We start from the raw sequence: 47,562 nt of genomic DNA, 5'->3' as shown, positions 1-47,562 counted from the left end.
CTCTCGCAATACCCGTTCTCCCAGGGTGAACCCGGCTCGATGAACGCGGTCTTGGCACCAACTGCGCCGATCCAGCCCTGCACCTTCTTGGCAATGAATTCCGCGCCATTGTCGGACCTTATGAACGCAGGCGGGCCACGCAAGATGAACAGATCCGTCAGGGCGTCGATTACGTCGGTGGAATTGAGCCTGCGGTTTACACGGATCACCAGCGCCTCCTTCGTGAATTCGTCGATGATATTGAGCGTCCGAAACAGCCGTCCGTCATGTGTCCGGTCCTGAACGAAATCATAGGACCAGACGTGGTTCGGGTGCTCCGGCCGGAGACGGACGCAGGACCCGTCGTTCAACCAGAGCCGACCCTTCTTTGCCTGCTTTTGCGGGACCTTCAGCCCTTCACGCCGCCATATCCGTTCCACGCGTTTATGATTTACATGCCAACCGGCGTTGTTCAGCAATCCGGTGATCATCCGATAGCCATATCGCCCGTAGGTGCGAGCGAGCGTGATGATGTCTTCCGTCAGCCGTTCTTCGTCCGGGGCGCCGCAAGGAACCTTGCGTTGCGTCGAGCGGTGCTGCCCGAGGATGCGGCAGGCGCGGCGCTCGGATATGCCGAGCGCCTGCCGCACATGGTCAATGCACTGGCGACGGCGCGAAGGGCTTAGAAGTTTCCCCGTGCAGCCTCGCTCAGGATCATCTTGTCCAAGGTCAGATCTGACACCGCGCGCCGCAACCGCTGGTTCTCCGCCTCAAGCTCCTTGAGACGCTTCAGCTGATCCCGGTTCATGCCGCCATACTGCTTGCGCCAGCGATAATACGTCGGCTCGGTCACGCCGATCTGCCGCACCGCGTCGGAAATTGCCATTCCCTGTCCATGAAGCACTTCAATCTGTCGAAGCTTCAGAACGATGTCTTCCGGTTTGTCTCGCTTGCCTGCCATCTGATGGTCCTCCTGAACAGGATATTTCTATCCCAGTGGGTGGACCACTTCAGTGGGGGCACTCCACCCGCCCCACACGATCGCGCCTCATCAAAGCGCACTCCCCCGCAAACATAAGACAAAAAAATCAAAGAGAATGGCAACGCCGCCAATCAAAAAGCCAAAAACCAGAAACGGCGCTTCCTGCGGCGGGCTCTGCCCGCCGCCCATTCCCACGGGATAAAAAAGAAAGAACGTAAAGACCAGGAACCAAAAATCAAAAGACCCCGGGTAATACATCCGAGGTTTCGGCAAGGTCGCAGCAGGAGCGAGAAGGACAAAGGTGCCTGAAGTGCTGTCCTTTGGCACGGTGCGCTGGCGGGCATTGTTGTCCCGCCAGCGCCTAAAATCCGGATAACTCGCGCCCGACGTCTGTTGAGAGCGAAGGCCAGCCCTTCGACTGATCGGGATGCGACCGTCGCGCATCTCGGCCTGTCACCTTCTTCTCCGCCTCACCCCTCTTGAGAGTGAGATTTCCGCATTTTCAGGTCGTTATCCACATTCATGCGACCCGAGAACCCTGTTTTCAGCTTAGAGAGGCGTTCCCATGCCCTATGATCATCCGAACAGCAGCGGGGCCGTTCCCGCCCAGGATCATCATCATCGAACGCCAAAGGGCCATGCCCTCCGGCGCAGGGAGCAACTCGGCCCATGGCACGAGACCGGAGAGATATTGCCGACAGGGAAGATGCCGCGCGGACGGCGGACTCCGTTCCGGCGCCTCCGGCCGACAAAACCCTTGCCGGGAATCGGCAATCCGCGCAGCATCCCGAGCACCTGCTTGCCTTCGTCCGGGCCCTGGCCCGCGATGCCGCCCGCGCCGATCACGCCGCCGAACGCGGCGCCCCTGACGATTGACCTTCCCCTCCGCACGGAGATCCGCCCATGACCCTGCGCGCCGTCATCTACGCCCGCTATTCCTCCGACCTGCAATCGGCCTCGTCCATCGAGGACCAGATCCGGCTCTGCCGCGAGCGCGCCGCCCGCGCCGGCTGGCAGATCACCGGCAGCTACGAAGACGCCGCCACCTCGGGCGCCTCGCTGATGCGTCCCGGCATCCAGCGTCTGCAGCAGGATGCCCGCGAGCGGCGCTTCGACGTCGTGATCTCGGAAGCCCTCGACCGCCTGTCGCGTAACCAAGCCGACATCGCCGCGCTCTACCAGAACCTCACCTTTGCCGGCGTGGTCATCGAGACCCTAGCCGAGGGCCGCATCGACGAGATGCATATCGGGTTGAAGGGCACGATGAACGCGCTGTTCCTGAAGGACCTCGCCGCCAAGACCCGCCGGGGCCTGCGCGGCCGCGTCGAGGCCGGCAAATCCGGCGGCGGCAATGCCTTCGGCTATACGGTGCTGCGCCACATGGGCGAGGACGGCGAGATCAGGCGCGGCGACCGACAGATCAATGAGGACGAAGCCGCCATCGTGCGGCGGATTTTCACCGCCTATGCCGATGGGATGTCGCCCAACCGCATCGCCGATCAATTGAACCGCGAAGGCATCCCCGGCCCACGCGGCCGGGCCTGGGACAAATCCACCATCCACGGCAATCCCAAACGCGGCACCGGCGTGCTCAACAACGAGATCTATATCGGGCGGCTGGTCTGGAACCGGCAGTCCTTCGTGAAGGATCCGGCCACCGGCAAGCGCCAGGCCCGCCCAAACCCGGAATCCGAATGGATCATCACCGAGGTGCCGGAACTCCGCATCATCGACCAGTCCCTCTGGGACCGGGTCAAGACCCGCCAGGAGGGCCGCAAGATCGAACAGACCGACAAGGAAGCCTGGGAACGCCGCAAGCCGCGCTTCCTGCTCACCGGCCTAGTCAAGTGCGGCTGCTGTGGTGGCGGCTTCTCGACCGTGGGCAAGGACCGCTTCGGCTGCTCGAACTCTCGCAACAAGGGGACCTCGGTCTGCACCAACCGCACCGGCATTACCCGCCAGGATCTGGAAGGGCGAATCCTGACCATCCTCTCGGACCGGCTGATGGACCCGGAACTGGTGAAGGTCTTCGCCGCCGAATACATCGCCGAGCGCAACCGCCTCGCCGCCGCCCATGTCGATGACCGGGCCGTCAAGGAGAAGGAACTGGCAAAACTCATCAAGGAACAGGATGCGCTGGTGAACGCGCTGCTCTCCGGCCTGCCGCCCGAGCGCATCAAGGCGAAGATGGAACAGCTGGAAGCCCGCCAGAAGCAGATCGACAAAGACCTCGCCACCGCCCCTGCCGCGAACGCGACCCGGATCCACCCGAAGATGGCGGAGAACTGGCAGGAGCGGATCCGTGCGCTGATCGCGGGGCTGACGGAACCAGACCGGGACGGCGAGGCGCGCGACGCGATCCGGGGCCTGATCGAGAAGATCGTGGCAACGCCGGTGCCGACCAAGGGTAAGCGGATGGCGCTCGAACTGACGCTCTACGGCGATCTGGCCGGGATTCTGGCGCTGAGCCTGGGTGCAGACCAGTTGTCCGGACAACAAAAAACCTCCCTGTTACAGGAGGTTGAAGAAAGTGCAGGATTTCTGGTTGCGGGGGCAGGATTTGAACCTGCGGCCTTCAGGTTATGAGCCGAACCTATTGTTTTTTATGATTATTTTGATTTCAACAACTTAGCGGACAAGCCTTTGGAATGGCGGACTCTTTCGCGGGCTCTCGACGCCCTTCGCCGGATTTGGGCGGATCGATGTGCTCTCGCGAACGCATTCGCCGGTTGACCAGACGTTGACAAGCGAGGTTCATCAAAAGCGATAGAGCATCTCCATTCCCAATCATAGACTGAAGCATGCTGAGAAGCCGGAAGAAAGTAGACCAAACCGCCGATTAGTCTCAGCTTGGCCATTGTTGTCCCATATCAATTTATAGATTAGGTTCAAGCCTATACGGACCGCGAGTGAAGTCCAATCGGTCGCAAGTCAGGAGATGCCGTGCGCGTTTTGCATCATGATCAAGAGGCATCCAGCCCCCTGCTGACCGACGAGAACATCGAGCTTGTCGCGGCCAAGCTACAGGAACTCCGGCTCCGACTTCTCGACTCGACCCGCCGCAACCCGCTGATCAACATCCGCTTCACCCCTACGTCGACTTCGTTCATCCGCGTCGTGGACGAGCTGCCGGACATCTTGCGCCACAACCTTTCCCAGGGGCGCCAGATGCGGCTGGCGGCTTTGCCAGCTCTCGAGGACGAGCTTCCGGATGAGCAGACGGACGAATTCCGGGATGCACTCTTCGTCGCCCGGCAGGAGGACGAGGGCTACCTCGCCGACATCGCGAAAATCGATCCCGACGGGGCCAAGGCCGAAGAAAAGCTGATGAAGGCCGAGCGATCCCTGAAGGACCGGTTACGCGAAGGCCTCGGATTGCCACCGCGCCAGACCAAGGACGCGCCGTCGCTGGCCGACCACGCTCGTCTCCACGGTGTCGAGCCGAGCCATATCCTGCCGCTCCCCGGAGATGAACACAACGACGGCCGGCACAGCGACGACGACATTCAGACGCTGCTTCTGCCGGACCGCCTGCAACGCTCAGCAAAGTCCATCCTCGAGAAAGGCCGGTCCTTCGAGCGCGAGACCGGCGTCAACGTGCTCCATGTCGCCTTCGGCCTCCTCGAGTGGAAGAGCCCCGACGAGAATGATCGCTTCGTCTCTCCGCTCCTGCTTCTCGAGATCCGGATCGATCGGAAGCAGTCCCCTCAGGGCGCCGAATTCTACCTTCACGGCGTCGACCAGGTCATGGTCAACACCAACCTCGCGCTGAAGCTCCAGAACGAGAAGAAGCTTGCCCTACCGGACTACGGGGGCGGGAGCGTCGAGGACTACTTCAAGACGATCGAAGAAGCCACGCCCTCGGGCTGGCACTGGAAGGTCCGCCGCGAGGTCTGCGTCGGGATCTTTCCGTCTTCGAAGATCGCAATGTACCACGACCTCGACCCGGAAAAACGCCCGCTGGCCGAGGAAGAGACGGTGGTGCGCCTCCTCGCCACGACCGGCGTCGGGGATGGTGCATATGCCGAGACCTACGGCACCGACGATCCCGAGGTCGCCAGCAAGGTGCCATACGTGGTGATGGATGCGGATGCGTCGCAGTACTCCGCCCTCGTCGATGTTGCCGACCAGAAGAACCTGGCGATCGAAGGCCCGCCGGGCTCTGGCAAGTCGCAGACCATCGTCAACCTTATCGCATCGGCGCTCGCAGACGGAAAGAAGGTGCTCTTCGTCGCCGAGAAGCTGACCGCCCTCGACGTGGTGAAGAATCGCCTCGATGCCGCTGGCCTCGGCAACTTCATCCTGCCGCTTCAGGCTGGCCGTGGCACTGCCGAGACCGTCTACGAGAGCATCGAAACCCGCCTCGAGATGAGCCGGTCCCCGGGGCCCGGTCGGCACAGCTTCGATTCGCGCCAGCGCGCCCTCGAGCGCGACCGCGCCATCCTCCAGGGCTACCTTGATGCGCTGGGCGCGATGCTTGGCTCTACTGGGTTGACGGTGCACCAGGTCATTGGCCACGCCATCGCCACGGCCGAGACCCGCGAGGCCTTGCCGCGGGAGATCCGCCGGCTGGCTATCCCGAACGCCGGGACGATGGGCGCGATCGAGGTCGAGGCCTTGGTTTCGGAAGCCGATGCCTTCGGCACCCGGCTCGGGCGGATCGCCCGCATGCCAGTCCTCTGGCGCGCCTCGACCGCACCGATCACGTCGCATGACATGGCCGAGGATCATGCCGAGACTGCCGCCAGCTTGGCAGAGTCTCTGGAGATCTTCGAGAAGGACGTCGCAGCCTCCTCCATCGCCGTCTTCATGACCGCGAATCCCTTCGTGATCGACATGAAGGCGATCTGCGATCTGTTCTCGGCCGCAGCACGCGAAGGTGGACGGATCGACCCGGAGCTGCTCGAAAGACTCACCGATCCAGTCGCCCGCCGGGCAGCCCGGGATCTCTGCGGCCAGCTCAGCGAAAGAAAGACACTCGTGGCCCAGCTCGGCCACAGCCTGCGCGATGCCGAGGGCTGGAATGTCGGGAAGCGCCTTGCAGCGGCCGCAGACTTCGCACGGGCACGGGGCAGGCGGCTCGATTCCGAGCAGCATCGCGTCAGGCTCGCCGAGATCGAAGGAGCGGTCACCGATGCTCGCGAGGTAATTTGCGCCGCGTCCCTGCTCCCCCGAAGCTGGACATCCTCCGGCCGGACACTGAGGGACATACGCGATGGGGCAAGGCGCATCGCCGAGCAGTCCCCGGATGTCCTCTCCCTCCGTCGCGGCGACCCGATGGCCTCGGTCGAGGCCGTGGCAATCGAGATCGATAACACGGTCTCGCGTCTCTCGACCGAGATTGGTCGCATCCGGCAAGCGCTGCCATCAGCCGAAGGTTCCCACAACCCGGGCGAACTCAGAAATGCCGCAGCCGCCATCGACGGCGCCGGCTTCTTCGGCAGGATGGGCTCTGCCTACAAGGCGGCGCGAAATACCTATACGAATGTTCTCGGAGGTCGGCGAGAGGACACGCAGGCCGACATGGCGCGGCGCCTGTGGGAATATGCGGACTGGCTAGACAGCCGCCGCGACTTCGACAATGGCGCCCGCTACAAGGAAGTCTTCGGTCCTCACTTCCAAGGCTTCAACACCGACAGGACGGCGATCGGCCGTGTGGTGACCTGGAGTGCCCCCACTGAAGTGGTCCACCCACTGGGATAGAAATATCCTGTTCAGGAGGACCATCAGATGGCAGGCAAGCGAGACAAACCGGAAGACATCGTTCTGAAGCTTCGACAGATTGAAGTGCTTCATGGACAGGGAATGGCAATTTCCGACGCGGTGCGGCAGATCGGCGTGACCGAGCCGACGTATTATCGCTGGCGCAAGCAGTATGGCGGCATGAACCGGGATCAGCTGAAGCGTCTCAAGGAGCTTGAGGCGGAGAACCAGCGGTTGCGGCGCGCGGTGTCAGATCTGACCTTGGACAAGATGATCCTGAGCGAGGCTGCACGGGGAAACTTCTAAGCCCTTCGCGCCGTCGCCAGTGCATTGACCATGTGCGGCAGGCGCTCGGCATATCCGAGCGCCGCGCCTGCCGCATCCTCGGGCAGCACCGCTCGACGCAACGCAAGGTTCCTTGCGGCGCCCCGGACGAAGAACGGCTGACGGAAGACATCATCACGCTCGCTCGCACCTACGGGCGATATGGCTATCGGATGATCACCGGATTGCTGAACAACGCCGGTTGGCATGTAAATCATAAACGCGTGGAACGGATATGGCGGCGTGAAGGGCTGAAGGTCCCGCAAAAGCAGGCAAAGAAGGGTCGGCTCTGGTTGAACGACGGGTCCTGCGTCCGTCTCCGGCCGGAGCACCCGAACCACGTCTGGTCCTATGATTTCGTTCAGGACCGGACACATGACGGACGGCTGTTTCGGACGCTCAATATCATCGACGAATTCACGAAGGAGGCGCTGGTGATCCGTGTAAACCGCAGGCTCAATTCCACCGACGTAATCGACGCCCTGACGGATCTGTTCATCTTGCGTGGCCCGCCTGCGTTCATAAGGTCCGACAATGGCGCGGAATTCATTGCCAAGAAGGTGCAGGGCTGGATCGGCGCAGTTGGTGCCAAGACCGCGTTCATCGAGCCGGGTTCACCCTGGGAGAACGGGTATTGCGAGAGCTTCAACGCTCGATTCCGCGACGAACTCCTGGATGCAGAAGTCTTCTATTCGCTCAGGGAGGCCCAGATCCTCATCGAGCGATGGCGCCGCCACTACAACACTGTCAGGCCGCACAGCTCCCTGGGATACCGCCCACCCGCACCGGAAGCCGTCATCCCAATAGACCAGCGGCCGACGATGCACTAACAATCAACCCGGACCACTCGGTGGGGGCAGTCCAGGCGCAGTTGGTGCCAAGACCGCGTTCATCGAGCCGGGTTCACCCTGGGAGAACGGGTATTGCGAGAGCTTCAACGCTCGATTCCGCGACGAACTCCTGGATGCAGAAGTCTTCTATTCGCTCAGGGAGGCCCAGATCCTCATCGAGCGATGGCGCCGCCACTACAACACTGTCAGGCCGCACAGCTCCCTGGGATACCGCCCACCCGCACCGGAAGCCGTCATCCCAATAGACCAGCGGCCGACGATGCACTAACAATCAACCCGGACCACTCGGTGGGGGCAGTCCACCGTCGTCGTCCGGATGCTGATCGACTACGCTGTGTCGCGCGACCAGGCGCGCGCGTGTCGGTGATGACCGCACGAAAGGTCACGCAGCATTGCCTCTCTCAGGGTTGTCCTATCACAACGACAGTTATATCGTTTATCGACGATTAACGAATCTATTGGAATCACGCGTGCCTCAGAACGATCACCTTGCAGATCTGGCAAAGGCGCTGGCTCATCCGGCCCGTCTTCGCATCCTTCGGCTTTTGCTGGCCACCCCCGGCTGCATCGGCGGTGACATCGTGGATGCTGTCGGCCTGGCACAGTCCACGGTGTCAGAGCACCTGCGCATCCTCAAGGCGGCGGGGATCATCTCGGGCGAGATCGACGGGCCGCGCGTGTGCTATGCGCTGAACCCAGATGCGCTGGCCCCGCTGGCGGAGTTCATCGCCAGCCTGACACCGCCCCCCGGCGATGCCTGCTGCGTTCCCACCCGGAAGGAAACCACATGAGTCTGTTCGAACGCTGGCTGACCCTATGGGTCGCCCTCTGCATCCTGGCGGGCCTTGTGCTGGGCAACCTCGCGCCGGGCCTGTTCGGTGTGCTGGCCGGGCTGGAATACGCCTCGGTCAACCTTGTGGTGGCCGTGCTGATCTGGGCGATGGTCTATCCGATGATGATCGCCATCGACTTCGGCTCGCTGAAGGATGTCGGACGACGCCCCAAGGGGCTGATCATCACGCTGGCGATCAACTGGCTGATCAAACCCTTCACCATGGCCGCGCTGGCGGTGCTGTTCTTCAACCACGTCTTCGCCGGGCTGATCGACCCGGCCAAGGCGCCCGAGTATATCGCGGGGCTGATCCTGCTGGGTGCTGCGCCCTGCACGGCGATGGTGTTCGTCTGGTCGCAACTGACGAAGGGGGATCCCAACTACACGCTGGTGCAGGTCAGCGTGAATGACCTGATCATGGTCGTGGCCTTCGCCCCCATCGTAGCCTTCCTGCTGGGCGTGACGGACATCAGCGTGCCGTGGGAAACGCTGATCCTGTCGGTCGTCCTCTACATCGTCATTCCGTTGATCGCAGGCTGGCTGACACGACGCACCTTGATCGCGCGGGGCCGGTCGGTCGAGGATTTCACCGCGAGGATCAAGCCCACCTCGGTCCTTGGCCTGCTGCTGACCGTGGTGCTGCTGTTCGGCTTCCAGGGGCAGGTCATCATTGCCCAACCGCTGCTGATCGCCCTGATCGCGGTGCCGATCATCCTGCAATCCTACGGCATCTTCGCGCTTGGCTATGCCTGGGCCTATGCGTGGAGGTTGCCGCACAAGGTGGCCGCGCCCTGCGCGCTTATCGGAACGTCGAACTTCTTCGAACTGGCCGTGGCGGTCGCCATCGGGCTGTTCGGGCTGAACTCGGGCGCAGCGCTGGCCACGGTCGTCGGCGTTCTGGTGGAGGTGCCGGTTATGCTGTCGCTCGTCGCCTTCGCCAACCGCACGCGCGGCAGGTTTCCAGCATGAGCTTTCCCGTCGTCATCCACCATAACCCGGGATGCGGCACCTCGCGCAATGTCCTCGGGATCATCCGAGCCGCCGGATACGAGCCCGTGGTGATCGACTATCTCACCGCAGGCTGGACCCGCCCGCAGCTTCTGGCGCTATTCGCGGCCGCCGGAATCAGCCCGCGCCAGGCGCTGCGCGTGGCCCGCTCCCCGGCCGAAGAATTGGGCCTGACCGCCGCGGACGTGACGGACGATCGGCTTCTGGATGCGATGGTCGCGCATCCGATCCTCGTGAACCGCCCCATCGTCTGCACGCCCAAGGGAGTGCGCCTGTGCCGCCCGTCCGAGGTGGTGCTGGACCTGCTCGACCGCCTGCCCCCCGGCCCGCTGGCCAAGGAGGACGGGCAGATGATCATCGACGCGGAAGGAAATCGTCTTGTCTGATACGCCCAACATCGACGATGCGCTGTTCCCAGGCATCGACCGCGACCGGCTGTTCGGTGGCTCTACCTCTGCGCATCCGCCGCGCATCCTGATCCTCTACGGCTCTTTGCGCGCCCGCAGCTTTTCGCGGCTGGCGGCCGAGGAAGCGGGGCGCATCCTGACCCGGCTTGGGGCCGAGGTCCGGTTCTTCAGTCCTTCCGGCCTGCCGCTGGTCGATGACGGCGTGGATGCCACCCAGCCCAAGGTGCGCGAGTTGCGCGATCTGGCGGCCTGGTGCGAAGGCATGGTCTGGTCCAGCCCTGAGCGGCACGGCGCCATGACCGGGCTGATGAAAACGCAGATCGACTGGATCCCGCTCTCCGACGGCGCCGTGCGGCCGACGCAGGGCAAGACGCTGGCCGTCATGCAAGTCTCGGGCGGATCGCAGAGCTTTAACGCGGTGAACCAGATGCGCGTCCTCGGCCGCTGGATGCGGATGCTGACGATCCCCAACCAATCCTCGATCCCAAAGGCGTTCCAGGAGTTCGACGAGTCCGGGCGCATGCGACCGTCGCCGCTCTACGACCGGATCGTGGATGTGATGGAAGAACTGATAAAATTCACCCTGCTGACGCGCGACCGGGCCGATTACCTCGTGGACCGCTATTCCGAACGCAAGGAAAGCGCCGAGGCCCTGATGAAGCGCGTGAACCTGTCAGCCGCAACCTGAGGCACGGCGGAGCGTGCCTTCCAGCGGCAGAGCACCAGACAGCGTGTTCGAGATCGTTCCGTATTTCAGGATGTTGCGGTGCAGCAGATCAAGGCGCTGGTCCGTCTCGGCGCTGTTCACGATGATCTCGTAGCGGATTAGCGTCAGTTTGGGTGGCGCGTCCTGGCGCACTGCCTCCAGCGCCACCTCGGCCCCGTCGACTTGGAAATGCAGCATCGGCGTCACCCGCTCGATCCCCTTGAGCATGCAAGCGGCGAGGGCCGCCAGCAGCAGTTCCACCGGGTTCATCGCATCGCGCCGCCCGGCCAGATCGGTGTCGAGCGTGACTTCGGCCTCTTTCGCCACGGCGAGGCTGCCATGGGCGTCGATGCGGCGGGCGTGGACGCGATACTCCATCAGATGAGCCTTCCGATTTCTTCCGCCGTCAGCACCTTGCCGGTCGAGACGACCTTTTCGTTCACCACCAGCCCCGGCGTCGACATCACCCCATAGGCGGCGATTTCGGCAAAGTCAGTGACCTTGATGATCTCGGCCTGCTTGCCCGCCGCCGCGGCAGCGGCCTTGGCGTTTTCGCCAAGCGTTACGCATTTCTTGCAGCCCGAGCCGAGGATCTTGATGATCATGATGCGGTCCCTTCTCAGATGAACCAGTTGGAAATCGCGTTGAAGATCAGCCCGATGGACAGGATGCCAAGCGTCACGACGCCGGTGAAGGTAACGAGGAGCGGCATCTTCACCACACGCTTGAGCATGATCAGCGAGGGCAACGACAGGGCGGTCACCGCCATCATGAAGGCCAGCACAGTGCCGAGGCCCACGCCCTTGCCGACCAGCGCCTCTGCAATCGGCAGGGTGCCGAAGATGTCGGCATACATCGGGATCCCCACCAGCACCGCTACGGGGATCGACCACCACTTGTCCTGCCCGAGCATGGCCGAAATGACGTCGGCGGGCACCCAGTTGTGGATCGCAGCCCCGATGCCGACACCGATCAGCACGTAGGGCCAAACGCGGTGGACAATCTCCATCACCTGGTCTCGTGCATAAGCCAGCCGCTCGCCCCGTGTCATGGTCGCCGCCTCGCCCGAGACGGGGACGGTGCGGACGAATTCCGCAACCTGACTCTCCATCCCCATGCGCCCGATGATCGTCCCGCCCACGATAGCCACCACCAGCCCGACTGTCACATAGGCAAGGGCAATCGGCCAGCTGAAGATCGAGGCCAGCAAGATGACCGAGGCCAGGTCCACGAGGGGAGAAGAGATCAGAAACGAGAATGTCACCGCCAGCGGCAGGCCAGCGGCGGTGAAGCCGATGAAGAGCGGGATCGACGAACAGGAACAGAACGGCGTCAACGTGCCCAGAAGGGCCGCGAGCGTGTTGGCGCCCAGACCGGACCGCCCGCCCAGCATGGCGCGCGTCCGTTCGGGCGGGAAATGGCTTTGCACATAGGAGATGGCAAAGATCAGCACCGACAAGAGGATGAAGATCTTGATCACGTCATAGACGAAGAACTGCACGGACCCGCCGATCCGCGATGCAGGGTCCAGCCCGACGGCCGCCACGCCCGCTCCTACCAGATCGTTGAGCCAGGTCATCCGCAGCAGTTGATCGTTCAGCCAGCCGAACACGCTCATGCCGCCCGCTCTCTGACCATGATCGGCCGCTCGAGGGCAGCTTCGACCAGGCATGTAAGGGACCGCGGCAGCTCGAGGTTGATCCGGTAGCGCACCCACTGCGCATCGCGCCGGTCCAGAACCAGCCCCGCCTGCTTCAGCACCTGCATGTGCCGCGACATCCGGCTTTGGGTGGCTCCCAGCTTTCGCATCAGCTCGCAGACACAGTGTTCCGACCCATCCGCCAGCAAGCGCATGGCTTCAAGACGGGTCGGTTCCGCAAGGGCAGACAGAACGGCTAAGATCATCGGCGGCGCTCCACTTCATGCGCATCTGCGCATAGGCGGGCGTTCCGTGCCGTGATCTGGATCATTTTTGGTGATCGTGAACACACGAAAGTGGAGGACAACATGTCCCAGACCAAGACGATGGGAGTCCGCATCAGCAATGAGCTGAGCGAGTTCGTGGCAGCGAACGTGGGCGACAACGGAACGTACGAGAATGTCAGCGAGTACGTGCACGATTTGATCCGCCACGACAAAGAACGGACGGAGCAGGAGGCGTTTGATCGTCTGAAAGCCGAACTCATGCTTGCCTTCGCCGCACCGGAGGAAAGCTATCGGCCATTGAGCGCAGCTGACGTGATTGCTCGGTTCCGGGATGATCGTGGCGTCTGATCGGCAGCGCACGGCACGCAAAAGGCCCCCGTCGAAGGGGGCCTCGCAAAACGTTGACCAGGTGTTGACAAGAATTTAGAATGGCAAAATCCGAGCGTTTTTCTTGGCCTTGAAGTCTTTGATAAGACTGGATTTTTTGGTTGCGGGGGCAGGATTTGAACCTGCGGCCTTCAGGTTATGAGCCCAGGCAGCAATCGAAGAAAAGCTCAATAAAATCAACATGAAAACGCGCATGCCATTAGAGCCACGCACTATTCCTGTCGGCATTAAACGGTTTTCACCGCTCTCCAGTCGCATCAATCGGCGCAAAACTTCACGCGACGGTTGAGGTGGCGTTGAGGTGGACAGCATTGCCATCCTTGTACAGGTTCCAAGTCTAATCCTTCGACGCAGCCCTTTCCCGCATGTCCTGAACCATTCTCGCCCTCTTCAACCTCGAAAAATCAGTCTTTCCAGCCAAACGACGATCTTTCGCAATCTCATCAATTATACTCTCGATGAAGTCCCTTTGCTCCCTCCTACGTCCAGCAGCTAGGTCATGTTGACAAATGGCGGAGCCAGAGGCGGATCGACGTGATATCGATGAAGCCAAGGAAGCTTTCGGCGGTCTTGTCGTAGCGGGTGGCGACACGGCGAGCGTTCTTGAGCTTGTTGAAGCACCGCTCGACAAGGTTCCGCAGCCGGTAGAGCCTGCGATCGACAGCGACACGGAGCCTGCGAGACTTGCGCATCGGGACCACCGGCAGGATGCTACGCGCCTCCATGGTTTTGCGAACCTTGTCGGAGTCATAGCCGCGATCGGCCAGCAGGATGCAAGGCTCCGGCAGGTTGTCGTCCATGACCAGATCAAAGCCCAGGTAGTCCGATGTCTGGCCCGGCGTGATGTCCGACCTCATTGGCAGCCCGGCAGCATTGACGCGCAGGTGGACCTTGGTCGTGAAACCACCTCTTGAACGGCCAAAACCCTGTCTTGGAGTCCCCCTTTTGCGCCCGCTGCCTGATGATGGGCGCGGATCACGGTGCTGTCGATCATCTGGAGCGCATCCGGCACGATCCGACTTTCGTTCAGCGCTTCGAGGATCTGCTCCCACAACCCCGCCAGGGTCCAGCGCCGGAACTGGCGGTAGACACTGGACCACTTCCCGAACTCTTCTGGGAGGTCGCGCCAAGGAGAGCCGGTCCGCGCGATCCAGAAAATCCCATCAAGAACAAGGCGGTGATTTGCGGGCTTGCGCCCGTTCGGGGCGCGCACGGCCAGAATGAAGCGCTCATGAAACGCCCATTCCTCGTCCGACATCAGGTCTCGTGCCAAGCTGGTCTCCATTGCAGGTACCAGCTTGAATCACGATCAGGCCACCCTGTGAATCCCTTTTGTCAACACCACCTAAGGTGAACAATCGTAACGTCCATTGCAGCTCCACGATGAGTGACTGCTCGGGTAAGCGGTCATACTTATGAGGAAACTGCACGATTCCATCGGCGGCAACAAGTGGTTGTCAGGACTTCGGTAACGGGGTCGTCCCAGTCAAGCGGTTTTGCGCATACGGGATGTGCCGCCGGAGCGCGCGGTCTTGTTCTTTGAGAAAGTGATCTGCTTCCCTGTTCGGCAGCCTTCGCCTGAGATCGACCCGGGTGCATGCTTCGGTCCGTGGTCAGCGCTGTGGCTGCCAACATGATGCTGGTTCAATGCAATTCCGATGTGCCCATCTCATTGGCGTGCTCGATACGATCGGCATCAGTCCTGAGCACGGCATCACCGGAACCGCGTCCCGTGGGGACCTCGAAGGCCCGCGATCAGGCGGGCAGCAGTCTGGAATCTGTGTCTTCAGCCGGCATGAAGCACGGGAATGTCAAAACGGGAAGTCGGTGTCATCCTTCCACATCCGGTGCAGGATCACGGCGATGCGGCGGGCCAGCGCAACCATCGCGCGCTTGGCACCCCGACGGCGCGCAAGTTTTGCCGCCCAGGTTCGCAGCCAGCTCGCCCGTCCACGATGCATCATGACGGTTGCGGCCTGGCACAGCGCGCGTCGAAGGTTGACGTCGCCTGCCTTGGTGATCCCGCCCGAGATGTCGCGCTCGCCCGACTGGTTGCGAGACGGCGTCAGGCCGACCCATGGTCCGACCTTCTTCGAGGATGTGAAGCGGGCGGGATCATCGACAGCGGATCGATAGGTCAACGCCACGACGGCGCCGATCCCGGGCATCGACATCAGCCGACGACAGACCGGATCTTCCTGGGAGAGTTGACGGACATTGCGTTCAAGACCCGCCAGCTCTCGCCGCAGCGCCGCGCGCGCGCGAAGCATGGGTTCGGTTGCCGCTTCCAGCATCGGGTTGCCCGCCGCCAGTTCGCGGATACGCTGTTCGAACCTGCCGCGGGATATGGTGCCAACCTTGAGCCCGAAGTTCCGCAGCAGCCCGCGCAGTGACATTTCCAGCGTGATAAACCCTTGTTGCACAGCCTTACGAGCGCTGAGCACCGCTCTAACCTCCTGTGCAGACACCGATTTGCAATGAACGGGTCGGAACCAACCAAGATGAATCAGACGTGCAATACCCTCTGCATCCCGCCGGTCCGTCTTGATCGGCATGGCCTTCAGGGCGCCTTTTACCTGTCTGGTTTCCATTAGAACGACAGGTAGTCCCGCATCTGACAACCCGCGATGCAGCCACTGCGACAAGGGGCCAGCCTCAAGCCCGACGGCGGCAATTGCGCCGTCCTGGTCGCAGATCCAGCACGACAGCGCTTTGGGCTCGCTGGCCACCTGCGCCTCCTTCACGATCTTCCCATGCTCGCTGATCACGCAGATCGCGGTCTTCTCCAGCGACACATCCAGCCCGACAAACAGCTTCATCCCGCAGTCCTCCATGTAGATCCGATACGGGAATGGCGCCAGCTTGCCCTCAATCTTGCAACGGTAACGGGCGGGTCGCGACGCAGGCCCCGTTACGGCATCTCATTGAGTGCAACCCTGCGGGTGTCGCGCCCCGGTCGTTTGTTCGGGTTTGGGGTACAGAGCGCCTTGCTTCGAGCGAGTGCTCAACGATGAGCTTTCAAAAGGAACCTTTCGACAGTTGAACTTGAATGTCAGCAGGCGGTTGGCGGCAGCATTCATTGATTTTGAGGTTTTGTAGGTCTTTGCGACTCAAGCGGAACGCCTCTCCCCGCCCCACTTCCGGTCTCCGCCTCCTTTCCGGTCCTCCCGCCATGCTTGCCTTGATCCGGGCGCGAATCCACGCCTCATGTCGGGACGAGAAAGACGGAGCGATGCATGGTCAAGAGACTGAAACTCAATGAAAAAACCGTCCGCGAGGCGGCCAACCTGGGGCGGGACTACCAGATCTTCGACACGGATGTCCGGGGGTTCTCGGTCACCATCTACCCTTCCGGAAACCGGGCGTTCACGCTGGACTATCGCGTTGCCGGGCGCCAGCGGCGGATGACGATCGGGCGCTGGCCGGAATGGACCACGACGGCCGCCCGCGAACGGGCCAAACAGCTGCGGCGTGAGATCGACGAGGGCGGCGATCCCCTCAGCCAGCGCCAGGCGGCGCGGGCGGCGCCTCGGATGAGCGACCTGATTGAACGGTATCTGGCGGAACACACACCCAACCTTGCGCCCCGCAGCGCCGCCGACCACCACACCATCATGCACAAGCTGGTCGGCCCCGACTGGAACAAGAAGCTGGTGACGGAGATCACCAAGGCCGACGTCGAGAAGCTCTTGAACAAGATCGCCGCGGGCCGGGCCCGGCCCTCGAAGGCGAAGCCCAACAACCGGGCGCGCAAGCTGCAGGGGCCGAAGCCCACGCCAGTGCGCGCCAACCGGGTGGGCGAGGTGCTGCGCAAGATGTTCTCGCTCGCAATCGAATGGGGCATGCGCACGGACAACCCGGCCAGTGGCTTTCGCCGCCGGATCGAGACGGAGCGCGAACGGTTCCTGTCGCCCGAGGAGATCGCCCGTCTGGCCAAGGTGCTGGACGCGGCAGAGGACCAGCGCGCGGCCGGGATCATCCGGCTTTGCATGTTGACCGGCGCCCGGGTGGGCGAGGTTCGGCAGGCGCGGTTTGAGCAGTTCAACCTCGACCTGCTGAGCTGGTCGAAACCCGCCAGCACAACCAAGCAGCGCAAGATCCACCGCATCCCGATTTCCGACGATGTCGCCGCCATCGTCCGCCAGCGCAGCCTGCTGGTGCCGCGGGGCAATCCGTGGCTCTTTCCCGGCGACACGCCCGGCCAGCCGGTCAAGGAAATCCGCCGGTTCTGGGTCGGGATCCAGAAGCAGGCCAACCTGCCCGGTGTCCGGATCCACGACCTGCGCCACACCTTCGCGTCACTCCTTGTCAGTGGCGGGGCCTCGCTGGAGATGATCGGCAAGCTGCTGGGCCATTCGCAGATGACGACGACCCAGCGGTACGCGCATCTGATGGACTCGCCCCTCCGACATGGGGTGAATGTCGTCGCCAGCATCTTCCGGCCGCGGCCGCAGCTCGTCCATGACGCCGACCAGGAACAGAAAAGCGCCTGATCACGCCGCGCCGCCGGTCAATCCCGCTCGCGCAGCACCCGCCAGATCGGCGCGATCTTCTTGCGGGTGGTGCTTTCCTCGGGGATGTCCCCGTTGGGCGAGTTCTGGGCGAACCAATCCTGCACCTCGTTGATTAGTTCGCCTTGCGTCGCGGGAAGGCCGCGTTCGTTGATGCGGCGGAACAGCATCAGGTTTACCCCATCCCAATCGTAGCGCGGCGCGGATCCCGGCGGCGATGCCGGGCGCCGCAGCAGATCGCGCTCGTCCTCGAACTTGTGGACCTCGTCGGCCAGCAGCAGCAGGTCGGTGATCTTCACCAGAACCCCATCGGTCGGATCGGTGATGAATTGCCACTCGGTGGTTCCCGGCAGCCGGATCCGGTAGACGCGGCATTCCTCGTCGCTCGGCCCATGACGACGGAACATCCGCATCATGTCGGCCGCGCTCACCTGGACGATTCCCGCCACGGGCTGCCTGCCGCAGATGACCGAAGCGATGCTGGTGTTCAGCGAGAGAAGGCCGGTCGCGGACCACCCGGCGACATCGGCAGCAGTGCAACCCCAGCGAGCAGAAATCTCGGTCAGGGAATAGAACGGGCGGGGCGGCAGGTTCATCGCGGCGGTCTCCTTTCTGCAATCGATAAAACCCAGGTCAGAAAGGCATGCGGCAGGGATGCTGTTTGCAAACAGAGACTTGTCGGCGCGTATCTGGATGTCGGCACCATTTCCCCGCCCCTCCCGCAGGCGTGCGTTATTGTTCGGGCTGATTGCCCGTCATTGGCCGTCGGGGATCATGGGAATCGCCTTGATCTGACAGGTTCAGGCTACTCGCCTTTCGCGCGAATTTGCACTATCTCACCCTGACAGGTTCGGTCAGGGATCAAGAAGTGTGAACAAGCGTCTGGGCAAGGCCATCGACATCATGCGGCTGGCAGAAGTGGCGGCGGCGCAGGCGGACGGAATCAGCCTGGTGCAGATCACCGAAACCTTTGGCGTGAACCTTCGTACCGCGCAGCGCATGTCCAAGGCGCTGGAGGCGGCCTTTCCCATGGTCGAGATCCGCATCGACAAGGACCGGCGCAAATGGTGGAAGCTGAACGAACAGAAACTGCTCCATGGGCAGGGCATTCGGGACAGCGAATTGTCGGCGCTGGAGATGGGCATTCGCCGCGCCGAGCGGGACGGCGCCGCGACCGAGGTTTCGGCGCTGACCTCGCTGCGGGACCGGCTTCTGGCCACCATGCCGTCTTCCCACGCACGCCGCGCCGAGGCGGATGCTGAGGCGGTGCTGGAAGCCCGTGGCCATGCTTGCCGCCCTGGCCCTCGGGCCAAATACGACCCTCTGATCCTCGGAGCCATCGAAACGGCGCTCAAGGGCCCGTTTACGATGCAGATCGATTATGCCGGGGCACAGGATGCCAGCCCGCGGTCGAGGCAGATCGAGCCCTATGGCGTGCTGTTCGGCATGCGCGGATACCTGATCGCCCGCGAGATCGGGAACGGAACGACCTATCGCCATTTCCGACTGGACCGGATCCGCAAGGCCCAGCTGATGCCGTCCTCCTTCAAGCGCGACCCGGATTTCGACCTGCGGGCTCATGCTGCCCGAGCCTTTGGGTCGTTCCATTCCGAGGCAGAGCTTGCCCCGGTCGAATGGCGGTTCTCGCCTGCGGCGGCGCCTGTTGCGCGGGATTTCCTGTTTCATCCCGACCAGGAGGTGACGACCGAGGCCGACGGCAGCCTGACCGTCCGCTTCACCGCCGGAGGGTGGCTGGAGATGGCATGGCACCTCTACAAGTGGGGCGACGCTGTCGAGGTGATCTCGCCACCAGAACTGCGCGCCATGGTCGAGGCGCACCGTCGCGCCGATTTCCCCGCCCTGCCCTGACACCATACCGCAGGACGCGCCGGAACGGCCGATGTCCGCTTCCGGACCAGATTCCCTGCCTTCTGCCGATGAATGCAGATCGAGGCGGCGATCCGCGCCGATCCGCAGAATCAACGCGCCCAACATCACCGGAAATGGCGGAATGGCACTGGGCGCATCTGCAATTCCGGATTCCGGTCAGGCCGCAAATCTCCAATGAAACTTGGGCCGGAATGGCTCTTTGCCTGTCCGTTCCGGTCTCCGCCTAGGTTCCGGTCCCACTGCTCTGCTTGCCTCGTCCCGTCTCCGGCATCGACCGGGAACTGGATGGGAGTACGAGATGCAGACCACGACCGCTGCCCCCGAGGGCCAGCCCCTGAACCTCCTCGCGGAATGGATCAGCCGCGACCAGCTTGCGGGTGAGTTGGGCGTTGCCAGCGACACCCTCGCTAGGTGGGAAGCCCGCCACGAAGGCCCGCCCTGCACCCGCATCGGGCGCAAGGTGTTCTATCGGCGCACCTCGGTCGAGGCGTGGATCCGCGCGCAGGAGCAGGTCCGCCCCGCGCCGAAGACCCGGGGCCGGCGCTGATGGTTGCCCCGCATCGCCCCGCCCGGCGCCCTGCTGTCGATCCCGCCTGGCGCGCGCAGCGCTTGGCTGAGGCGCGCACCGTCGTCGCCAATGTCGCGCGCCATTCCGATCACCTCGTCCGCCTTGCCTGTCAGGTGCTGACCACCCACGGCCAGTCGGAGCGCGAACGCCGCGATGCGCGGGCCCTGCTCTTCGCGATCGAGGCCCGATGCCCGGCTCGCCATCGCCGCGCTCAGGCCCTCGACCCAGAGGTCCGCCGATGAAGCGCCGCGGCACCCCCGAGGCCGATCTGCAGCGTTCCGTCGTGCAGGCGCTGCGCATCGCCCTGCCCCGCACCGCCATCATCCATCACTGCGCCAACGAGGTGACCGAGGCCGGGCCCCGTGGGGCCAAGCGCCAGGCGATCCTCGTCGGCATGGGCGTGCATGCCGGGTTCGCGGACCTGATGGTCCTGAGCGACGGCCGCGTACTGTTCCTCGAACTGAAGGCACCGAAGGGGCGGCTGCGGCCGGAGCAGGAGGCGTTCCGCGATGCGGTGCAGGCGCAGGGGTTCGGCTGGGCGCTGGTGCGCAGTCTCGACGACGCGCTGGGCGCGCTGGCGGATCACGGCTTCACAACGCGCATCGCGCCTGCCCCGCGGAGGCCCGCGCCATGAGCCACGAGGCCACCAACTGGGCCATCAAGCAGCGCGGGTTGAAGCCCACGACGAAGATCGTGCTCTGGCATCTTTGCGACCGCTTCAACCCGGACTACGGCTGTTTCCCCTCGCAGGACCGCCTGGCGCATGACTGCGAGATCAGCCGGTCGACGCTGAACGACCACCTCGGCCAGCTCGAGGCCGTAGGCCTGCTGCGGCGGGTGCCGCGGCTCGATCCCGTGACCAAGCGCCAGCTGCCCACCCGCTACATCCTGGGGTTTGAGCCGGGCTTCACACCCGTGGCTGTGGTGCCGTGTCCGGAAATCGGACACGGGGACGACGACGGTGCGGAAAGCTTCGACGGTGCCTATGGTTGCGACGTCGGCGGCATGGCCGATGCCCTGCCGTGTCCGGCTTTCGGACACGGGTTTGGCGCGCAAGCCGTGTCCGATTTTCCGGCCGACCCGTGTCCGGAAAATGCCGAAAGCCGTGTCCGAAATCCGGACACTAACCCTGTAAGGGAACCTCTAAGTAAACCAGTAAAGGAGGAGGAGGGCGCGCAGGCGCGCGAAGGCGTGTCCGATGAGGTTTTCGGGGACCTGCTGACAGCGCTGGGCCTCGACACCGACGCCCTGCCCGGCTGGTGGCAAGGCTGGCCGCCCCGGCTGCACGTCCAGCGCTGGCGCGACGAACTGGGGCTGACCGAGGCGGAGATCATCGCCGCGGCCGAGGCAAGCCGCCAGGAACATCCTGAACCGCCCGATGGGCCGAAGGCGCTGGACCGGGTGATGCAAAGGGCGGCCCAGCGCAAGGTCGAGGATGCAGGGCGGAAACAGCGCAAGCCCAAAACGGCCCCTGCCCCGGCCGCGAAGCCGATCACCGACCTCCCCGCCTTCTACGCCGAACTGGTCAACTCCGACCGCTACCTGCCGGTCAGCGCGATCAGCAACACGATGCGCGATGCCATGCTGGCACGTGGGTTGGTGACGGCCGAACGCATGCGCGAGCGAGGTGTTCGATGACACTGCAACGACCGATCGGCCGTGCGGGCAGTCGAGCCATTCAACGTGCGTTGGGCGTGCAGGCGGCGCTGGAATGGGCGTTCCGGATCGAACAGGCGCAGCTGGAACTGCCGCTGCCCGCGGACATCACCGAGGAAGGCTTCGGCTTCGGCCTGGAATACGTCCTGCTCCAGCGCGCCGTGCTGGGCTGCAAGATCGACGGTGGCCAGCACAAGATCGGCGGCTACACCCACGAGGACGCTGAGGTCATCGCCGCCACTGTCGCCGGGATCCCCGACAGCCTCGGCGGCAAGCGCATGGCGATCCGCGTCGCCGAACTGGCCCGCGCCGGGCTGACGCCCGACTGGATGCCCGGCGCCGTGCCGCGCTGCGTGCCCAGCATCGTGAAGCAGAACCAGCATGGCACGCATGCGGGCGCCATCGTCGTAGGCACGGAGCGCATCCGGGTTCGTGGTCCGGGCGCCCGTGCCACATGGAAGACCATCGACATCCTGGCCTGTCCGGTCACCTTCTCCCCCCACCCGCAGCAGATCAGGGCCGCCCGGCGTGGCTATGACGACTGGTGGCAGGCGCTGAGCTGGGTTCGGGACGGGCTGATTGCGGGCGGGATGTTGCGGGAGGTTGAGGTGACAGGGGCGATGCCGAAGCCGCGGCCGTGGGAGGGGAGCCGGTGACATGTCAGACGGACCGTCATATCGCAGCTCCGGACTGTCCGACCCACGCTCGGACCTTTCATGTCCGTTCAGACCCTACCGGGCCGCTTCTCCTGTGTTTGGGCGCCCCAATATCCGCCTCTCCGACTTCAAGCTCTCGACCATCACCATGAAGCCATCCCGAAACGACGTCCCGGACTGCTGCAACACCAGCCTCGGTTCGCAAGGCGCATTCCCAGATTGTCGCAACCCTCCAACCGGCCAGCAACAAAGCCGATCGAACTGCCCCGTCCCGCATCACATTCGCGATGAACTTCGATGCCCAGAACTCCGGGCGTGTTGCCGGAGTGCTTGCGTAACGGCAGCCCGGGTGCCGGTGCCAGAAGCACCCGTGCACGAAAATGACGGCCTTGTATTTCGGCAGCACAAGATCCGGCTTGCCGGGTATGCCTTTCGCATGGAGGCGGTAGCGGAAGCCCAGCGCGTGCAGGGACCGCCGGAGCACCAGTTCCGGCTTCGTATCCTTTCCGCGGATGCCAGCCATCATCCGGGAACGGGTCTGGCTGTCGACGATGTCGGTCATTTGCCTCCTGGCCTCGGCCGATGGACCTGGTATACAGCCAGTGATCCGAATTCGAGAGGTCTCTGATTTGCCAGCCACTTTCGGCATTGTCGATCTGTTTGCAGGTCCAGGCGGCCTTGGAGAGGGATTCGCCTCGCTTGATGTTGGCGGGCAGCACCCATTCCACATCGGGATTTCGGTAGAGAAAGAGGCATCGGCACATCGGACGCTGCGGCTGCGCGCCTTTCTGCGTGACCATGTTTCGCGACACGACGCCCTTCCGGAAGCCTTCGTGAAGTTTCATGCCGGTGTGACGGACGAACCGGACTGGTCAGAGGTAGACGCCGCAGCATGGACAGAGGCGACGACAGAAGCTCGCTGTCTTGAGCTTGGCAGTGATGCAGCCGCAACAGCCATCGATGAGGCTATCGGTCGGCTGCGACAGAGCTTCGACGACACGATCCTGATCGGCGGTCCACCCTGTCAGGCCTATTCGCTGGTCGGGCGGGCCCGTTCGCGCGGCAAGACGGACTACGTCCCAGAGGAAGACCACCGGCATTACCTTTTCCGCGAATACATCCGGGTGCTGAAAGAACTTCGCCCGGCCGCTTTCGTCATGGAAAACGTCAAGGGCATGCTGTCCTCGACCGTCGAAAGCCGACTGGTCTTCGAGATGCTGATGGAAGACCTGGCTTCCCTGGGCACGGGTCACGGCCATCACTACGAGCTTCGGGCGATCCGCCTTGCGGACGGTATGGCCACCCTGCAAGAGGCGGCACAGCCATCCGACTTCATCGTGCGTGCCGAACAATTCGGTGTTCCGCAGCGCCGCCATCGCGTCATCATCGTCGGCATCAGGTCGGATTTGGCAACCCGAGCATCCGGCGCAAGCATCGCGGTGTCGGGCACTACCCGCACGGTCGATGAGACCATCGGCAACATGCCGCCTCTGCGCAGCGGCATCAGCCGCGCGTCAGACACCGCCGAGGCATGGAGAAAGGAGGTCGAAGGGTTCGCCAAACTGCTCGCGAAGATTTCCAAGGGCGACGAAGACGGTACCATCGCATCGGAATTCCGCGAGATCAGGGAAGTCCTGAAGCACGGCGCCGAAACCTGCCGCTCCTCCTCCATGCTTCCTGCCGCCTATGGAACTTCGAATGACGACATGATGCGCTGGCTGGAGCGTCCCGGCTTGCACGCACTGGCCCAGCACGAAACCAGGGGTCATATGGCCTCGGACCTCGGCCGCTACCTGTTTGCCGCAGTCTTCGGCAAGGTGCGTGGTTACAGCCCGAAGGCGGCCGACTTCCCGCTAGCCCTAAGCCCGGATCACCGTAACTGGCACAGCGGTGTCTTCAACGACCGCTTTCGCGTCCAGCTTGCACACGAGCCTTCGACGACGGTTACCAGCCACATCTCGAAGGACGGGCACTATTTCATCCACCCGGACCCGCTGCAATGCCGCAGCCTGACGGTGCGCGAGGCAGCGCGGCTGCAGACCTTCCCGGACGACTATCTCTTCCTCGGTAACCGGACACAGCAGTATGTCCAGGTCGGAAATGCGGTCCCACCATTCCTAGCAAGACAGATTGCAGCGCTCATCCACGCATCCCTGACAAAACCGGACACCTTCAACCTCTGAAGCACTTCGCGCACCTTGTAACGACGATCCGTTCGCGCAAGAGTAGATCGAGATCGTACTGCCAAGGGTTCGCATGCAGGAAATTGTTGTTTCAAGACGGGCAGATGCCACTCCTCACGCCGCGGCATTGATCGAGGGTCTGAGGGATATCGGTTATTCTCTCGAAACGGCCATTTCAGACATCATCGACAATTCCATCACCGCGGGCGCCCATCGGATCGAGATCGTCACAGAGACCTATTCGGACGAACCCTACATCGCGATCATCGACGATGGCATGGGCATGACCGAAGACGAACTTGTCGCAGCAATGCGACCCGGCAGCAGGAACCCTCTGGCCACACGTGATGAACCGGACCTCGGTCGGTTCGGCCTCGGCCTGAAGAGCGCCAGCTTCTCCCAGTGCCGTCGGCTGACGATCGTTTCCCGGCGTGCCGGGCAGACCAGCGCAGCGATCTGGGATCTTGATGACGTCGCCGAGCGGAACGAATGGGCTGTGCAACTGCCCGATCATTTCGATCTCATCCCTGGCATCGAGAAGATGGGGCAGCAGGGTACTCTCGTGCTATGGCAGAAACTTGACCGACTGACTGGCGGCTATTCCCACAATGCCGCCAAACGCGCGGAGGTCATCAACCAGAGGATCGCGGAAACCGAGCGTCACCTGCGCCTCGTGTTTCATCGGTTCATGGAGGATGCCAAACCGCTGCGCATTCTCCTGAACGGGCGACTCCTTCGTCCCCTTGATCCGTTTGCCCGAAAGAACCCCGCGACCATTTCAGACCCGGAAGAAAAGCTGACCCTTATCAGGGGAGATGTGGAGATCCAGAGCTTCACGCTTCCCCATCACAAGCAGATGTCCAAGGCGGACTGGGAGGATATCGGCGGGCCGGAAGGTCACCTGAAATCGCAGGGCTTCTATCTCTATCGCGGCAAGCGTCTGATCCTGTACGGAACCTGGTTCAGTCTGTGCCGCCAATCGGAATTGACAAAACTGTCTCGGGTCAGAATCGACATTCCCAACAGCATGGACGCTGACTGGAAGATCGACGTCAAGAAATCCTCGGCACAGCTTCCGCCAGTCGTGCGCGATCGGCTGAAAAAGATCATCGAACGCATTCTCGCCGGTTCGAAGCGCACCTACAGCAAGCGGGGACAGAAGCTCGTCGATCATGAACGGCTGCCCATGTGGCATAGGATTCAGGCAGATGGGCAGATACGCTACCGCCCGAACATCGAACACCCAGCGTTTGCCGATTTCGCCGAAAGCCTGCCCCCGGACCTCAGGCGCGGCTTCTTCAACTGCATTGCTCTGGTCGGGGCGTCATTGCCCATCGAAACGTTGCACGCAGACATGGCAGGCACGGCCGAACAGATCGTTCCGGATCGGGTGGACGAAGACGCGCTTGCCCAAGCCGTGCAGGCAACCCTCTCCGTCCTTCTGGGCGCGCGCAAGGACATCAAAGAAATCAAGGCACTGATGAAGGACGTCGATCCGTTCAGATCGGCTTGGGAAGATACGGAACGCATCATCGAGGCGACGATCGAGACGAAGGAAGACAAGTGAAGCAGATCCTGAGCAGCCTCGAGGGCATGACGTCCATGTACATGGCGTCGCAGCCCGGCCCCCACACAGCCCAGTCGATCCGGGAGATCATCGCCCAACTGCGTGTCATGCCGATGTTCGCGGACCAGGTCGAAGATGGTGACGCAGAGGAACTCGCACGCCTGATCGAGGAGAAATACGGGATCAGCATGGGCTTCGGCGCCATCGTCGATGCCGAGGACTTCCGCCCTTGGCTGCATGACGCCCGGATCAACGGCGAGATCGGGGATTTCTACTGGGGCAGGTATCGCAAGCTCCTGAACCTGAAGGGACTGCCGAAGTCGGTGATCGACGCGACGGACGAGGTTACGGATCGGGTGCTGGATCGTCTGGGCGATCCGCGCAACCTGAGCCCATGGAGCCGCCGCGGTATGGTCGTTGGCCATGTGCAAAGCGGCAAGACCGCAAACTACACCGGGCTCATCTGCAAGGCGGCGGATGCGGGCTATCGCCTGATCGTCGTAATTGCGGGCATTCACAACAACCTGCGGAACCAGACCCAGGCCCGCATCGACGAGGGGTTCATTGGCCGGGACACAGGTCGGCTGGCCCATGCCAACAAGGCGCAGCGCCAGAAGATCATCGGTGTCGGCCAGTTCGATCAGCGCGAATTTCCAGTGTCGCTCACCAACACACTGCGCGACTTCAACAAGGCCACGGCGACAACGAATACCAGCCAGATCGGGCAATACAACGTGCCCGTCGTGCTGGTGATCAAGAAGAACTCCAGCACGCTGAAGAACCTGCTGGAATGGCTGAAGGAACACTCCGTCCACCAGGGCACCCAGATGGTCAGCCAGCCCATGCTGCTAATCGACGACGAGGCCGACAATGCCTCAATCAACACGGCCTATGCTCGTGATGAGGTGACCCGCATCAATGGCCAGATCCGCGAGCTCCTTTCGCTGTTCCACCGCAGTTGCTACGTCGGCTATACGGCCACGCCCTTCGCCAACATCTTCATCGACCCGGATACCGATGACGAGACGTTGAAGCAGGACCTGTTCCCGCGGCACTTCATCATCGGCCTCGACGCGCCGTCGAACTACTTCGGGGCGCAGAAGGTGTTCCTTGATGCCCGAGAACGGCATGTCCGCCTGATCGGCGACAATGAGGACATCCTGCCGATGAAGCACAAGATCGACCATCCGGTCGATGTGCTGCCGGAAAGCCTCATCCGTGCCGTGCGCGCATTCATCGTCGCGCGGGCGATCCGGAATGCCCGGGGCCAACAGGGCGCGCATGCCTCGATGCTGATCAACGCCTCACGCTTTACCGATGTCCAAGGGCGGTTGCGGTCCCGGGTGGCTGATGTCGTCGACAGGATGCGAGACGCGGTCGCGGTTGATGGTGCCAAGGGCAAGGCAGCGCTACGCAACCCCGAGATTGCTGCCCTGCATGCGGTCTGGGAGGCCGAGTTCGCCGAGGCCGAGGGCGCGGACTGGCCCACCGTCCAGGCTCGCCTGCATGAGGCGCTGGTTGCCGCGCGTGTTGTCGAGGTCAACGCCTCAAAGCGGTCGCAGCCGCTCGACTACGACCAGGGCGGGGAACATGGCGTGACGGTGATTGCCGTCGGCGGCTTCTCCCTCTCGCGCGGACTGACGCTGGAAGGGCTGACCATCAGCTACTTCCTGCGGAACTCGATGATGTATGACACGCTGATGCAGATGGGCCGCTGGTTCGGCTACCGGCCCGGATACGAGGACCTTTGCCGGATCTGGATCCCTGCCGATGGCGTTGGCTGGTATGCCCATATCCACGAGGCGATGGACGACCTGCAGACCCAGCTGAAGCGCATGGAACTGGCCAAGGCCACGCCCGAGCAGTTCGGTCTGGCCGTCCGCAGCCATCCGGAATCGCTTATCGTGACAGCACGGAACAAGATGGGCACGGGGCGCGAGTTCCCGATGAAGGTCGGCCTCGCAGGCAAGCTGGTCGAGACGACACGCATCCGTACGGATCGCGATCAGCTGGACCGCAACCGACAGGCCGGGCAGGCGCTGGCGGCGGCAATCAAGGCCAGTGGGCTGGCACCGCAACACCCTTCCCGCGGCACCCTTTTCAGCGGCGTCTCTGTCGATCTGATCCGCGATTTCCTGCGTGCATTCCGCGCCGATGCCTCTGATCCCCTCACCGATCCGAGGCTGATGGCAGATTACATAGATGCGCGCGCCGACACCGAGCTCAGGGAGTGGGACGTCCTCTTCGCCAGTGCACAGAAGGCAGATGCGACACCCGCCGATCTGTCCGGGATCGACATGCGGGCCTTCGGTCGATCAGTCGGTGAGCCGGATTTGCGCCAAGGTGTCCTCGCAATCAGCGGCACCAGCAGGCGCGTCGGTTCGCCCGGCGACGAGCGTGTCGGGCTGACCAAGGAACAGATCGACGCGGCCACCAATACCTTTCGTGAAGAGCGGATTCGGGACGGCAAGCCTGTTCCGGAAACCCTTCCGCCCCGCATCTTCTGCGAGGTCCGGGGGCGCCGCCCGTTGATCATCCTCCGTTTCGTCGAACCCGTGGTCCCTGACGAACTGAAGGCCAAATCGCCTGGACTGGTTCTGGCATGGAGCATCTGCTTCCCGCCATCCGACGTTCAGGGCGGCACCGTGGAATACATCGTCAACACCATCCGGATGCGCGAGATGTTCGGCGAGGACGAAATCGAGGAGGAGGCGCTCGGTGATACCGACTGACACGCCATGGTCCGGCCTCGAGGCCGGAAAGGTGGACACGCGCCGGGTTTCGGCATCGGCACGGTGGAACTGGTTCTGGGCAGTGATGCCGCGGGCCGATGTGGCCCTTGTCCTGCAATTGTCCAACCTGCCGAAACCCGCCCCAGACCTGCCAAAGCTGCGTAACCTCGAAATCCGGTTCCAGACGCTGCCCGGTGGCCCGATCCTCTACATCCGGCTCAAGGACAGCGCCCAGCTTGAACTGTTCGAGACCCTGTGCCGCGATGTGATGGCGGCGGGCGAGCTTGCCGATACCGAGGCTGAAGCCCTCGAACGCGCTATCGGCCGCACCTTCCGCTGGCACTACCTGCTTCGCGGCGGAAAACTCGAAGTGCTTTCGGAGGAAGCACAGAAGGGCCTGATCGGCGAGATCGAAGTCCTGAAGCTGCTGATTTCCACGCTCGGTGCCAAACCGGCGTTGACCGCCTGGACGGGGCCTTCTGGCGCACCAAAGGATTTCGAGCTGAAGGCCAACTGCATCGAGGTCAAGGCTAGGCGCGGGGCCTCGCAGCCCTTCGTGAAGATCACGAACGAGTTCCAGCTGGCAGATGTGCCGGAACGGCGCCTATGGCTGGCAGTGCTGGCCGTCGACAAGGTGCAGCCGCCGCACGGCCGGACGCTGACCGAGTATGTCTCGGAGGTCACCGAGCTTCTTGAACGGACCGAACCTTCGGCCATCATGGATTGGGATCTGCACCTGGCGGACGTCGGTTTTGACATCCTTCACGACTATTCATCCTGGCGCTGGATCGTGTCGTCCCCCGACTTTCATGCCGTGACCGAGGACTTCCCCCGGATTGCCGCCCCCGTGCCCCTCGGAGTCTCGGTTGTTTCCTACGCCCTCGCCCTTTCTGCCTGCACGCCATTCCGGACGGAGTGGGGAACGGTGCGGGAAAAGCTGAACGAAGCAGACCAGACATGAGCGAACTCGACGAGTATCATCAGAACCTGATGGCCGATATCCGCCGCGAAGCGGATGCCAGTGGCATTTTTCCTGTCGAGGCCTTCTTTGACCAGATGACCCAGCGGTTGATCGAAGCTGGCGAACTTGAAACCGCTGACCGAGCTTATTTCCAAAGTGGCGATGGCGGTCAAAGGCTAAGGATCGACGGATACGCGGGTGATCCGAGAGGCTATGCTCTGGATAAACCCGCCTCGAGCGGCGGTGGACGCGATGGCGACGGTGTGCTTGGGCTGATCGTCTGTGACTTTGCCGACAGTGACTCTGTCCAAACCTTCGGCAAGGGGGATGTGCCCCCGATCCTGAACCCACTGATCCGCTTTCTGAAGAAGGCAAAGACCGAAGAATTCCGCGACTCTTTGAACGAGGCCAACCCCGCCTTCCAAGTCTCGGACCTGATCATCACGACCTGGTCGCAGGTCACGAAAGTCAAATTGATCCTCATTTCCAACCGGGAGTACATCGGCCGCGACGATGCCGTGAAACTGGCAGAAATCGGCGAGGTGCCGATTACGTGGTCAGTCTGGGATCTGGCACGCTTCGAGCGGTTCGACCGCTCGGGACAGGCCCGCGAGGACATGGTCATCGACTTTGCCAAGGATTTCGGGGCGCCCCTTCCTGCGCTCAAGGCATCACAGTCTGGCGCTGCCCTCGAAAGCTATCTGCTAATCGTGCCAGGGGAGCAGTTGGCCGCGATCTATGACAAGTGGGGCGCTAGGCTTCTCGAAGCCAACGTCCGTTCTTTCCTTCAGGCGAGGGCCAAGACCAACAAGGGCATCCAGAAGACCATCAAGGAGGAACCCGAGCTCTTCTTCCCTTACAATAACGGCCTGTCAGCCACTGCCGATGCCGTGTCCTGCGTAAGAACGGATGACGGGTTAGCTGTCGCCTCGATCAGCAACCTGCAGATCGTCAACGGCGCCCAGACAACCGGGTCGATCCACGCCGGGCTGAAGTCCGCAAAGGAACAGCTCCCGCAAGTCTTCGTGCAGATGAAACTGACCGTCGTTCCTCCCGACAGGTCCGAGGACATCGTGCCGAAGATCTCGGAATACGCGAACACCCAGAACAAGGTGAACGCTGCTGATTTCTTCTCGAACCATCCCTTCCACATCCGGATGGAACAGTTCTCGCGCAGCGTCCTCTTCCCGGCGCGTGCTGGCGAGCGTCACGACACCAAGTGGTTCTACGAGCGTTCGCGCGGGCAGTTCATCAACGCCCGCGCCAAACTGACACCCGCCCAGCTGAAGAAGTTCGATCTGGAGTTCCCGAAAACGCAGCTCTTCAGCAAGACCGATCTCGCCAAGTTCGAGTTTTCGGCAGTCGGCCAGCCGCACATCGTTTCCCGTGGCGCCCAGAAGAACTTCGCGGAATTCGCCAAGGACATCGGCGAAGCATGGTCCAGGAGCGACGCCCGGTATGACGAGCTCTGGTACAAGCGGCTGATCTCGAAGGCGATCGTGTTTCGCTGGCTCGAGACCGAGGTTCCGAAGCAGCCGTGGTACGAGGGTGGCTATCGCGCCAATATTGTTACATACGCCATGGCAAAGGTGTTCCACGATGCCAATGGCGAGAAGCAGGTCCTCGACCTTGACGCGATCTGGAGGCGGCAGTCTGTTCCCGATGCCCTCCAGCGAGCGCTACTTCTGGCGGCCGCGGAGGCAAACGACGTAATCACTCACCCTCCGGCAGGTGTTCGCAATATGTCGGAATGGGCAAAACAGCAGGCATGCTGGAACGGGATGAAGGGTCGAACGCTGAACTATGACGATGACTTCGAGACCTGCCTGACCCTTGTGGATACCGCCAAGGCGGCAAAGCGCGAAGAGAAGGCGAAGAAGGCAATGACCGAGGGCATCAATGCCCAATCGGAGGTGGTGACCTTGGGTGCAGATTTCTGGAAAGAGGTGTTGGCTTGGGGGCGCGAACGCAAACGTCTCACGCCCAAGGACATGCAGATCCTCGAAGTCTGCGCATCCATGCCGCGCCGGGTTCCCTCAGACCTGCAGGCCCGACATGCCCTCGATGCGCTCGGGCGCATGAAAGATCAGGGGTTCGGCGAGTCATAGCCTGCACCCCTCCCCCCTCCTCTGGTTCCTCCCCGGCCCCTAACGTATGCGGGGGGGCGCAGCGCGGCGGTTCGCTAGCGTGAGGCGTTTTCACCGGGGAAGCCAGGCGGAAGCCACCTTGCGCCCTGATGCCGGAATTCCTGAGTCAGATCAGCGGCTTGCGGAATCACGATCTGGCCGGGGTGGATTCCCGGCGGGAAGCCAAGGAAGCCACCTCTTGGGAAGCCAGGTGGCCAGAAGCCACCCCTGGAAGCCAATTCGTCAGAAGCTGTTGAATCCGCTTCACTTTTCCGGTTGACAGACCTGCCCCCATTGACCTAACCCTTGATCATCGAAGAATTGCGCCCGGAGGAACCCCCTCGCGGGCGCTTTTCATTCTCCTCCCCCACATCCAGAGCCCTGCCCAATGGACCTCGTCTTCGCGCCGAGCCAGGTTGAATCTTGGCCTATTGCCCGGCTGCGCCCCTATGCCCGCAATGCCAAGATGCACGGCGACGACCAGGTGGCGAAGATCGCCGCCAGCATGGCCAAGTTCGGCTGGACCGTTCCCTGCATGGTTGCCGACGACGGCGAGCTGATCGCGGGCCATGGCAGGGTGCTGGCCGCCACGATGCTCGGGCTGACCGAGGTGCCGGTGATCCGGCTCAGTCACCTCGACGAGGCGGAACGCCGCGCCTACCGGATCGCCGACAACAAGCTGACGGAACTGGGCGAATGGGACGAGGCGCTGCTACGCGATGAGATCGCGGGGCTTTTGGCCGATGATTTCGACCTGACGCTACTCGGTATCAGCGACGAAGACCTCGACGCACTCCTGCGGGATCCCGAGGCGCTGGGCGGCGATGGCCCGGTCGAGGGCGAGGACAATGTGCCCGAATTGCCGGTGACGCCGGTGTCGGTGCCGGGCGATCTGTGGCAGCTCGGGTCGCACCGCCTGATCTGCGGCGACAGCACCAGCGCGGATGTGAGATCTGCGACCGCTGGCTCTCGGACAACGGCGCCGAAGCAGTTCCAGTCCAGCAGCTCTTCCCGAAGGTCGCATTCGCGGCGAAGCGCTTCCTTGCAGAAAAGCTTGATCGAAAGGGTGATAGCCGGCCGTGCGACGTGCTGCTGGTCGGCGAATACATGCAGGCTGCCATCGGCTCCCTGCTCGAAGCCATCAAGAAGGGATCAGCAACAGGCGGCGGCGAGGTTGCCATCATTCCCCAAGGTGCAGCCGGTAGGGGAAGCACGCTCTACGTCGACTTTCACACGACGAAACCGATCTACCCGGTCACGAGGTGTCATCTGAACGCGATGGTGGCTGACACGAAGAAGTGGGAGCAAAGTGCCGCCTTCCTTCTCGACAGCCATCCGGGCGTGAAGAGATGGGTCAAGAACGACCGGCTGGGGTTCACGATCCCCTACCGGCATCGTGGCCTGCTGTCGCGCTACATCCCCGATTTCCTCGTTGTCACGGATCGGGACGAGAACGTCATTGTCGAGATCAAGGGTCAGGTCACTGACGATGCCGATGCCAAGGCGAAGGCGGCTGAGCGGTGGGTCGAAGCCGTCAATCGCCTCGGTGAGCACGGTGAATGGAGGTACCTGCTGGTAGAGGATCCGGGGCGACTAGGCATCCAGATCAACGCGTTCACTGGTTCCCAGTGGGATGAGGGACCTTTTGAACTCACATGAATGTTGATTTCCACCCAGAACTGAGCCGGATAGGCACGTAATTTCCACTGAGAATTGAGCCATGTGAACCTTTCCCCAAAGCGATGAGCGGCGGGGGTAACGGGAGTGATCCACATGGGGCTTTTGAACATCATTCGACGCATGCATTTGCGGCAGAAGCTGTCGGTCCGCGAGATCGCGCGGCGCACCGGACTGTCGCGCAATACGATCAGGAAGTATCTGAACTCAGGAGCGATCGAGCCGTCCTTTGCCACGCCGGATCGGCCAAGCAAGCTTGCGAAGTCGCCGGTCCGTCCGACGGGACGACGTTCCGGCTCGCCGACTAGCGTAGTCTGATCACGCCTCCGCCAGCATTTCGAAAAACCCGCCATCCTCGCTCGGCCTTGGGTCTTCCTTGAGATCGAACGCCACGCCGCCGATGACGGCGCGCCATTCCGAGGTGATCCCCTCGCTCTGCGCGGACCGCCGCACGGTGATGATGACCGGTGCCTTCGATACGAGTCTCGCCTGCATGACGGCTTCAGAGCCGCGCAGATAGCGGACATGTGCCCAGAGGGTGAAGCGGTCCTCCCATCCCTGGATCAGCATGCCGTCGGGATCGCGGATTATTACCGCCTGCTGGAAGGTGACATGCCGATCGAGCTGCCCCGCGTCCATGTTCACAGCCGGATCCTGCGATACGGCGCCAGCAGCGCCTCGACGGCGAAGGGCAAGGCGGTGCCTGTGCCCGTCACCTGCCGATGCTCGTACCACTGGGTAACGAGCAGCAGCATGGTCTGTCGGATGGCGGCGGGGACGTCTGACGGCGCGCCATAGCCTGCGGTGAAGGTGATCGCCGCGGGGCGGCCGAGGCCGAAGCTCGGCCGCAGCAACAGGCGCTGATCCTGCCGGGCGAGTTCATGCTCCATCTCGCCCCCTGCAGGATCGATGAACACCGCACTGTCGATGGTGCTGTCTGGAAACGGCAGCCGGACCGGACCAGTCAGCGTGCCCAGCTCCGCACGCCAGGTCTGGGTGACGAGGCAGCGGCCGAGGATCCCGGCCGGGCCGTCGAGCCAGGCGGTGGCTGCGTCGATGTAGTGCTGGAGCAGCAGATCCTCGTCATCATGCGAGACGCGGGCCTGCGCCTTGACCTCGGCCAGCATGATCGGCGGTGCGGCCGGTGGGGTGACGAGGACCAGCCGCATCAGTCTTGGGCCTTCCCATAGACGGCGCGGTCGATACCCTGTCCGGTGAAGTCGGCCTCATCAGGGCGCACCCGGTTGGGGTCTTTCCAGTCAATGGCGTTCTGCGCAGCGGTGGTGCCCTCGCGCGGATTGGCGTCGACGCTCTCGTGGCTCACGTCGACGGCGTCGGTGATTGCGGGTTCGATGATCGCGCCCGAGGCGTCCTCCAGCGCTGCCGCCGGCGCAGGATCAGCGACACCGTGGGTGCCGTTCTCGATCGCAGCCGCATCGGCTTTCAATGCGGCATCAGTCTTCTTCACAGCCATGATGGCCTCCATTCGGACAAGGGTGGAAGCCCGGCGTTCCTCGCCGGGCCGCTGGGTCAGGCTGCGGCCATCCTGAGGACCCGCAGCATCTCGGGATTGAGCAGGCCTCCGCCCACGCGCTTGGTGGTGTAGAAGTGGACATAGGGCTTGTTGGTGAAGGGATCGCGCAGCACCCGCACACCGGTGCGATCGACGATCAGGTAGCCGCGGCGGAAGTCGCCGAAGGCCAGTGGCATGGCTCCGGGTGCGACGTCCGGCATGGCCGCCATCTCGGTCACGGGATAGGCCAGCACGTTCTGCGGCTGCCCTTCGGTGAAGGAGGGCTGCCAGAGGTAGTTGCCCTGGCCGTCCTTGAGCTTGCGGATGCTTGCGAGCGTGTTGCGGTTGGCGACCAGACGGGCATTCTGCGCCGCCTGTCCGGGCAGCGAATAGACCAGGTCGATCAGCTCGTCGGCGGTGATCGCCGTCGCACTCTCGGCGGTGATGGTCGGGATCGCCCCCCAAGGGTGGGCAGTCGCCTTCGATCCACCCTCGGCATAGGTCAGGACCCCCGAGGGCTTGTTGACGCCGTCACCGGCCACGAAGGCGATGCCCTCCTGGTAGGCGAACTCCGCCTCGATCTCGCTGGCGATCCACTGCTCGAGGTTGATCGCGGCATCATCGAGCATCTGCTGGGTGGCGCCCGGGTTGGCGTAGATCTCGCCCGGGGTGTAGTCGAGATGCCCGAAGGTCGGGGTGCTGGTCTGCGGCCGCGGGGCGGTCTCGCCGACCCAGCCCGAGCCGAAGCCCTGCGCCGAGAAGAGCTTGCGGAAGCCTGCACCGGAGATCGTCTGCACCGAGGCGATCTGGCGCATGGGCGAGACCTCGACCAGCTTGTCGGTGATGGTGCGGTCCCATTCGATCGGCGCCAGGTAGCCGCCCTCGGCATCGGCGCCCTTGTTCAGCGCGGCCGAGACCTCGCCCTTGCGGAAGTGAGCGCGGAAGGCGTCGGTATAGGCCGCATCGGCCGGCCCGGTTGCGCCACCAGCACCGCCGATGCGCAGGGCCGCAATCTGCGCGGCCTGCGCGTCCATCGCGGCCTGCAGATCGCCCACCGCCGCATTGATGCGGTCGACCTTCTCGGCCCGGACCACATCCTCCTGGCCCTTGCGCAGGTCGGTCAGTTGGGCGGCGTGCTCGGCCTTGAAGGCCTCGAAGCTCTTCTGCAACTCGGCGAAGATCTGCTTTGGATCGCCGCTGGCATCAGCGCGCAGGGCGACGATCCCGCGCGTCAGCGCAGGGTGGGACATCATGGTCATGGGATTACCTCTCAGGTGAGCGTCTGGATGAGGGACCGCGCGAGGGCGGCCCAGTCGTCGTCAGCGCGCGGCGTGACGGGAGCGGCAGCGTCCTGCGTGCCGCGGAGTTCGGTCCGATCCGCGCGGCGTTCCGACCGGGGAATGTTCTGGCGGGCGAGCAGCGTGTCGATCCGGCGCAGGGCGCTCGGGGCTTCGGGCTGCATGCCCCCATCACGGGTCACATCGGCGGCCAGGAACCCGTCAGCGAGCCCGGCCTCGACGGCTTCCGCGCCCGTGAACCAGCGTTCGCTGTCCATCCACTCTGCTGCGATCTCGGGATCGACGTCCGCCTTGGCGGCGTAGACCTCCGCCATGGCTGTATCGAACGGCGCCATGAGCCGCGCCGCCTCGGCGAGATCGTGGCGGTTGCCGACCGACACCGCCCAGGCATTGTGGACCATCAGGAAGCCCGAGCGCGCGATCCGAACCTCGTCGCCGGCCATGGCGATCACCGAGGCCGCCGAGGCGGCAAGCCCGAGGATGCGGACGGTGACCCGGCGCGGATCGGCGCGCAGCAGGTTGTAGATTGCCACGCCCTCGAAGAAGTCGCCGCCGGGACTGTTGATGTCGACGGTGATATTGTCGGCGGTGATCGCGCGCAGCGCTGCAGCGACGCGCCGGGCGGTGACGCCCTCGCCGGTCAGGCCATCGGCGCCGATGACGTCGAGGATGCTGATCGTGCGGCTGCCGGTCACCGACTCCCGGCCGGGACCGGCGCGAAGTCCGGGGGTCCACTTCTCCAGCAGCGCCGGATCGGGGTCCCAGGCCTGCACCTTTGGCGGACGCGACAGGTCGATCGGGGGTGCGCTGCGCAGCGTCATGGCTCTCGCTCCTCTGTCTCCGGCGGCGGTCCGTCGCCCTCCTGGTCCGTCTCCGGTGGTGCCGTCATGTTGGGCGGCGGGTAATAGACGTCGCCGCCCGCACGCGGGTTCTCGTCCTCCAGCGTTCGGATTTCGTTGGGGCTCCAGACGCCCCATTGCAGTCCCTTCACGTAGGCCTCCCAGCGGGCCTTGATGTCGCCCTTGACGAGGGCCGCCCGGTTGAAGCGGGCATAGAGATCGGTGCGGGTGGGATCGATCAGGTCGCGGGCAATGGTCTCCTCCCAGGTCGTGAGGTGATCCTCGAGCGTGTAGGCGACAAAGCCGATCGACTGCTGCTCGATGCCGGTGCCCCAGCTGGTCGACTTCTCGGTGTCGCCGATCATGTGCGGCGGCACCCCGAAGAACATGGCTATGTCGGCGCGGGTGAAGCGGCGGCTCTCGATCCATTGCGCGTCCTCGGCGGTCATCGCCATGCGGGCGTAGTCCATGCCTTCCTCGAGGATCAGGTGCCGGCCTTCCTGCTCGCCGCCCGAACGGAACTCGTCGAGGCCCGCCTTGAGGTTGGCCACCGCCTCTGGCCCGAGCCGTCCGGGGTGGCGCAGCACGCCCGAGACCCGGGCACCATTGCGGAAGGTCGAGGCGCCGTGCTCCTCCATCGCCAGCGACAGCCCGATCGTCTCCCGGGCATGGGTGATGACCGACACGCCGGTGACGCCATCGAGCGACATGCCGACGAGATGGAACATCTCGGCCTGCCCGAGTTCCACGCGCAGCCCGTCGCGGCGGGTGTAGATATACTCGAGCGCCAGATCGTCCCTCTGACGACAGGCCACCCGATCGGGCTGCAACGGGATCAGCTCCCGGACCTGTCCGCGCGAACGGACGATCATCGCATAGGCATTGCCACGCAGCAGCAGATGCGTCTGCATCATGCGGCGGAACTGCGAGGGTGTCTGCCAGCGGTTGGGCCGGCGCCGCAGCAGGTGCCAGAGCGGATCGTTCGAGGCGTCCTCCCGTGTGCGGTCGTCGATGCGACGGCGCAACTGCAGCGGCAGCGTCGCAACTGCACCCGCGATGATGCGCACGCAGGCGTGGACGGCGGCCACTGTGAGAGCGGTCTCGGGCGAGACGCTCACCCCGGCCGCCGTGGCCGAACCGCCGCGGAGGACCTGCTCCAGCTCGGCCGAGGTGTGCACCACCGTGCCGCCCATCGATCCCAGGGACGCCTGCGGGTGCAGGTCCGGCTGCGGCAGATGCACGGCACCAGCGGGCGCCGCGCTGTCACGCGCGCCGAAGAGACGGGACCAGAGGGACATGCGTCAAAAACCTGTCAAAGCAGCATCGGCCCGCGGGCTGGACTGCCCCCACCGAGTGGTCCGGGTTGATTGTTAGTGCATCGTCGGCCGCTGGTCTATTGGGATGACGGCTTCCGGTGCGGGTGGGCGGTATCCCAGGGAGCTGTGCGGCCTGACAGTGTTGTAGTGGCGGCGCCATCGCTCGATGAGGATCTGGGCCTCCCTGAGCGAATAGAAGACTTCTGCATCCAGGAGTTCGTCGCGGAATCGAGCGTTGAAGCTCTCGCAATACCCGTTCTCCCAGGGTGAACCCGGCTCGATGAACGCGGTCTTGGCACCAACTGCGCCGATCCAGCCCTGCACCTTCTTGGCAATGAATTCCGCGCCATTGTCGGACCTTATGAACGCAGGCGGGCCACGCAAGATGAACAGATCCGTCAGGGCGTCGATTACGTCGGTGGAATTGAGCCTGCGGTTTACACGGATCACCAGCGCCTCCTTCGTGAATTCGTCGATGATATTGAGCGTCCGAAACAGCCGTCCGTCATGTGTCCGGTCCTGAACGAAATCATAGGACCAGACGTGGTTCGGGTGCTCCGGCCGGAGACGGACGCAGGACCCGTCGTTCAACCAGAGCCGACCCTTCTTTGCCTGCTTTTGCGGGACCTTCAGCCCTTCACGCCGCCATATCCGTTCCACGCGTTTATGATTTACATGCCAACCGGCGTTGTTCAGCAATCCGGTGATCATCCGATAGCCATATCGCCCGTAGGTGCGAGCGAGCGTGATGATGTCTTCCGTCAGCCGTTCTTCGTCCGGGGCGCCGCAAGGAACCTTGCGTTGCGTCGAGCGGTGCTGCCCGAGGATGCGGCAGGCGCGGCGCTCGGATATGCCGAGCGCCTGCCGCACATGGTCAATGCACTGGCGACGGCGCGAAGGGCTTAGAAGTTTCCCCGTGCAGCCTCGCTCAGGATCATCTTGTCCAAGGTCAGATCTGACACCGCGCGCCGCAACCGCTGGTTCTCCGCCTCAAGCTCCTTGAGACGCTTCAGCTGATCCCGGTTCATGCCGCCATACTGCTTGCGCCAGCGATAATACGTCGGCTCGGTCACGCCGATCTGCCGCACCGCGTCGGAAATTGCCATTCCCTGTCCATGAAGCACTTCAATCTGTCGAAGCTTCAGAACGATGTCTTCCGGTTTGTCTCGCTTGCCTGCCATCTGATGGTCCTCCTGAACAGGATATTTCTATCCCAGTGGGTGGACCACTTCAGTGGGGGCACTCCAGCATCCCGATGTTCGCGCCGCTGCACGCGCTCGAGCGCATTGTCGAAGGCAACCATCAGTTCCGCGACTGATGTCGGCCGCTGTGCGCCCATGCCGATCTCGGCGAGAGCCGCCCCGAAGTCCCTCGACGCGGCCGCCTGCGGCAACCTGATGAGCAGCCACAACGCTTCTACGAAGACAGGATCCTTCAGGGCACGCTTCAGTGCATCCCGTCCCACTTCGGTGATCTGTTCCACCAAGTGCGCGGTGGGCGTGCCGCCCTTCACCAGATACCTGACAATGTCCGGCAGGTATCGGTGGGTGGGGAGTTTTCCGAGGCGCTGATGTCCCATCGCGCCACCGGTTCAGAGGACTAGGCCGACCCCGGCCTGGTGCTGACAGAGGTAAAGTGCGCTCGACAAGACAAGGAACCTTCCGCTAGAACTGTGGTAAAGAAAGGAATGCGCGATATCCTTTCTCACACACCCTGCCAAGGAAAGGATCCTTTTTCAACCATGGCGTTAGCACCAGAGCCATCACGGTTGGGTCAGCGCGTCACCATCTCGACTGCAGGCGAGCGAGCCGAGGCATTCGTTCCTCCTTCACTGCCACCAGCGCCGCCTGTTGCCATGGATCGGCTCCACCGACCGCTCGAGCGTGCGAACCGGGCGATCGGCCGTCTCGATGGTGTAACCTCGATCCTCCCCGACACCCCGCTCTTCCTCTACATGTACGTCCGGAAGGAGGCGCTGCTGTCGTCGCAGATCGAGGGTACGCAGTCGTCGCTCTCAGACTTGTTGCTGTTCGAGATCGAGGATGCGCCAGGCGTCCCACTTGACGACGTCCAGGAGGTGTCAAACTACGTCGCCGCGATGAACTACGGACTTGACAGGATCCGGGGGGGCTTTCCGCTCTCTTTGCGCCTGATCCGGGAAATCCACGCCATCCTTCTCGAAAAGGGACGCGGGAGCACGAAGCAGCCGGGAGAGTTCCGACATTCGCAGAACTGGATCGGCGGAACGCGGCCGGGCAATGCGCTCTTCGTCCCGCCGCCCCCCGAGAACGTCCTCGACCTCATGTCGGACCTGGAGGCGTTCATCCATACCGACACGCCGGAGATGCCGACCCTCATCAAGGCAGGGCTGGTCCATGTGCAGTTCGAGACCATCCACCCGTTCCTCGACGGAAACGGACGCCTCGGCCGCCTGCTGATCACCTTCCTGCTCTGTACGCAGGGGATCCTGAAGGAGCCGATCCTCTATCTCAGCCTCTACTTCAAGACACATCGCCGCCAGTATTACGACCTGCTGCAACAGGTCCGCGAGAATGGCGACTGGGAGACATGGCTGGAGTTCTTCCTCGACGGCATCGCCGAGACATCTTTGCAGGCGTCCGAGGCGGCGCGCGAGATCCTCGCTCTGTTCGAAGCCGATCGGCACCGGATCGAGGATCTCGGACGCCCGGCCGCATCCGCCCTCCGGGTTCACCAGCTGCTTCAGCAGAAGCCGATCATCGGCATTCCCGCGGCGGCGCAGCGGCTGAGCATCTCGCCCCCGACAATTGCGAAGTCGATCCAGCATCTGGAGGATCTCGGCATCGTGCGGGAGGTGACGGGCAAGCAGCGTGGCCGGATGTATGTCTACAGCGACTACTTGAGCATACTCAGCCGGGGAACAGAGCCCCTGTGATTCAGAGAGCTGCCGAAGCCGGTCGTGCGGAGAAGGAACGTGGGAAAAGCATCGGGAACGAGCAAATTTCGGAACAGGAATTAAGAACGTTGAACGAGCCGGCCGAAAATCAGGATCTCATCGCCTTTCCCGAGTGGACCGAGTACCGCAAGAAGAACGGTCTGGACCCGCTCGGGATGCAAAACAGTAGCGTAAATCTCTACCAGTCGCTTTTGCCCGGCATATCGAACGTGACACTGCGGATGCGCTACTATGGGCTCTATGCTTGGCTGGCGCAGCGTTATGCCAAGGAGATCGGTGATACCGACCCGAACAACTGGAAGCGGCACGTAAGGCGTGCTGAAGCGCTTTATGCGCTCGTCGCAACGCACCATGGAGGTGAGCCCGGCGTCGCCGGAACGGACTGGGCCACGAGAACGCTCGAAGAGGCGCCCGACGACACCATCGATTTCAAGGAGGCTGCCGAGCCTGGCAGCGAGGCCTACTACCTGAAACAGGCCTGGGGCGCCTTCGGCGCAGCCTATCGCAGTCAGCTCTTTGAAATCGGCATCTTCGACCGCTCCGACGACCATGAGATTCCGCTGCCCAGCAAGGACCTTGGCGAGGGACTTGCGCAGGCCTTCGAACACTCGCTCGGTTCACGGGCTGAGCTCTATTTCAGGCTGATCAAGCTTGGATCGGTCACTCACGACGAGCTCGACGAACTCGCTCCCTTGCTGCCTTCACGGATTGCCCGCGAGAGCACGGAGCAGAAATTCTACGAAGCAATCCTCCTGTCACGCGCCAGTGCTCCGTCGAGCGGGGCGCTGGCGCGCAAGCTGAGCATCCTACTGATCCTCAAGGTGGCGGACTTCCTGGAGCGGGAGCCCCGAGCCGATGAAGTTCGATGGGTGCTTTACGCGGGTCACGATCAGCAAGGAAACATCCTGAGCCTCGACGATCCATCGCTCGAAGCGCAGCGGTCGCGATGGTGGGTGTATCACGCAAATGATCTGTGCCACATCGCGCATGAGGCGCTGCTGAAGTTCACGCTCGATACGTTGGGTGATTATCCCTCTGGTCTGGGAATGGAGCGACTGATCGGGCGCTGTGCGCAACACATTCTAACAGAAATATCACCTGTGCCGGAAACTTGGTCGGCCCTACTTGATGAGTTGGAGCCCGCTTCGAACGCCTTCGATGCAAGCGATCCCGACTCCGAGGTTTCGCTAACCAATGAGATCATTCGGGCCGGCCGTGACGACGCGCGGATATGTACGCCGGAAACGGCAGCAAAGGCCGTTCGCCTGCTTGCCATACTGCATCGGCGGATTGACCTGGTGGGGGCGGACCTGACGGAACCACTCGGCGGCTTCAATCCAGACGCCTTCCGGTCGCTGCTAAGTGAAACGCGATTCCTCGATCGGCATCGCGAGGCCCCATTTGGGCAGACGATCGAGCGCGTCCTGGAAGAGCGGGTGATCCGTCGGCATCTGTGGGTTGCCTTGCGAAAGCTGCGCCACCAAGGAGACTATACGTTCCTGATCGAGTCCGATGACGGCAAGCTGCGGCTCCGGGAGAAGGACGGTCCGGTCTTCACTAATCCGCGGCTGGGCCCCGCCATTACCTTCCTCAAGGATATTGGACTGCTGGGCAACACCGGCCTCACCGAGGCGGGGCGAGAGGCTATCTATTCATGAGGCTGTACGAACGCTTCGCCGACAAGGGCTATCACAGCAGCATCGCCACGACCTTCGGTATCGACTTCGATGCCTACGAGAACATCGTGCTGCCACGCATCCGGGGGGCCGGTTGCCGCAACAACATGGTCCTCGCTGACGCACGCATGCTGACTCATGCACTTGGCGGAGCCTCCCCGCTGCCAAGGCAAGCGGGAAGACTCTACACCGCCTCTGGAGCGCAAGTTGCGGGCCTCTTTCACCCAAAGCTGTTCTTGCAGATCGGACGTCAGGGTGGTCGCCTGTTTATCGGGTCTGCCAACCTGACGGCAGCCGGCCTCGCTGGAAATCTAGAACTCGTCTCGCTTCTCACCTCTGGAGTTGAAGATGACGGCGCGCAGCGTCTGATCGCCCAAGCCTATCGCTACCTCTCCAGCCTTATCGATCCGGCTGACCCGATGCTTCCGACGCAGTTCGAGTGGATGCTCGCCCGCGCTGCCTGGTTGCGTTCTGCAGTCCCTGCCGAGGGACCTGTCGAGCTTGGCGATGGAACACGGGCAGCGCTCCTATTTTCAAACTCAGCCGAGGGCATAGGCGCACGCTTCGCCCGCGAGATCGACGGCGAAGTGAAACGCCTGATCGTGATCAGCCCCTATTGGGATGAGCGGCTCGGAGCCTTGTCGGCTCTTGCTGAGCGGCTTCGCCCACGGGCAATCGCTGCGCTCATCGACACAGAAACCGGGTTGTTCCCGCGGGATGCGACAGGGAGCATTTCCGGCATCACACTCTATCGCCGGGACGGCTTTGGGGGCAGTCGCTTTATCCATGCCAAAGCTCTGATCGCGCAAACCGATACGGCGGACCACCTCTTGATCGGCAGCGCGAACTGCACGGTTGCAGCTCTTGGCACTGGGAACACATCAGGCTCCAACAGCGAGGCAAGCCTATACCGGCAGCTGCCGCCAGGTCGGGCTGTCTCGGAATTGGGGCTGGAGAAGGTACTCACGCCCGAGAGGCGAATTGAGGCTGAGAAGCTGCCGCCGCTGCACGTCGAAGACGACATCCCGTTCGACGCCCTCTCGCAGAGTCACCCGGGCATTTTCGCGGTTCACGGCGACACGCTGAGCTGGCGACCAGCTGCGCAAATCGGCGCACCCGAGGCATATGAAGTCGAATTGATGGCTGCTTCCGGCGCGCTGCTGGTCAGCAACCCGACACGACTCGAAGGTGCTGATCATCGGAGAATCCGCTTCCAGATTGAGGCAACCGATGACCTTCCGGCCTTCGCACGACTGATCGGACCGCAGGATTTCACGCCAGGGATCATCACGCACATCGATGCCCTGCAGATCGAAATTCGGGAAACACACTCACGACAAACGGAGAATGCGCTCGCTCAGCTGGACGGCGAAACAGAAGCCACCCTCGCTTTGCTCGAAGTGCAGGACTTGCTCGAGAAGATCGAAGATCGCGATGCCGACGGGCACGGCGAAGGCGTCTCCATCCCGAAGGCTCGAAAGGAAACGGATGAAGGCGGCCAGAAGCACCGCCAGCTCAGCTACGACGACTTCATCGCTGGTCGTCGGCCACACCAATCGGGGCATGTTCAACACAACAGCCTCGGCGGCAGCGACGTATCTATCGTCCGCGGCTTCCTGAACCGGATCGTCGGGTTGAACTCGCTCGTTATGCCGGTCGATGAAAACGACGAGGACGCTCTGAAGGATGCCTTCGATCTCGGGGACGAGACGCAGAATGCCGAAGCCGCGATGGCGGCAGGGGAGGAGTTCGCGGCCAAACCGACTTCGCGGCCAGTTCAAGACGAAGGCGAGGAAGAGCAGCGTCGCAACGCTCGTCGGGCGAAGGCAACAAAGGATCAGCTTGTGAAGGCGGCCGCGGACTTCGCCAAGCGCATCGAGCTCAAGCAGGAGAGCGGCAGCCTTTCGTCCCGCGATTTTCTGCGGCTTCGCGCCCTACTGATGATCATCTGTGCCGCCTCCTGGAGAGGCACAGACAAGGCAGGCGAAAAGCCGAAAGATCGGACAAGCTTGCAGGTTCTGCCCGTGGAGGGCGATGCCAACAGTTGGCCCTACGTTCTCGGACGGCTGATCTTCAGAGTCTTCGGCGGGTCAAAGCCCGCGATACGAAGCTTGAAGCTCGACAGCGTCTACGACCAACTTCCTGCCGACTTGCTCGAATGCTGGGCCACCTGCTTCTGGTGCATGCATGCCTGCCTGTGCGCACGGCTCTCACCAGGCGAACGCACCAAGATACAGCGCCACATCCTTCCCCTGATGGACCAAGTCTATCGCAGGACGCACCTCACGAAGGACGAATTGCTCGCGGCGTCGATCACCGATGTGATGGACGGCATGAGCATCCAGTACGCTGATCGGCTTGGGATCGATCCAGAGGCGCTGTCGCGGGCACATCGGTCAGCCTGCGAGAGGATCTTCCCTTGAGGGGAGCCGCTCATGCTGCACTCATTTCGGACCGTGCCGATTTGCGAAGCGGTATGAAGGACTTCGCGCCCTCTTGCTTCCACAGTGCTTCCACGGGCGGCAGAAACGCAAACGCCGCCCCGGAGGGCGGCGCTTAAGCGCTTGATAACGCGAAGATTTCTGGTTGCGGGGGCAGGATTTGAACCTGCGGCCTTCAGGTTATGAGCCTGACGAGCTACCGGGCTGCTCTACCCCGCGCCATTTGCGCTTTGTGTTGGCGCGTTATCGTTTCGAGAGATGTCTCGCTGCTTTTCAGGTCTGGCGGTGACCTACTCTCCCACGTCTATTGACGCAGTACCATTGGCGCGACGGCACTTAACGGCCGAGTTCGGGATGGGATCGGGTGTTTTGCTCGTGCTTTGGCCACCAGACCGGAAAAGAAGCGAGATCGGCGTTATCCCCTGCGGGATCTGGTTGTCCAAGGATGCTTTTGGAGGAAGACGAGGTCTGTCTTCTTCCGGATCAAATCAAGCCAATCGAGCCATTAGTACCGGTCAACTGAACGCATTGCTGCGCTTACATCTCCGGCCTATCGACGTGGTGGTCTTCCACGGCTCTCAAGGGATACCTTGTTTTGAGGGGGGCTTCACGCTTAGATGCCTTCAGCGTTTATCCTGTCCGTTCATAGCTACCCAGCACTGCCGTTGGCACGACAACTGGTCCACCAGTGGAACGTTCACCCCGGTCCTCTCGTACTAGGGGCAACTCCTCTCAAGTATCCTACACCCACGGCAGATAGGGACCGAACTGTCTCACGACGTTCTAAACCCAGCTCACGTACCTCTTTAAATGGCGAACAGCCATACCCTTGGGACCTGCTCCAGCCCCAGGATGAGATGAGCCGACATCGAGGTGCCAAACGATGCCGTCGATATGGACTCTTGGGCATCATCAGCCTGTTATCCCCAGCGTACCTTTTATCCGTTGAGCGATGGCCCTTCCACTCGGGACCACCGGATCACTATGGCCGACTTTCGTCTCTGCTCGACTTGTCAGTCTTGCAGTCAGGCTGGCTTCTGCCATTGCACTCAACGAGCGATTTCCGACCGCTCTGAGCCAACCTTCGCGCGCCTCCGTTACTCTTTGGGAGGCGACCGCCCCAGTCAAACTACCCACCACGCAGGGTCCCGGACCCGGATAACGGGCCGCGGTTAGACATCAAGAGTGCGAAGGGTGGTATCTCAAGGATGGCTCCACCGGAACTGGCGTCCCGGTTTCAATGCCTACCACCTATCCTGCACATCACAATCCTGATGCCAGTGCGAAGCTATAGTAAAGGTGCATGGGGTCTTTCCGTCTAACCGCGGGAAGTCTGCATCTTCACAGACAATTCAATTTCGCTGAGTCCACATTTGAGACAGCGGGGAAGTCGTTACGCCATTCGTGCAGGTCGGAACTTACCCGACAAGGAATTTCGCTACCTTAGGACCGTTATAGTTACGGCCGCCGTTTACCGGGGCTTCAATTCAAGGCTTGCACCTCTCCTTTTAACCTTCCGGCACCGGGCAGGCGTCAGACCCTATACGTCGCCTTACGGCTTCGCAGAGCCCTGTGTTTTTAGTAAACAGTCGCCACCCCCTGGTTTGTGCCCCCAGCCACTGCTTGCGCAGCAACCGGGCCTCCTTCTCGCGAACTTACGGAGGTATTTTGCCGAGTTCCTTAAATGTGGTTCTCTCAAGCGCCTTGGTATTCTCTACCAGTCCACCTGTGTCGGTTTAGGGTACGGTCTTGTGGAGGGCTATTTCCAGGAACCGCTCACCAGCCCTTCCAATCCGATAAGGAAGAACTAGCTCTGCGATCCGTCACCATCTCCTGGCCCAGGAATATTAACCTGGTTCCCATCGACTACGCCTTTCGGCCTCGCCTTAGGGGCCGGCTTACCCTGCTCAGA

42 protein-coding genes, 1 tRNA gene, 1 rRNA gene, 5 pseudogenes and 3 other annotated features are annotated in these 47,562 nt (G+C 62.7%); of the genes and pseudogenes, 28 read left to right on the top strand and 21 right to left on the bottom strand.

Annotation, left to right across the window (positions count from 1 at the left end; genetic code table 11):
* Positions 1-940, bottom strand: a pseudogene (locus ASV56_RS14215) (IS3 family transposase); the annotation flags it as partial.
* A 90-nt stretch (positions 941-1,030) separates the two neighbouring features.
* The gene (locus ASV56_RS23635; RefSeq protein WP_156429178.1) at positions 1,031-1,405 is read right to left on the bottom strand and encodes a hypothetical protein; all 375 of its coding nucleotides are present in this window, start codon (positions 1,403-1,405) and stop codon (positions 1,031-1,033) included.
* 225 nt (positions 1,406-1,630) lie between these two features.
* Between ASV56_RS23635 and ASV56_RS23630 the strand changes: the two genes are divergently transcribed.
* The 9 genes and pseudogenes from ASV56_RS23630 (at position 1,631) to arsH (ending at position 10,774) form a co-directional block, all read left to right on the top strand.
* Entirely contained in the window at positions 1,631-1,837 is a 207-nt protein-coding gene (locus ASV56_RS23630; RefSeq protein ID WP_156429177.1) for a hypothetical protein, read from the top strand.
* Positions 1,838-1,864: 27 nt separating this feature from the next.
* Complete coding sequence (locus ASV56_RS14200) at positions 1,865-3,547, top strand: recombinase family protein (RefSeq protein ID WP_062562698.1); 1,683 nt, start codon at positions 1,865-1,867, stop codon at positions 3,545-3,547.
* Between the two features lie 357 nt (positions 3,548-3,904).
* Complete coding sequence (locus tag ASV56_RS14195) at positions 3,905-6,664, top strand: DUF4011 domain-containing protein (protein WP_062562697.1); 2,760 nt, start codon at positions 3,905-3,907, stop codon at positions 6,662-6,664.
* Positions 6,665-6,691: 27 nt separating this feature from the next.
* A protein-coding gene (locus tag ASV56_RS14185) for an IS3 family transposase (RefSeq protein ID WP_152988090.1) occupies positions 6,692-7,818 on the top strand; the annotation gives its coding sequence in 2 pieces (ribosomal slippage) (positions 6,692-6,956 and positions 6,956-7,818; 1,128 coding nt in all).
* A 37-nt stretch (positions 7,819-7,855) separates the two neighbouring features.
* Positions 7,856-8,107: pseudogene (locus tag ASV56_RS22865) on the top strand (integrase core domain-containing protein); the annotation flags it as partial.
* A 202-nt stretch (positions 8,108-8,309) separates the two neighbouring features.
* On the top strand, positions 8,310-8,630 hold the full coding sequence (locus tag ASV56_RS14180) for an ArsR/SmtB family transcription factor (RefSeq protein ID WP_156429176.1): 321 nt from the start codon (positions 8,310-8,312) through the stop codon (positions 8,628-8,630).
* Positions 8,627-9,640 carry an ACR3 family arsenite efflux transporter gene (gene arsB / locus ASV56_RS14175; protein WP_062562696.1) on the top strand — a complete coding sequence of 338 codons (1,014 nt, stop codon included), beginning with the start codon at positions 8,627-8,629 and terminating at the stop codon, positions 9,638-9,640. The genes ASV56_RS14180 and arsB overlap by 4 nt, the downstream gene beginning before the upstream one ends.
* Positions 9,637-10,065: an arsenate reductase (glutaredoxin) gene (gene arsC / locus ASV56_RS14170; protein ID WP_062562695.1), complete on the top strand. Its 429-nt coding sequence runs from the start codon at positions 9,637-9,639 to the stop codon at positions 10,063-10,065. Before arsB ends, arsC begins: the two co-directional genes overlap by 4 nt.
* Positions 10,058-10,774, top strand: a complete 717-nt coding sequence (gene arsH / locus ASV56_RS14165; RefSeq protein WP_062562694.1) for an arsenical resistance protein ArsH — start codon at positions 10,058-10,060, stop codon at positions 10,772-10,774. Before arsC ends, arsH begins: the two co-directional genes overlap by 8 nt.
* On the opposite strand, the gene ASV56_RS14160 is transcribed toward arsH, so the two are convergent.
* The 4 genes from ASV56_RS14160 to ASV56_RS14145 are packed head-to-tail and all read right to left on the bottom strand — an operon-like array spanning position 10,760 to position 12,697.
* On the bottom strand, positions 10,760-11,170 hold the full coding sequence (locus ASV56_RS14160) for an OsmC family protein (protein ID WP_216635394.1): 411 nt from the start codon (positions 11,168-11,170) through the stop codon (positions 10,760-10,762). The genes arsH and ASV56_RS14160 overlap by 15 nt on opposite strands.
* Positions 11,170-11,397: a thioredoxin family protein gene (locus ASV56_RS14155; protein WP_062562692.1), complete on the bottom strand. Its 228-nt coding sequence runs from the start codon at positions 11,395-11,397 to the stop codon at positions 11,170-11,172. Before ASV56_RS14155 ends, ASV56_RS14160 begins: the two co-directional genes overlap by 1 nt.
* A gap of 14 nt (positions 11,398-11,411) precedes the next feature.
* Complete coding sequence (locus tag ASV56_RS14150; RefSeq protein WP_062562691.1) at positions 11,412-12,410, bottom strand: permease; 999 nt, start codon at positions 12,408-12,410, stop codon at positions 11,412-11,414.
* On the bottom strand, positions 12,407-12,697 hold the full coding sequence (locus ASV56_RS14145; RefSeq protein ID WP_062562690.1) for an ArsR/SmtB family transcription factor: 291 nt from the start codon (positions 12,695-12,697) through the stop codon (positions 12,407-12,409). Before ASV56_RS14145 ends, ASV56_RS14150 begins: the two co-directional genes overlap by 4 nt.
* A 102-nt stretch (positions 12,698-12,799) precedes the next feature.
* Here ASV56_RS14145 and ASV56_RS14140 point away from each other — a divergent pair, with 102 nt between their 5' ends.
* Positions 12,800-13,066 carry a ribbon-helix-helix domain-containing protein gene (locus ASV56_RS14140; RefSeq protein WP_062562689.1) on the top strand — a complete coding sequence of 89 codons (267 nt, stop codon included), beginning with the start codon at positions 12,800-12,802 and terminating at the stop codon, positions 13,064-13,066.
* 75 nt (positions 13,067-13,141) lie between these two features.
* Here ASV56_RS14140 and ASV56_RS23625 read toward each other — a convergent pair whose 3' ends face one another.
* From ASV56_RS23625 to ASV56_RS14125, 3 genes and pseudogenes are all read right to left on the bottom strand, one after another.
* Positions 13,142-13,417, bottom strand: a complete 276-nt coding sequence (locus tag ASV56_RS23625; RefSeq protein WP_156429175.1) for a hypothetical protein — start codon at positions 13,415-13,417, stop codon at positions 13,142-13,144.
* Between the two features lie 185 nt (positions 13,418-13,602).
* Positions 13,603-14,363: pseudogene (locus tag ASV56_RS22860) on the bottom strand (IS5 family transposase).
* A gap of 553 nt (positions 14,364-14,916) precedes the next feature.
* Entirely contained in the window at positions 14,917-15,924 is a 1,008-nt protein-coding gene (locus tag ASV56_RS14125; protein WP_062562688.1) for an IS110 family RNA-guided transposase, read from the bottom strand.
* A gap of 417 nt (positions 15,925-16,341) precedes the next feature.
* Here ASV56_RS14125 and ASV56_RS14120 point away from each other — a divergent pair, with 417 nt between their 5' ends.
* Positions 16,342-17,598: a tyrosine-type recombinase/integrase gene (locus ASV56_RS14120; protein WP_062562687.1), complete on the top strand. Its 1,257-nt coding sequence runs from the start codon at positions 16,342-16,344 to the stop codon at positions 17,596-17,598.
* A gap of 17 nt (positions 17,599-17,615) precedes the next feature.
* Here the strand turns inward: ASV56_RS14120 and ASV56_RS14115 are convergent, their stop codons facing one another.
* The gene (locus ASV56_RS14115; protein WP_062562686.1) at positions 17,616-18,212 is read right to left on the bottom strand and encodes a hypothetical protein; all 597 of its coding nucleotides are present in this window, start codon (positions 18,210-18,212) and stop codon (positions 17,616-17,618) included.
* A gap of 274 nt (positions 18,213-18,486) precedes the next feature.
* On the opposite strand from ASV56_RS14115, the gene ASV56_RS14110 reads away from it, so the two are divergent.
* From ASV56_RS14110 to ASV56_RS14085, 6 genes are all read left to right on the top strand, one after another.
* Positions 18,487-19,485 (top strand): helix-turn-helix transcriptional regulator, encoded by a 999-nt coding sequence (locus ASV56_RS14110; RefSeq protein ID WP_062562685.1) that lies wholly within the window; start codon positions 18,487-18,489, stop codon positions 19,483-19,485.
* Between the two features lie 319 nt (positions 19,486-19,804).
* The gene (locus tag ASV56_RS14105) at positions 19,805-20,053 is read left to right on the top strand and encodes a helix-turn-helix transcriptional regulator (RefSeq protein ID WP_062562684.1); all 249 of its coding nucleotides are present in this window, start codon (positions 19,805-19,807) and stop codon (positions 20,051-20,053) included.
* Positions 20,054-20,115: 62 nt separating this feature from the next.
* On the top strand, positions 20,116-20,316 hold the full coding sequence (locus tag ASV56_RS14100) for a hypothetical protein (RefSeq protein WP_253880047.1): 201 nt from the start codon (positions 20,116-20,118) through the stop codon (positions 20,314-20,316).
* A complete protein-coding gene (locus ASV56_RS14095) occupies positions 20,313-20,708 on the top strand; it encodes a VRR-NUC domain-containing protein (RefSeq protein WP_062562682.1) in 396 nt (131 codons plus the stop codon). Before ASV56_RS14100 ends, ASV56_RS14095 begins: the two co-directional genes overlap by 4 nt.
* Complete coding sequence (locus tag ASV56_RS14090) at positions 20,705-21,712, top strand: helix-turn-helix domain-containing protein (RefSeq protein ID WP_062562681.1); 1,008 nt, start codon at positions 20,705-20,707, stop codon at positions 21,710-21,712. Before ASV56_RS14095 ends, ASV56_RS14090 begins: the two co-directional genes overlap by 4 nt.
* Positions 21,709-22,386 (top strand): hypothetical protein, encoded by a 678-nt coding sequence (locus ASV56_RS14085; RefSeq protein WP_062562680.1) that lies wholly within the window; start codon positions 21,709-21,711, stop codon positions 22,384-22,386. The genes ASV56_RS14090 and ASV56_RS14085 overlap by 4 nt, the downstream gene beginning before the upstream one ends.
* Before the next feature lie 58 nt (positions 22,387-22,444).
* Here the strand turns inward: ASV56_RS14085 and ASV56_RS22855 are convergent, their stop codons facing one another.
* Positions 22,445-22,948: a very short patch repair endonuclease gene (locus ASV56_RS22855; protein ID WP_082724840.1), complete on the bottom strand. Its 504-nt coding sequence runs from the start codon at positions 22,946-22,948 to the stop codon at positions 22,445-22,447.
* A gap of 67 nt (positions 22,949-23,015) precedes the next feature.
* Here ASV56_RS22855 and ASV56_RS14080 point away from each other — a divergent pair, with 67 nt between their 5' ends.
* From ASV56_RS14080 to ASV56_RS22845, 8 genes and pseudogenes are all read left to right on the top strand, one after another.
* Positions 23,016-24,569, top strand: a complete 1,554-nt coding sequence (locus ASV56_RS14080) for a DNA cytosine methyltransferase (protein WP_156429174.1) — start codon at positions 23,016-23,018, stop codon at positions 24,567-24,569.
* Positions 24,570-24,642: 73 nt separating this feature from the next.
* Complete coding sequence (locus ASV56_RS14075) at positions 24,643-26,136, top strand: ATP-binding protein (RefSeq protein ID WP_062562678.1); 1,494 nt, start codon at positions 24,643-24,645, stop codon at positions 26,134-26,136.
* Positions 26,133-28,868 (top strand): Z1 domain-containing protein, encoded by a 2,736-nt coding sequence (locus ASV56_RS14070; RefSeq protein WP_216635393.1) that lies wholly within the window; start codon positions 26,133-26,135, stop codon positions 28,866-28,868. Before ASV56_RS14075 ends, ASV56_RS14070 begins: the two co-directional genes overlap by 4 nt.
* Positions 28,855-29,829: a PD-(D/E)XK motif protein gene (locus tag ASV56_RS14065; protein WP_062562677.1), complete on the top strand. Its 975-nt coding sequence runs from the start codon at positions 28,855-28,857 to the stop codon at positions 29,827-29,829. Before ASV56_RS14070 ends, ASV56_RS14065 begins: the two co-directional genes overlap by 14 nt.
* The gene (locus ASV56_RS14060) at positions 29,826-31,937 is read left to right on the top strand and encodes an AIPR family protein (RefSeq protein WP_062562676.1); all 2,112 of its coding nucleotides are present in this window, start codon (positions 29,826-29,828) and stop codon (positions 31,935-31,937) included. The genes ASV56_RS14065 and ASV56_RS14060 overlap by 4 nt, the downstream gene beginning before the upstream one ends.
* A gap of 406 nt (positions 31,938-32,343) precedes the next feature.
* Positions 32,344-32,914: pseudogene (locus ASV56_RS14055) on the top strand (ParB/Srx family N-terminal domain-containing protein); the annotation flags it as partial.
* 322 nt (positions 32,915-33,236) lie between these two features.
* Positions 33,237-33,614 carry a hypothetical protein gene (locus tag ASV56_RS24160; protein WP_216635392.1) on the top strand — a complete coding sequence of 126 codons (378 nt, stop codon included), beginning with the start codon at positions 33,237-33,239 and terminating at the stop codon, positions 33,612-33,614.
* A gap of 114 nt (positions 33,615-33,728) precedes the next feature.
* Positions 33,729-33,890, top strand: a pseudogene (locus ASV56_RS22845) (helix-turn-helix domain-containing protein); the annotation flags it as partial.
* 60 nt (positions 33,891-33,950) lie between these two features.
* Here the strand turns inward: ASV56_RS22845 and ASV56_RS14045 are convergent.
* The 8 genes from ASV56_RS14045 to ASV56_RS14005 form a co-directional block, all read right to left on the bottom strand.
* Positions 33,951-34,271, bottom strand: a complete 321-nt coding sequence (locus ASV56_RS14045; protein ID WP_062562674.1) for a phage head closure protein — start codon at positions 34,269-34,271, stop codon at positions 33,951-33,953.
* 2 nt (positions 34,272-34,273) lie between these two features.
* Entirely contained in the window at positions 34,274-34,801 is a 528-nt protein-coding gene (locus tag ASV56_RS14040; protein WP_062562673.1) for a head-tail connector protein, read from the bottom strand.
* Positions 34,801-35,106, bottom strand: a complete 306-nt coding sequence (locus tag ASV56_RS14035; protein WP_156429173.1) for a hypothetical protein — start codon at positions 35,104-35,106, stop codon at positions 34,801-34,803. The genes ASV56_RS14040 and ASV56_RS14035 overlap by 1 nt, the downstream gene beginning before the upstream one ends.
* Before the next feature lie 56 nt (positions 35,107-35,162).
* Positions 35,163-36,404: a phage major capsid protein gene (locus ASV56_RS14030; RefSeq protein WP_062562671.1), complete on the bottom strand. Its 1,242-nt coding sequence runs from the start codon at positions 36,402-36,404 to the stop codon at positions 35,163-35,165.
* Positions 36,405-36,415: 11 nt separating this feature from the next.
* Positions 36,416-37,264, bottom strand: coding sequence for a head maturation protease, ClpP-related (locus ASV56_RS14025; RefSeq protein WP_062562670.1), 849 nt, complete (start codon positions 37,262-37,264; stop codon positions 36,416-36,418).
* Positions 37,261-38,580 (bottom strand): phage portal protein, encoded by a 1,320-nt coding sequence (locus tag ASV56_RS14020; protein ID WP_062562669.1) that lies wholly within the window; start codon positions 38,578-38,580, stop codon positions 37,261-37,263. Before ASV56_RS14020 ends, ASV56_RS14025 begins: the two co-directional genes overlap by 4 nt.
* Before the next feature lie 72 nt (positions 38,581-38,652).
* Positions 38,653-39,779, bottom strand: a protein-coding gene (locus ASV56_RS14015; RefSeq protein WP_152988090.1) for an IS3 family transposase whose coding sequence is annotated in 2 segments (ribosomal slippage) — positions 38,653-39,515 and positions 39,515-39,779 — 1,128 coding nt in all. Because the reading frame shifts where the segments join, the coding sequence is not laid out codon by codon here.
* Entirely contained in the window at positions 39,740-40,177 is a 438-nt protein-coding gene (locus ASV56_RS14005; RefSeq protein ID WP_062562668.1) for a hypothetical protein, read from the bottom strand. The genes ASV56_RS14015 and ASV56_RS14005 overlap by 40 nt, the downstream gene beginning before the upstream one ends.
* Before the next feature lie 108 nt (positions 40,178-40,285).
* On the opposite strand from ASV56_RS14005, the gene ASV56_RS14000 reads away from it, so the two are divergent.
* The 3 genes from ASV56_RS14000 (at position 40,286) to ASV56_RS13990 (ending at position 45,632) form a co-directional block, all read left to right on the top strand.
* Positions 40,286-41,512 carry a Fic family protein gene (locus tag ASV56_RS14000; RefSeq protein ID WP_253880045.1) on the top strand — a complete coding sequence of 409 codons (1,227 nt, stop codon included), beginning with the start codon at positions 40,286-40,288 and terminating at the stop codon, positions 41,510-41,512.
* Positions 41,513-41,601: 89 nt separating this feature from the next.
* Positions 41,602-43,191, top strand: a complete 1,590-nt coding sequence (locus tag ASV56_RS13995) for a hypothetical protein (protein ID WP_062562666.1) — start codon at positions 41,602-41,604, stop codon at positions 43,189-43,191.
* Positions 43,188-45,632, top strand: a complete 2,445-nt coding sequence (locus ASV56_RS13990; protein ID WP_062562665.1) for a phospholipase D-like domain-containing protein — start codon at positions 43,188-43,190, stop codon at positions 45,630-45,632. The genes ASV56_RS13995 and ASV56_RS13990 overlap by 4 nt, the downstream gene beginning before the upstream one ends.
* Positions 45,633-45,792: 160 nt before the next feature.
* Here the strand turns inward: ASV56_RS13990 and ASV56_RS13985 are convergent.
* Together ASV56_RS13985 and rrf are read right to left on the bottom strand one after the other, a co-directional pair.
* Positions 45,793-45,869 (bottom strand) — tRNA-Met (locus ASV56_RS13985).
* Positions 45,870-45,927: 58 nt separating this feature from the next.
* A 5S ribosomal RNA gene (gene rrf / locus ASV56_RS13980) occupies positions 45,928-46,042 on the bottom strand.
* Positions 46,043-46,147: 105 nt separating this feature from the next.
* Positions 46,148-47,003 (bottom strand) — a sequence feature (23S ribosomal RNA rRNA prediction is too short).
* Positions 47,004-47,012: 9 nt separating this feature from the next.
* Positions 47,013-47,350 (bottom strand) — a sequence feature (23S ribosomal RNA rRNA prediction is too short).
* Positions 47,351-47,354: 4 nt separating this feature from the next.
* Positions 47,355-47,562: a sequence feature (23S ribosomal RNA rRNA prediction is too short), on the bottom strand.

The sequence above is a fragment of the Paracoccus aminovorans genome, from assembly GCF_001546115.1.
In the GTDB taxonomy this organism is placed as follows: Bacteria; Pseudomonadota; Alphaproteobacteria; order Rhodobacterales; family Rhodobacteraceae; genus Paracoccus; species Paracoccus aminovorans_B.
The sequence above is the reverse complement of the archived record's forward strand: the minus strand, read 5'-3'. Positions and strand labels throughout refer to the sequence as shown.

Coding starts and splice junctions, on each gene's coding strand:
- ASV56_RS23630 (WP_156429177.1), top strand. CDS start 1,631: ATGGCACGAGACCGGAGAGATATTGCCGACAGGGAAGATGCCGCGCGG.
- ASV56_RS14090 (WP_062562681.1), top strand. CDS start 20,705: ATGAGCCACGAGGCCACCAACTGGGCCATCAAGCAGCGCGGGTTGAAG.
- ASV56_RS13990 (WP_062562665.1), top strand. CDS start 43,188: ATGAGGCTGTACGAACGCTTCGCCGACAAGGGCTATCACAGCAGCATC.
- arsC (WP_062562695.1), top strand. CDS start 9,637: ATGAGCTTTCCCGTCGTCATCCACCATAACCCGGGATGCGGCACCTCG.
- ASV56_RS22855 (WP_082724840.1), bottom strand. CDS start 22,948: ATGACCGACATCGTCGACAGCCAGACCCGTTCCCGGATGATGGCTGGC.
- ASV56_RS14060 (WP_062562676.1), top strand. CDS start 29,826: ATGAGCGAACTCGACGAGTATCATCAGAACCTGATGGCCGATATCCGC.
- ASV56_RS14000 (WP_253880045.1), top strand. CDS start 40,286: ATGCGCGATATCCTTTCTCACACACCCTGCCAAGGAAAGGATCCTTTT.
- ASV56_RS14105 (WP_062562684.1), top strand. CDS start 19,805: ATGCAGACCACGACCGCTGCCCCCGAGGGCCAGCCCCTGAACCTCCTC.
- arsB (WP_062562696.1), top strand. CDS start 8,627: ATGAGTCTGTTCGAACGCTGGCTGACCCTATGGGTCGCCCTCTGCATC.
- ASV56_RS14200 (WP_062562698.1), top strand. CDS start 1,865: ATGACCCTGCGCGCCGTCATCTACGCCCGCTATTCCTCCGACCTGCAA.
- ASV56_RS14045 (WP_062562674.1), bottom strand. CDS start 34,271: ATGGACGCGGGGCAGCTCGATCGGCATGTCACCTTCCAGCAGGCGGTA.
- ASV56_RS14075 (WP_062562678.1), top strand. CDS start 24,643: ATGCAGGAAATTGTTGTTTCAAGACGGGCAGATGCCACTCCTCACGCC.
- ASV56_RS14005 (WP_062562668.1), bottom strand. CDS start 40,177: ATGGGACATCAGCGCCTCGGAAAACTCCCCACCCACCGATACCTGCCG.
- ASV56_RS14155 (WP_062562692.1), bottom strand. CDS start 11,397: ATGATCATCAAGATCCTCGGCTCGGGCTGCAAGAAATGCGTAACGCTT.
- ASV56_RS14150 (WP_062562691.1), bottom strand. CDS start 12,410: ATGAGCGTGTTCGGCTGGCTGAACGATCAACTGCTGCGGATGACCTGG.
- ASV56_RS14160 (WP_216635394.1), bottom strand. CDS start 11,170: ATGGAGTATCGCGTCCACGCCCGCCGCATCGACGCCCATGGCAGCCTC.
- ASV56_RS14145 (WP_062562690.1), bottom strand. CDS start 12,697: ATGATCTTAGCCGTTCTGTCTGCCCTTGCGGAACCGACCCGTCTTGAA.
- ASV56_RS14125 (WP_062562688.1), bottom strand. CDS start 15,924: ATGAAGCTGTTTGTCGGGCTGGATGTGTCGCTGGAGAAGACCGCGATC.
- ASV56_RS23625 (WP_156429175.1), bottom strand. CDS start 13,417: ATGCTGTCCACCTCAACGCCACCTCAACCGTCGCGTGAAGTTTTGCGC.
- ASV56_RS14035 (WP_156429173.1), bottom strand. CDS start 35,106: ATGGCTGTGAAGAAGACTGATGCCGCATTGAAAGCCGATGCGGCTGCG.
- ASV56_RS14120 (WP_062562687.1), top strand. CDS start 16,342: ATGGTCAAGAGACTGAAACTCAATGAAAAAACCGTCCGCGAGGCGGCC.
- ASV56_RS14095 (WP_062562682.1), top strand. CDS start 20,313: ATGAAGCGCCGCGGCACCCCCGAGGCCGATCTGCAGCGTTCCGTCGTG.
- ASV56_RS14085 (WP_062562680.1), top strand. CDS start 21,709: ATGACACTGCAACGACCGATCGGCCGTGCGGGCAGTCGAGCCATTCAA.
- ASV56_RS14140 (WP_062562689.1), top strand. CDS start 12,800: ATGTCCCAGACCAAGACGATGGGAGTCCGCATCAGCAATGAGCTGAGC.
- ASV56_RS14020 (WP_062562669.1), bottom strand. CDS start 38,580: ATGTCCCTCTGGTCCCGTCTCTTCGGCGCGCGTGACAGCGCGGCGCCC.
- ASV56_RS14025 (WP_062562670.1), bottom strand. CDS start 37,264: ATGACGCTGCGCAGCGCACCCCCGATCGACCTGTCGCGTCCGCCAAAG.
- ASV56_RS23635 (WP_156429178.1), bottom strand. CDS start 1,405: ATGCGCGACGGTCGCATCCCGATCAGTCGAAGGGCTGGCCTTCGCTCT.
- ASV56_RS14030 (WP_062562671.1), bottom strand. CDS start 36,404: ATGACCATGATGTCCCACCCTGCGCTGACGCGCGGGATCGTCGCCCTG.
- ASV56_RS14115 (WP_062562686.1), bottom strand. CDS start 18,212: ATGAACCTGCCGCCCCGCCCGTTCTATTCCCTGACCGAGATTTCTGCT.
- ASV56_RS14040 (WP_062562673.1), bottom strand. CDS start 34,801: ATGCGGCTGGTCCTCGTCACCCCACCGGCCGCACCGCCGATCATGCTG.